Here is a 57,671-nt window from a genome sequence, read left to right as displayed (position 1 = left end):
CCGTGGGGGACCGGCACCCCCCTCGGTTAGGTGTGATCATGGTGCCGAGTCGGCCGACCTGATGGCCAGAGGGCGCACGTCCCGGTCTCGCCGTGGGACGCGCGCCACACCATGACCAGGAATGACGCGGAACTGTTGGGACATACCTGGGATGGTGGAGTCGGCCGTCACGGGGGTGGGTGTGATGAACAGGCGTGCCGAGGGGCGGGAGTTGGCCACCGCGCTGCGTGGTCTCAAGGACCGCAGTGGGCTCAGTTACCAGGTGCTGGGACAGCGGATCTTCATCAGCGGCTCCACCCTGCATCGGTACTGCACCGGCCAGGGGGTGCCGGGGGACTACGACATCGTCCTCCGGTTCGCCAAGGAGTGCGGGGCGGAGCCGGCCGAGCTGAACGACCTGCTGCGGTACTGGGAGGCGGCGACGGAAGAGGGGACGGATCCCGGACCCCTCACGGCCGTACCCGCCGGGGCCGAGAGCTGGTCCCAGGCGCCGTTGCCGGTCGCCCCCGAGATGTTCGGCGTGACGATGAACAGTTTCAGCGGGGTCATGCCGTCGTTCCGCGTGGGCACGGTGCGCTTGTGGGACAGCGAGACCCGCTGGTCCCAACTCGAGCCCAGGCGGGGCGAGTTCGACTGGACCACCCTCGACCGGCTGCTCGACGGAGCCGAACGGCAGGGCCTGTCCACGGTCTTCGTCCTCGGCGGTACGCCCGGCTGGGCCGCGCCGGACGGCCGTAGGGCCGCGTACCGGGAGGACTCCCGTGCCGCACCGCCGGACGACCTGGCCGACTGGGACGCCTTCGTCCGCGCCGTGGTGCGGCACGCGGGCGGCCGCATCGACGCGTACGAGCCGTGGATCACGGCCAATCACGGGCACCACTACAACGGCAGCGTGGAGACGCTCGCCGAGATGACGCGCCGTGCGAGCCGCATCATCCGGGAGCACGACAAGGACGCGACCGTGGTCTGTCCCTCGATCACCGACCTGTGGGAGGACGCGTCGCACGAGTACCTGCTCCGCTTCGCCGAGGCGGGCGCGTACCAGTACTGCGACGCGGCGGCCGTCAACCTCTACCAGCGCAGCGTCACCGATCCCCCGGAGACCATGCTGGAGATCGTCCGCAAGGTCGAACGGACCTTCCAGCTCGCGGGGTACCACCTGCCGCTGTGGAACACGGGGACCGTCCAGACGATCCAGCTGAACGACCCGCTGGACGCGGACACGGCGGCGGACCACGCGGTCCGCTTCTACCTGACGGGTCTGTACTCCAGGATCGTGGAGCGGATGTACTTCTACGCCTGGGGCAACAGCAAGATCCCCCTGGTCGTCCAGGCCGAGGGCCAGGCACCCACCAAGGCCGGCCTCCACGTCGACCGGCTCCAGAAGTGGCTCGCCCGTGCCGAGATCCGCTCCTGCGGTCACGGGGCGGAGATCGGTCTGCCCGAGAACGTCTGGCAGTGCGAGTTCCTCGTCCCGGACGAACACGGCATCCCGCATCCGGCCCGCATCCGGTGGACCCTCTCCGGCACGGCGGACGTCCGGGCGGGCGCGGGGGCGTACCGCGTCGACCACCTCGACGGCACCACCCGCGAGACCGGCGCCGAGGACGCCGTACGGATCACCGAACGGCCCCTTCTCGTCCGGTACCGCTGAGACAGCGTGACGAGCGTTACCCGAGGGCCGGTCTGGACGCCCTTGATACTCGCCGGTACGGTTGATCTGAGCAAGCGCTTAGCCATGGGGTCGCAACCATCAATTGAGGAACCCCGACGGCGAGCAACCACGTACGCGAGAGCGGCGCCGGTTTAGGCGCAGAGAAGGGTGGCGGCGGTGCGCCGTACCGTGTTCAACGAGGACCACGAAGCGTTCCGGGAGACCCTGCGCGCCTTCATCGAGGCCGAGGTCGTCCCCGTCTACGACGAGTGGTTCGCAGCCGGCCAGGCGCCGCGCGACTTCTACTACAAGCTCGCCGAGCTCGGCATCTTCGGCATCCGTGTCGACGAGGAGTTCGGCGGCGCCGGCATCGACTCGTACAAGTTCGAAGCCGTGATGTACGAGGAGACGGCCCGCGCGGGCGTCCAGTTCGGCGGCTCCGGTGTGCACGTGCTGCTCGGCCTGCCGTACATCAAGATGCTCGCCACCGACGAGCAGAAGAAGCGCTTCCTGCCGAAGTTCGTCTCCGCCGAGGAGATGTGGGCCCTCGCGATGACCGAGCCGGGCACCGGCTCCGACCTCGCGGGCATGAAGACCACCGCCAAGCTCTCCGAGGACGGCACGCACTACGTCCTCAACGGCTCCAAGACCTTCATCACCGGCGGCGTCCACGCCGACCGCGTGATCGTCTGCGCCCGCACCTCCGCGCCCACCGCCGAGGACCGCCGCTTCGGCATCTCCCTGTTCGCCGTGGACACCAAGTCCGAGGGCTACTCCATCGGCCGCAAGCTGGACAAGCTCGGCCTGAAGACCTCCGACACCGCCGAGCTCGCGTTCGTCGACGTCAAGGTGCCCGTCGAGGACCTCCTCGGCGAGGAGAACAAGGGCTTCTACTACCTCGGCCACAACCTGGCCTCCGAGCGCTGGGGCATCGCCTTCGGCGCCTACGCGCAGGCCAAGGCGGCCGTCCGGTTCGCCAAGGAGTACGTGCAGGAGCGCACGGTCTTCGGCAAGTCCGTCGCCTCCTTCCAGAACACCAAGTTCGAGCTGGCCGCCTGCCAGGCCGAGGTGGACGCGGCCGAGGCCGTCGTCGACCGCGCCCTGGAGGCCCTGGACGCCGGTGAGCTGACCCCCGCCGAGGCCGCCAGCGCCAAGCTGTTCTGCACCGAGGTCGCCCACCGCGTGATCGACCGCTGCCTCCAGCTGCACGGTGGCTACGGCTTCATGAACGAGTACCCGATCGCCCGCCTGTACGCGGACAACCGCGTCAACCGCATCTACGGCGGCACCAGCGAGATCATGAAGTCGATCATCGCGAAGGACATGGGCCTGTAAGGTTCCGGAAATTACTGACCAGTACAAATGACTGTATGAGTCAGGCACTACAGAGTCTCCTCGATCTGCTCGACCTCGAGCAGATCGAGGAGAACATCTTCCGCGGCCAGTCCCGCGCCGCCGTGATCCCCCGCGTCTTCGGCGGGCAGGTCGCTGCGCAGGCGCTGGTGGCCGCGGGGCGGACGGTCCCCTCGGACAGTCACGCCCACTCCCTCCACGCGTACTTCCTGGTCGCGGGCGACCCCGGTGCACCCATCGTCTACACCGTCGACCGCATCCGCGACGGCCGCTCCTTCACCACCCGCCGGGTGGTCGCGGTCCAGCACGGGCAGCCGATCTTCCACCTCTCCGCGTCCTTCCAGACGTACGAGGAGGGCCTCGACCACCAGGCCCCGATGCCGGACGCGCCCGACCCGGTCACGCTGCCCACCACGGCGGAGCAGCTGCGCGGCTACGACCACATCGACTCCGACATCGTCGAGAAGTTCATCGAGGCCCGCGAGGCGATCGACCTGCGCTACGCGGACGAGCCGCCGTACGGCAAGTTCGGCGAGCCCCGCGAACCCCACTCCCAGGTCTGGTTCCGCACCAACGGCAAACTCGATGACGACCCCCTCCTGCACGTCGTCCTCGCCACCTACGTCTCCGACATGACGCTCCTCGACTCGATCCTCCTCGCGCACGGGCGCGGCGGATGGGCCGTCGGCGACGTCGTCGGGGCCTCGCTCGACCACGCGATGTGGTTCCACCGGCCCTTCCGCGCCGACGAGTGGCTCCTCTACGACCAGGAGTCGCCGTCCGCGTCAGGAGGCCGCGGCCTCGGCCAGGCCCGCATCTACACGCAGGACGGGCAGCTGGCCATCTCGGTGATCCAGGAAGGCGTGGTCCGCGTCCCGCGGTGAGGCCGCGCCCGGGCGATGTCTGCGTCGCCCGGGAAGAGAGCGCTCCCTGACCGGGGCGGTCACCGCGCTCGCGCCCGGCTACCTCGTCTTCGCCCTGCTGCTCATCCCGGCCGGCGCCGCCTCCATGGTCTTCACCACGGTCTCCGCCACCGCCCTCCAGCTCCGCGCGGACCCCGCGGTCCGGGGCCGGGTGCTCGCCGTCCAGAACTCCGTCTTCTACGGCAGCGGCCCGGTCGGCGCCCTCCTGCTGGGCGTCCTCGCCCAGTGGACCGGCCCGCGCACCGCCCTGCTGGCCGGTGGCGCGCTGACCGTCCTGCTCGCGGGGCTGATCGGCTGGGCGCTGCGGGGGCGGCTGGCGCAGCGGGTCACACCAGTCCCGCCTCCGCCAGCAGATACGCCGTCATCGGGTCGTAGTAACGCGGGCTGAGGACGTGGTCGTCGAGCGGGACCGTCACCTGGACGGTTCCCTCCGCCTCGGCGAGGAAGAGCGCCGGGTCGTTGGAGTCGGCGTAGCCCACGGAGTCGATGCCGTGCCGGCCGGCGTAGCCCGCCCAGCCGTGGTCGGCGACGACCAGGTCGGGCAGCGGGCGGCCCTCGCGCTCAAGTGCCGTGAGGATGGCCTTCATCGGCTCGCCGGAGTGCGTGTGCCACAGGGTGGCGCCGTGCTCCAGGACGGCCACGTCCGCGAACTGCATGACGTATCCCTCGTCCGTCTGCAGTCCGTCCGGGATGACCACGATCTCGCAGCCGGCCGTGCGCAGGGCGGCGGCCGTCTCCCGGTGCACGTCGAGCAGGCCGCCCGGGTGGCCGGTGGCGAACAGGACCCGCTGCTGCCCGTCCGCCGCCTTGCGCAGCCGCGCCGCCATGCGCTCCAGACCGTCGACCGTCAGCTCGGGGTCGATGGTGTCCTGGCCGTACCGGTACTCGGGGTCGTCGTTCACGCCGACGCGCTCGGCCATCACCGCGAGCACGTCCTGCTCGTCGGTCCAGCGGTCGCCCAGCTCCAGGCCGAGCCAGAAGTTGCGGACGCCGTTCGAAAGCTGGCGGTAGTGGGAGAGGTTGTTCTCGCGCGGGGTGGCTACGTCGCCCGCGATACGGGTCTTCACAAGGTGGTCGACGAGTTCGGCGCGGCTGGGGGTCCCGGATATCGGCATGCCTCCCATTGTGAGGCAGACCTCTGTGGGATCACCTGGCATCCCGCTCCCTGGGACGCGGGTCACCCGATGTTCACGCGGTGGATCGCGGTGGTCAGAGCTGCCGTAGCGCGAACCACAACTCCATCCGTACGTCCGGGTCGTCCAGGTCCGCGTCCAGCAGTCCCGCGCACCGGGCGATCCGCTGCCGCACGGTGTTGCGGTGCACGTCCAGCGCCACCGCCGTACGGTCCCAACTCCCATGCAGGGACAGCCAGGTGCGCAGGGTCTCGGTGAGCGGAGGAGACAGGGGGGCGAGCAGGGTACGGGCGTGCGCCTCGGCCTCCTCGTGCGGGACGAGACCGGCCAGGCCCGGGCGGGCGCCGTGCCGGACCAGGGCCGTGCGGGTGGCCCGGGCGCGGGCCAGGGCGCGGGCGGCCTGGGTGTCGGCGACCGCCCACTCGTGCGGACCTACGGCGGCACTGACACCCAGGGTCCACCCGGGCTGCGGCTCCGTCTCCCGCCCGGCCGGGACGAGCACCCGTACGACGTCCTCCGCGAGGTCGACCAGCGGCGACCCGAGCGCGGCGCCCAGTGCGGAGGCGGTGATGAGGTCGGGGGCCTGGGCGTCCGGGCGGGCGTGCACGACGTGCCACCGGTCATCGCCCAGGAGGGAGGCCACGGTGTGGGGCTCGGCGCCCAGCAGCAGCCGTACCAGCGCCGAGGAGCGGGCCGCTCCCGAGCCGCTCTGGTGCTCGCCGGTGAGCAGGGAGAGCAGCACGGCGGCCACGGAGGCGATGGTGTGATCGCCGGGATCCCGCCGCGGCGCCGCGACCCCGAGCACGAAGCCGTGCCCGGCAGCCAGGGCGTAGGCGGCGAGGTGGGTCCCGGCGACGGTGTCGGTGGCGGAGGTGGCCCGGCGTTCCCGGATGTTTTTCGCCCCCGCCGCCCCTTCCCGTCCCGACCCTGGGGGCTCCGCCCCCGGACCCCCGTTTTCGGCCCGACGGGCCTCGTCCTCAAACGCCGGACGGGCTGAGAACTCAGCCAAATTCAGCCCCTCCGGCGTTTGAGGAGCGGGGGTCCGGGGGCGGAGCCCCCGGGACGGGACGGGAAGGGGCGGCGGGGGCGAAAACATCGGCGCCGTCGGCCGTACCACCTCCGCCAGCTCGCGCAGCGCCCCCCGCACCGGAGCACCCGTCGCCCGCCCGGCCTCCGCGATCTCCACCCCCTCCGGCCCGTACAGCACCGCCCAGCCCCCCACCCGCTGGGCGAGTTGCCGTAGCACCGAGGGGACCGGATTCGGGCGGGAGGCCGCGGCCGCGAGGCTCTGCTGGGCCTCCGTCACACGGCGGAGTTCGGCGTGCCGGGCCTGGGCCATCAGTTGCCAGACCGCGCGGGCCACGCCCGAGAAGGTGGTCTGCGGCGGGACCTCGATCAGCGGCAGCTCGTACGCCTCGCAGGCCGCGACCAGCGCCCGCGGCACCGTGTCGTGCACCGGCGCCACCCCGAAGCCGAGGGCCGCGCCGCCCGCCGCGACGATCCGGGAGACGTAGTCGTCGAAGTACGTGCCCGAGCCGGCCGCGTCCGGGATGTGCACGCCGGCCGTCAGCAGCAGCTCGCCGCCCAGCAGATACGGGTACGGGTCCGCCATCTCCGAGGTGTGCGCCCAGTGGATCATCACGTCCGGATCCGTGGGCCCCGCGATCTGCCGCAGGGCCAGGTCCTCGCGGGCCAGGAGCGCCGTGAGGGGCACGGGTGGGGTAGGGGGAACAGCGAGGTCCGGCATGGTGTGCGTTCCCTCCACTCGGCACGGTTCAAGTGGATGAAACGTACACTTCGCAGCCGCTTTCCGGCCACCTAGTGTCGATGCTCGTCACCCGCCGGCGACACCGAGCTCAACCGAGGAGGGCCCCGTGGCCGTCGACTACACAGTCATCGTCGTCTATCTGGCCGGCATGCTGGCCATGGGCTGGTGGGGCATGCGCCGCGCCAAGTCGAAGAGCGAGTTCCTGGTGGCCGGGCGCCGGCTCGGACCCGCGATGTACTCCGGGACGATGGCCGCCATCGTGCTCGGCGGCGCGTCCACGATCGGGGGCGTGGGGCTGGGCTACAAGTACGGCCTGTCGGGCGCCTGGATGGTGTTCACGATCGGCCTGGGCCTGCTGGCGCTGAGCGTCTTCTTCTCCGCCCGCATCGCGCGCCTCAAGGTCTACACCGTCTCCGAGATGCTCGACCTGCGCTACGGCGGCCGTGCCGGGGTCATCTCCGGCGTGGTCATGTGGGCGTACACCCTGATGCTCGCGGTCACGTCGACCATCGCGTACGCCACGATCTTCGACGTCCTCTTCGACATGAACCGGACCGTCGCGATCGTCCTCGGCGGCTCGATCGTCGTCGCCTACTCGACCCTCGGCGGCATGTGGTCGATCACCCTCACCGACATGGTGCAGTTCGTGGTCAAGACGATCGGCGTGCTGCTCCTGCTCCTGCCCATCGCCGTGGTGAAGGCGGGCGGCTTCAGCGAGATGAAGGCGAAGCTGCCGACGGAGTACTTCGACCCGCTGGGCATCGGCGGCGAGACGATCTTCACCTACGTCCTGATCTACACGTTCGGCATGCTCATCGGCCAGGACATCTGGCAGCGCGTGTTCACCGCCCGCAGCGACACCACGGCCAAGTGGGGCGGCACGGTCGCCGGCACCTACTGCCTCGCGTACGCCCTCGCCGGCGCCGTCATCGGCACGGCCGCCAAGGTCCTCTACCCGAACCTCGCCAACGCGGACGACGCCTTCGCGACCATCGTGAAGGACGAACTCCCGGTCGGCGTACGGGGGTTGGTGCTGGCCGCAGCGCTCGCAGCCGTGATGTCGACGTCGTCCGGCGCGCTGATCGCCTGCGCGACCGTCGCGAACAACGACATCTGGTCGCGGCTGCGAGGGGCCGTGCGAGGTCCGGAGGACGACCACGACGAGGTCAGGGACAACCGTGCCTTCATCCTCGTCATGGGCGTGGCGGTGATCTGTACGGCGATCGCGCTCAACAACGTCATCGAGGCCCTGACCGTCGCCTACAACCTTCTCGTCGGCGGCCTCCTCGTCCCGATCCTCGGCGGCCTGCTGTGGAAGCGCGGCACCGCGCAGGGCGCGCTGGCCTCCGTGACCGTCGGCGGCCTCGCGGTCATCGGCCTGATGGCGGGCTACGGCATCCTCGCCAACGAGCCCGTCTACTACGGCCTGCTGTTGTCCCTCGCCGCGTACGTGGTCGTCTCGCTGGCGACTCCGGCGACCGACGCCGCCGTACTGGCCGCCTGGCGCGAGCGGCTCGCCGGGCGCGGCGCACCCGAACTCGCGTCCGAACCGGTTCCGGCTCCCCAGTAGAGTCGTAGAAGAAGTAGTACATAACGCTCGATAAGCGCTCCATACGCGATGAAGCGTAGGAAAGAAGGCAGTACCTCATGAGCAGCAACGAGACGCCCCGCGGCCCCGTCGACTCCTCCCGCATCCCGCGGTACGCCGGACCCGCGACCTTCGCCCGGCTGCCGCGCCTCGACGAGGTCGGCCGCGCCGATGTCGCCGTGGTCGGGGTGCCGTTCGACTCGGGCGTCTCGTACCGGCCGGGCGCCCGCTTCGGCGGCAACGCGATCCGCGAGGCGTCCCGGCTGCTGCGGCCGTACAACCCGGCGCAGGACGCGTCGCCGTTCGCGCTCGCGCAGGTGGCGGACGGCGGCGACATCGCCGTGAACCCGTTCAACATCCACGAGGCCGTGGAGACGATCGAGGCGGCGGCGGACGACCTGCTGGGCACGGGGGCGAGGCTCATGACCCTGGGCGGCGACCACACCATCGCGCTCCCGCTGCTGCGGTCGGTGGCGAAGAAGCACGGCCCGGTGGCGCTGCTGCACTTCGACGCGCACCTCGACACGTGGGACACGTACTTCGGCGCGGAGTACACGCACGGGACGCCGTTCCGGCGGGCGGTGGAGGAGGGCATCCTCGACACCTCGGCCCTCTCGCACGTCGGCACGCGCGGCCCGCTGTACGGCAAGCAGGACCTGGACGACGACGCCAAGCTGGGCTTCGGCATCGTGACGTCCGCGGATGTCATGCGGCGCGGTGTCGACGAGGTGGCCGACCAGCTGCGCCAGCGCATCGGCGACAGGCCGTTGTACATCTCGATCGACATCGACTGCCTGGACCCGGCGCACGCGCCCGGCACGGGGACGCCGGAGGCGGGCGGCATGACCTCCCGCGAGCTGCTGGAGATCCTGCGCGGCCTGGCGTCCTGCAACCTGGTCTCGGCGGACGTCGTCGAGGTGGCCCCCGCGTACGATCACGCGGAGATCACGTCGGTGGCGGCATCCCACACGGCGTACGAACTGACCACGATCATGTCCCGTCAGATTGCCGAGGCGCGCGCGAAGTGACCCACGACCACGACCTGGTACTCCGTCCGACGGAGGCGCAGATCTCCGCTGCTCTGAACCCTCCCGCCGGCCGCAACGGCGGAGACCTGGTCGTGGAGACCCTGGCCGGGCTCGGCGCGACGACCGTCTTCGGGCTGCCCGGCCAGCACGCGCTGGGCATGTTCGACGCGCTACGACGGTCCGACCTGCGGTACATCGGTCTGCGGGTGGAGAACAACGCGGGGTTCGCCGCGGACGCGTACGGCCGGATCACGGGCGAGGCGGCGCCGCTGCTGCTGTCGACGGGGCCGGGAGCTCTGACGTCACTGGCCGCTCTGCAGGAGGCCGCGGCAGCCTCCGCACCCGTGCTGGCGATCAGCAGCCAGATCCCGACGGCGGGCCTGGGCGGCGGCCGCCACGGCTACCTGCACGAACTCCCGGACCAGGCGGCCTCGTTCAGGGGTGTCGTGAAGTCGGTTCACACGGTTCGTACGCAGTCCCAGATCCCGTCCGCGATCGCGGAGGCGTGGAAGTCGGCGCTGACGGTTCCGCACGGGCCGGTTTGGGTGGAGATCCCGCAAGACGTGCTGCTGGCGGAGACGCTGATCCCGGTGGTGACGGGCGGCGACGCCTTCCCGGACGAGCTGCCGCCGCGCCCCGAACTGACGGCGGTGGCGGCCGACTCGCTGTCCCGTGCCGCCCGTCCGGCGATCATCGCGGGCGGGGGAGTCGTACGGTCGGACGCGTCGGGCAAGCTGCGGCAGCTGGCCGAAGTGTTGAAGGCTCCCGTGGTCACCACCCCCGGTGGCAAGGGAGCGTTCCCCTGGAAGCACCCCCTCTCCCTCCAGTCCTGGATCGAAGACCGCCACACCACGGACTTCCTGGAGGACGCGGACGTACTGCTGGTCGTCGGCTCGGGTCTCGGCGAACTCTCCTCCAACTACCACACGTTCAAGCCGCGCGGCCGTGTGATCCAGATCGAGGCGGACCTCGGCAAGCTGGAGTCCAACCACCCGGCGCTGGGCATCCACGCGGATGCGCGACTGGCGTTGCAGGCGCTGTTGGAGACGGTGGTGGAGCGCTCGGACACTTCGGCACCGGAACGTGCGCGTGAGGTGCTGGAGAAGGTCTCGGACCGCATCGCATCCCAGGAACTCACCCTGGAACAGGAGGTGTTGGCGTCGGTGCGCAGGGCACTCCCCGCCTCCTCCCCTTCCTTCTGGGACATGACGATCCTGGCCTACTGGGCCTGGTCGGCCTTCGATGCCAAGGGCCCCAACCACATGCACTCGGCCCAGGGCGCCGGCGGCCTCGGCTACGGCTTCCCGGCGGCGCTGGGCGCGGCGGCGGCGGATCCGACGCGTCCGGTCCTGGCGGTCTCGGGCGACGGCGGGGCGCTCTATTCGATCGCCGAGCTGGCGACGGCCCGCCAGTACGACCTCAACGTCACCTGGCTCATCGTCGACGACGGCGGCTACGGCATCCTCCGCGAGTACATGACGGACGCCTTCGGCGAGGCCACGGCGACGGAACTGACCCGGCCGGACTATGTGGCGCTGGCGGAGTCGTTCGGGGTGCCGGGGGTCCGTACGTCCCCGGAGACCCTGTCGGAGGACCTGTCGAAGGCGCTGGCGTCACCGGGTCCTTCGGTGGTCGTACTCCCGGTGGTGCTGCGGATGTTCGCGGCGACGCATCTGGACGGCGAGGAGGGGGCTGGCTGACCAGCCCTTCGGGATCGTCCACTCGTACGTGATCTTCCCGCGAAGGCGGTCACGAGTCGGCGCACACCTTGACTTCGAGGACGGCCCGCACGGGCGCCGGCAGCCGGGAGGGGCTCCCCGCGCAGTCGCCGGGGTCGCGGCGTGTGGGGAGCCCCTTGGTGCGGCGTGACTACCAGATCGCCTCGACCCACTCCGGGTGGTCGATGAACGGGTTGCGGTTGTGCTGGTAGGTGTCGTAGATGACCTCGTTGCGGTTCTCCTCGAACGCGCTCGGCGGGTCCTCGTCGTTCCACTGCTTCAGGACCGAGAGGCGGCCCATGTACGGGTTGCTGCCGTTGCCGACCGAGTCGTTGGGCTCCAGGTCGGCCCAGCCGTCGTCGCCCTCGTAGCGGACCGTCATGTAGAGGATCATGCGGGCCACGTCGCCCTTGTCCGCGTCGCGCGGCTCGAAGGAGTTGGAGTCGACGAGGCTGCCGCCGCCGTTGGTGACGGTGCTGCCGCCGTTGTCGAAGTCCAGGTTGCCCCGGGTGCTGTTGACCGCCACGTCGCAGGGACGCAGGTGGTGCAGGTCCGTGCCGGGGCCGGTGGCCTCGCCGAAGTCGCCGTGGGACTTGGCCCAGGTGTGCTCGCGGTTCCAGTCGCCGGAGTCGCCGCCGTTGAGGGACTTGCTGCGCGAGACACCGCTGTAGAGCAGGATCACGTTGCTGCTGTTGCTCGGGTCCTGGTCGGTGACCTTCAGCGCGTTCCAGACCGCGGAGTACGAGATCTTGTCCTGGTCGCTGATGATCGTGTGCAGCGAGGACTTGAGGGCGGTGCCGGTCTTGCCGACCGCGTCCTCGTAGTACGTGTCGTCGTACGCGGTCGTCGTGGCGGCGGCCGGGGTCGCGGTCAGCGCCGGTGCGGTGAGGCTTACGAGTACGGCCGAGACAGCCAGCGCCAGGGGCTTCCAGCGGCGCGTGCGCATGGGGGTGACGGGCATCGGGGGTGTCCGTTCTACGCGTGTTGAATGGAGCGGGCAAACGGGAGCGTGACATGGACATGAGTGCCTGTAAATAAACTCAACATGTCGATCAGGTGACCGGGTCCGGCAATTTGCCCTTTGTCTACGCGAGTTGACATACCAAAACGGCCCCCGACCGGGTGGTCGGGGGCCGTTGGGGCTGTGCTGCCGACTCGCGGCTAGCTCACGTCCGAGGCGTCCAGACGGTAGATCGTCGACGTGCTCGACGACTGGCCGCTGCTCTGCGATTCATCCGAACTGGAGTTGCTGGAGCTGGAGCTGTAGTCGCTCTCCTTCACCGCCGTGCCGTTCTTCTGCACCCAGGTGGTGATCTCCTGGTTGAGACTGCTGTTGCCGCCCATACCGCCGCCGCCGAGCTGGATGTAGTGCAACTCGCCCTTCTTCACCAGCTCCTTGAGCTTGGCGAGGGTCATCGCCTGGTCGGAGCCGGTGAAGCCCCACATGGAGATGACGGGCTTGTGGGTGCTGAGGATCAGCTGGCCGGCGCTCTGCGAGTTGGACACCGCGAGCAGCCACTTGGCGCCGTCCTGGTGCTTCTCCAGGTACGAGACGAGCTTGCTGTCGACGCTGCCGCCCATGCCGCCTCCGCCGCCCATACCGCCACCGCCGCCGGGGCCGCCGCTCGTGCCGCCGTTGCCGCCGGGAGCCGTACCGCCGCCTTGAGCCGTGCCGTTCTGGCCACCGGGCATCTCGCCGCCGCCCTGCGGAAGCTCACCGTTTCCGCCACCCGGCGTCATCTGGCCGTTGCCGCCATCGCCGCCGGGGAACTCCCCGTTCGCCTGGCCGCCCTGCTGGGTGCCGCCCGGCATCTCACCGCCGGGACCGCCGCCGTTACCGCCCCGGCCGCCACCGCCCATACCGCCGCCGCCGAAGCCGCCGCCGGTCGACGGACCCGCGGTCGGGTTGGTGCCGCCCATGCCGCCGCTGGAGGTGGAGAGGGCCGGCGAGGCGGCGTAGGCCGTCGGGCCCGCGAGGGCCGCCACGATCGCCGCGGCGACGGACACACCGAGCAGCCGGACCTTGGTGCCGGAGCTCGCGGAGCGGAAGACGAACAGGCCCACGATCGCGAGGACCATGACGACACCGATGACGGGCCACAGCCAGGTGTTCCAGCCGGTGGCCCGGCGCAGCACCACGATCGCCCAGACGCCGGTGACCGCGAGTCCGGCGGGCAGCACCCAGGACCAGCGGGCGTCACCACTGCGGAAGGCGCGCCACAGCATGACCCCGCCGCCACCGCACAGGGCCGCGATGCCGGGGGCGAGCGCGGTCGTGTAGTACGGGTGCATGGTGCCCTCGGCCATGGCGAAGGTCAGGTAGTGCAGCACCAGCCAGCCGCCCCACAGCACCAGCGCGGCACGCGTGATGTCGGTGCGGGGAGCGCGGCCCCGCAGCACCAGGCCGGCCACGAGCGCGATGCCCGCGAAGGGGATCAGCCAGGAGATCTGGCCGCCGAGGATCTCGTTGAACATACGGCCGATGCCCGCGGTGCCGGCGAAGGAGCCGCCCCCACCACCGCTTCCGCCGTTGCCCTCGCCGCCGAGGACCCGGCCCAGGCCGTTGTAGCCCATGATCAGGTTCCAGGCGGAGCCGTCGGTCGAGCCGCCGATGTACGGCCGGTCCTCGGCGGGCACCAGGGACACGGCCGTCGCCCACCAGAAGCTGGCCACGGCCAGCGCGACCGCGGCCAGGGCCAGGTTGACGACCTTCTTCTTCCAGCCGAGCTTCGAGGCGTACACGTACACGGCGAAGACGGCCGGCAGGGCGATGTAGCCCTGGAGCATCTTGGTGTTGAAGGCGAGGCCGAAGAGGACCGCGGAGCCGATGAGCGGCAGCAGCTTGTCGTCGCGGGTGGCGCGCAGCGCGAGGGCCGCACCGCCCACCATCAGCAGGACGAGGAGGGTGTCGGGGTTGTTGTCCCGGTTGATCGCGACCGTGATCGGGGTCAGCGCGAGAACGAGCGCGGCGATCGTGGCCGCCACGTGCCCGAAGACCCGCTTCACGGAGGAGTGCAGGATCCAGATCGTGCCCAGGGCGGCAGCGACCTCGGGCAACATCATCTGCCAGGTCCCGAAGCCGAAGACCCGGCAGGACAGGCCCATGACCATCAGCGCGAAGGGCGGCTTGTCGACGGTGATGAAGTTGCCGGCGTCGAGCGAGCCGAAGAACCACGCCTTCCAGCTCTGCGTTCCGCTGTAGATGGCGGAGCTGTAGAAGCTGTTGAGGCTGTTGCCGGACAGGTTCCAGGAGTAGAGGACCGCCGCCAGGGCCAGGATCGCGATCAGCGCGGGGAGCGACCAGCGGGGGGCCTTGTCCGGGGGCGCCGCCGGTGGGGTGGGCGGCGGCCAGTCGGCGGACACGGTCTCGGCCGCGGACACCGTCTCGGTCTCGGTCTCGGTGTGGGGGAGGGGATCGGTGGCAGATGTCACCCGGGCATCGTGCAAAGCGGGGGTGAGCGCGCGCTGTGCCAAACCTGGCGCTTGGCTGTGAATTCGCAAAGGAGCAGGTAACGGCTCGTACAACCGTTTCCCAACGACCGTTTCCCGACGCCGAGAGTTGACGCCTACCCGTCTCCCGCCCGTCACCAACCCGCCCTACGGTGACCTCCATGCGCCTCAGAACCGTACTCGCGACCGCCACCGCCGGTCTGGCGGCCGCCACGTGCCTCACCGCCGCCGGGCCCGCGACCGCCCAGGAAAGCAACGCCTGCTCCCCGTCCGTCTCCATCGACCGCTTCTCCGACGCGCTCGACAAGACGACGTACGAGGGCACCTTCGTCGGCAACTTCTCCGCGCTCGCGGTGGACCGGGACGGCTCGCTGGCCGCCCTCTCGGACCGCTCCTCGCTGTTCTCCCTGGACGCGAGGACGCTCGCACCGCAGTCGGTCGTCCCGCTCGCCGACGAGAACGGCTCCGCGCTCGACTCCGAGGGCCTGGTGATCGACCGGGACGGCACCCGCCTGATCACGTCGGAGACCGAGCCGTCGATCCGCCGCTACTCGGCCGATGGCAGGATCCTCGACCGCCTTCCGGTGCCGTCCTCCCTGTTGGTCACCCCCGCCGGCCGAGCCGTCTCCAACGGCACCTTCGAGGGCCTCACCCTGCTCCCCGGCGGCCACACCCTGCTGGCGTCCATGGAGTACGCGCTCTCCGGCGACCGCTCGACGATCGTCCGCTTCCAGACGTGGGAGCGGCACGGAAAGAGCTGGCAGCTCGGCGCCCAGTACGCCTACCCCGTCGACGCCGGCCTCGGCGTCCCCGAGGTCCAGGCCACCCCCGACGGCCGCCTCCTCGTCCTGGAACGCGGCTTCACCTCCGGCGTCGGCAACACGGTCCGCCTCTACCTGGCCGACCCCCGCCGCGCCACGGACACGAGCGGCATCGAGAACCTGACGGGCCAGGACGGCGTACGCCTGATCAAGAAGACGCTGCTCACGGACATCGCGAGCTGCCCGACCCTGGGCGCCACGGCGAAGCAGCCCCAGCCGAACCCGCTCCTCGACAACATCGAGGGCATGACGATCACGGGCAGCGGCAAGGGCCGCCTGAAGGTGCTCCTGGTGAGCGACGACAACCAGAACGCCGTACAGACCACCCGCTTCTACTACCTGCGGGTGCGCGTCTGACCTCTGCCTCCGAACGCCTCCGAATCCCTCCGAACATTGCGGAGGGATGAAATCCGCTTCATTTCGCGTTGGTGCCTTCCGGAAGATCAGGACAGCTTCAGGACTGCTGACGGAGGGCACCCGCGTGACACCGCAACGGGGATGGGCACGGCGACTGGCGGGCTACGCCTGGCGGTATCCCAAGGACGTCGTCCTCGCCCTCGGCTCCTCGCTCGCCGGTATGGCCGTCATGGCCCTGGTCCCGCTGATCACGAAGGTGATCATCGACGACGTCATCGGCGACCACAGCCGGGACATGGCCCCCTGGGCGGGCGCCCTGATCGGCGCGGCGGTCTTCGTCTACGTCCTCACCTACATCCGCCGCTACTACGGCGGCCGTCTCGCCCTCGACGTCCAGCACGACCTGCGGACGGAGATGTTCGGGACGATCACGCGCCTCGACGGTCGCCGTCAGGACGAGCTGTCCACCGGCCAGGTGGTCGGCCGGGCCACCAGCGACCTCCAGCTGATCCAGGGCCTCCTCTTCATGCTCCCGATGACCATCGGGAACGTCCTCCTCTTCCTGATCTCCCTGGTGATCATGGCGTGGCTGTCCCTGCCGCTCACGCTGGTCGCCCTGGCCGTCGCCCCTGCGCTCGGCTACATCGCCAGGCGCAGCCGCTCCAAGCTGCACCCCGCCACCTGGTACGCCCAGGCCCAGGCCGCCGCCGTGGCGGGCGTGGTCGACGGGGCCGTCAGCGGCGTACGCGTGGTGAAGGGGTTCGGGCAGGAGGACCAGGAGACCGGGAAGCTCAGGGAGGTCGGCCGGCGGCTCTTCGCGGGGCGTCTGCGCACCGTCCGGTTCAACTCCAGGTACACCCCGGCCCTCCAGGCCGTCCCCGCTCTCGGCCAGGTCGCGATGCTCGCGCTGGGTGGCTGGCTCGCGGTGCGCGGCCACATCACGCTCGGCACGTTCGTCGCCTTCTCCACCTACCTCGCCCAGCTCGTCGGCCCGGTCCGGATGCTCGCCATGGTCCTCACGGTCGGCCAGCAGGCCCGCGCGGGCACCGAGCGCGTCCTGGAGCTGATCGACACCGAGCCGTCCATCGGCAACGGCACCAAGGAACTCCCGGCCGACGCCCCCGCCACGGTCGAGTTCGACGACGTCTCCTTCGGCTACGACCATGAGCGTCCCGTCCTCGCCGGGCTCAGCTTCGAGATCCGCCCCGGCGAGACCCTCGCCGTCGTCGGCTCCTCCGGCTCCGGCAAGTCCACGGTCTCCCTGCTCCTGCCCCGCTTCTACGACGTCACCCACGGCGCCGTCCTCGTCGGCGGCCACGACGTCCGCGAGCTGACCCTCGACTCGCTGCGGGCCGCGATCGGCCTGGTCCCCGAGGACTCCTTCCTGTTCTCGGACACGGTCCGCAACAACATCGCGTACGGCCGCCCGGAGGCGACCCAGGAGGAGATCGAGACGGCCGCCCGCGCCGCCCAGGCGGACCGTTTCATCAGGGAACTCCCCGAGGGCTACGACACCAAGGTCGGCGAGCACGGCCTCACCCTCTCCGGCGGCCAGCGCCAGCGCGTCGCGCTCGCCCGCGCGATCCTCACCGACCCCCGCCTCCTCGTCCTCGACGACGCGACCTCCGCGGTGGACGCCCGCGTCGAGCACGAGATCCACGAGGCCCTCGCGCAGGTCATGCAGGGCCGCACCACGCTTCTCATCGCCCACCGCCGCTCCACCCTGAACCTCGCCGACCGCATCGCCGTCCTCGACGGCGGCCGCCTGGCCGACCTCGGCACCCACGAGAAACTCCAGGCGCGCTCGGCGCTCTACCGCCGCCTGCTCACCGACCCCGACGAACTCGGCGGCGTCTCACCCGGCCACGCCCGCCCGGCCGTGCCGACGGAGGACACCTCCGTACGCGACGAACTGGACGCCGAGTTCGACGCCGAGCGCGGGGTGACCCCACGGCTGTGGACCGGCGACCGTGAGCCCAAGGACATCGCCCTCTCCGACAGCCCGGCCACCCCCGAGCTGCTCGCCCAGGTCGAGGCGCTGCCTCCGGCGACCGACGTCCCGGACATCGACGAGGCCCGGGCGGTCACCCCCGAGGAGTCGTACGGCCTGCGCAGACTGCTGCGGGGCTTCGGGGTGCCGCTGCTGATCAGTCTCGGCCTGGTCGCCGTGGACGCGGGCATGGGCCTGCTGCTGCCGGTGATGATCCGGCACGGCATCGACGACGGTGTCACGCAGATGGCGCTGGGCGCGGTCTGGGCGGCTTCTCTCCTCGCCCTGCTCGCCGTGTTCGTCCAGTGGGTCGCGCAGATCGGCGAGACCCGGATGACCGGACGCACCGGCGAGAGGGTCCTGTACTCCCTCCGCCTGAAGATCTTCTCCCAGCTCCAGCGGCTCGGACTCGACTACTACGAGCGGGAGTTGACCGGCCGGATCATGACGCGCATGACCACCGACGTCGACGCGCTCTCGACCTTCCTGCAGACCGGCCTGGTCACCGCGTTCGTCTCGGTCGTCACCTTCTTCGGCATCATGGTCGCCCTGCTGGTGCTGGACGTGGAGCTGGCGCTCGTCGTCTTCGCGACCCTGCCCCCGCTGATCGTCGCGACGTTCTTCTTCCGCCGGGCGAGCGTGAAGGCGTACGAACTCGCCCGCGAGCGCGTCTCGTTGGTCAACGCCGACCTCCAGGAGTCGGTGTCCGGGCTCAGGATCGTGCAGGCGTTCCGACGCGAGGGCGACGGCGGGGCGCGGTTCGCGGAGCGCAGCGACAACTACCGGCAGGCCCGCATCCGGGGCCAGTGGCTGATCTCGATCTACTTCCCGTTCGTGCAGCTGCTGGCGTCGGTGGCGGCGGCCGCGGTCCTGATCGCGGGCGCGGGCAGGATCGACGCGGCGACCCTCACCACGGGCGCCCTGGTCGCCTATCTCCTCTACATCGACCTGTTCTTCGCCCCCGTCCAGCAGCTCTCCCAGGTCTTCGACGGCTACCAGCAGGCCACGGTCTCGCTGGGCCGCATCCAGGAGCTGCTCCAGGAGCCGACGTCGACCAAGGCCGCCGAGGAGCCCCTCGAAGTCCTGTCCCTGCGGGGCGAGATCGCCTTCGAGGACGTGCACTTCAAGTACGGAGATGACGAAGAGGCCCTCGGCGGCATCGACCTCCGGATCCCCGCCGGACAGACGGTCGCGTTCGTCGGCGAGACGGGCGCGGGCAAGTCGACGCTGGTCAAGCTGGTGGCCCGCTTCTACGACCCGACGGGCGGCCGGGTCACGGTCGACGGCACGGACCTCCGCTCGCTCGACACCACGTCGTACCGCCACCGCCTCGGCGTCGTCCCTCAGGAGGCCTACCTCTTCCAGGGCACCGTCCGCGACGCCATCGCCTACGGCCGCCCGGACGCCACCGACGCCGAGGTCGAGGCGGCGGCCCGCGCGGTCGGCGCCCACGAGATGATCGCCACGCTCGACGGCGGCTACCTCCACGAGGTCGCCGAACGCGGCCGCAACCTCTCGGCCGGCCAACGCCAGCTGATCGCCCTGGCCCGCGCCGAACTCGTCGACCCCGACATCCTCCTCCTCGACGAGGCCACGGCAGCCCTCGACCTGGCCACGGAGGCCCAGGTCAACCAGGCCACCGACCGCCTCGCAGGCCGCCGTACGACACTCGTCGTCGCCCACCGCCTGACGACCGCGGCCCGCGCGGACCGGGTCGTGCTGATGGCCGACGGACGCGTGGCGGAGGACGGGACGCACGACGAGCTGCTGGCGCGTGGTGGGCGCTATGCGCAGTTGTGGGCGGCGTTCGTGGGGGAGACGGTGACCGCGACCCGGTGACGGACGCGCAACCATCCGACACATGTAGTGCGTCCGTACACGCGTACGCTCAATGGCTGCCTTGTTGCGTCCGGTTGCGTGACGGGAGGGACGACAGTGAACAGTGGAGCGATACGTCGGCGGCTGGCGGTCGGTCTGGCGTTGCTGACCGCCTCCGGGCTGCTCGCGGTCGCCGCGCCGGCGGAGGCGCAGGCCGCCTCGTCCTGTGCGGGGCGGAAGGTCAGGTCGTATCCGTTCCGCACCGGCATCCTGGACGTCTACAAGCGGCGCGGCTATGTCTGCGCCATCACCACCTCCAAGCAGCCCGGCGTCAAGCGGACCATGTCGGTCAGTGTGCGGGTGTACGGCCTCCAGCCGGTCGTCGACAAGGGCCGGTACCGGTACCGCGCCGGCCCGGTGACCGTGCACGCCGGCCATCAGTGCGTGTGGGTGAAGGGCAGCGTGGGCCGGGGGTCGTACGACACCGAGGGCTGGATCCTCTGCTGAGCCGCGGGACTGAACCGCGGGACTGATCCACAGGGTTGATCCACAGGGCCGAATCACAGCCTTCGTACAGGGTTTTCCCCATCTCCCCTGGTGCTGAGGTGAGTTGCTGGGCTAGCTTCCGGCGGACATCTGTACTCACCACAGGGGAGGGTGCATGCGCAAGGCGCTCAGATGGCTGCTCGCGCTCACCGTGCTCATAGGCACGCTGACCACGGCGGGGGCGGCCACCGCCGCCGAGCCGGAGGCCACCGGAACCACCGACATCAAGGAACAGCTGCTCTCCATACCGGGGATGAGCCTGATCGAGGAGAAGCCGTACACCGGGTACCGCTTCTTCGTCCTCAACTACACCCAGCCGGTCGACCACCGGCACCCGTCCAAGGGCACCTTCCAGCAGCGGATCACCGTGCTGCACAAGGACGTCTCCCGCCCGACGGTCTTCTACACCGGCGGCTACAACGTCTCCACGACGCCCAGCCGCCGCGAGCCGACCCAGATCGTGGACGGCAACCAGATCTCCATGGAGTACCGCTTCTTCACCCCGTCCCGGCCCGACCCGGCCGACTGGACCAAGCTGGACATCTGGCAGGCGGCCAGCGACCAGCACCGTATCTTCAAGGCGCTGAAGTCCATTTACACCAAGAAGTGGATTTCGACGGGCGGTTCGAAGGGCGGCATGACCGCCACCTACTACGAGCGCTTCTACCCGCGTGACATGGACGGCGTCGTCGCCTACGTCGCCCCCAACGACGTCGTGAACGACGAGGACTCGGCCTACGACCGCTTCTTCGCCGGCGTCGGCACCAAGGAGTGCCGCGACCGGCTGAACGCCGTGCAGCGCGAGGCACTGGTGCGCCGGGAGCCGCTGGAGAAGAAGTACGCGGAGTACGCCGCTGCCGAGGGCTTCACCTTCGACACGGTCGGCAGCCTCGACAAGGCGTACGAGGCCGTCGTCCTCGACTACGTGTGGGGCTTCTGGCAGTACGCCCTGCTCGCCGACTGCGACGAGGACGAGCTGATCCCGCCGGACGCCAAGACCGCGACCGACGACCAGATCTGGAACTCGATCGACACCATCTCCGGCTTCTCGTTCTACACGGACCAGGGCCTGGAGCCGTACACGCCGTACTTCTACCAGGCGGCCACGCAGCTCGGCGCGCCGAACATCCACTTCCCGCACATCGAGAAGAAGTACATCCGCTACGGCTACCAGCCGCCACGGAACTTCGTCCCGCGCGAGATCCCGACCACGTTCCAGCCGTACGCCATGCGTGACGTGGACAACTGGGTGCGCCACAACGCCCGCCACATGCTCTACGTCTACGGCCAGAACGACCCGTGGGGCTCCGAGCGCTTCCGTGTCGACAAGGGCGCGAAGGACTCGTACGTCTTCACGGCCCCCGGCCTGAACCACGGAGCCAACGTCGCCGGCCTGGTCGCCGACCAGAAGGCCTTCGCCACGGCCCGGATCCTTCAGTGGGCGGGCGTCGCGTCCGCCGCCGTCCAGGCCGACCCGTCGGCGGCGAAGCCCCTGGCGACGTTCGACGCGAAGCTGGACAAGCGGGACGTGGAGCGCGAGCCCGCCCTGCGCCCGTAAGCCCGTAACAGCTCGGACGGTTGCGTCAACGGCGGGTCGGGAGTGGTGCCCGGCCCGCCATCAGGTGGTTGATCAGGGCCAGCAACAGGTCCCGGCTCGCCGGGCGTTCCCGTAGGTCGCCCATGAGGACGGGGACGTTCGGGTCGAGGTCGAGCGCGTCCCTGACCTCGGGCACCGTGCGGTCCCGGACTCCGTCGAAGCAGTTGACGCCGACGACGAACGGGACTCCACGGCTCTCGAAGAAGTCGATCGCCGCGAAACTGCTCTCCAGGCGCCGGGTGTCCACGAGGACGACAGCGCCGAGGGCCCCGTGCACCAGGTCGTTCCACATGAACCAGAAGCGTTCCTGGCCGGGGGTGCCGAAGAGGTACAGGACGAGCCGGGAACTCACCGTGATCCGGCCGAAGTCCAGCGCCACGGTCGTGGTGGTCTTGTTCTCCACCCCGTCGAGGTCGTCCACGCCGAGGCCCGCGACGGTCAGCTGCTCCTCCGTGTGCAGGGGCGGGATCTCGCTCACGGACCCGACCATGGTGGTCTTGCCCACGCCGAATCCGCCCGCGATGAGTATCTTCACGGCGGCGGGCGCCGCGACCGTGTCAGCGGACACGGGGTTCCCGGCCTGGTGTTCGTCAGAGTCTGAGTAGGGCATCCTTCACCGCCTGCAGAAGAATCATGTCCGGTTCCTCGCCCACCGTGACCGCGAGCGGCGGCCGGGCCGTCACCCTTCCCCGCACGATCAGGTCGTCGACGAGGATCTTCGTCACCGCCACGGGCAGGTTCAGTCTCGCGGCGACTTCGGCGAGCGCCACCGGAGTGCGGCACTGCCGGAGGATCAGCCGGTGTTCGGGTTGCAGGCCGCGGTCGGCGTGCTGGTCGCGGGGCGCGGCGGCGGTGGTGATCACGGTGATGAGGGTGAGATCGTCCCGCGCCGAGGCCGTACGCCCCTGGGTGATCGTGTACGCCCTGACCAGGCTCTCCTCGGCATCCTCATCGTCCGCTGCCGCGTCGGCCCAATGACTCACTCACGTACTCCCCCACTCTCGGCTTCGCTCGAGCGGGGGGACCCCCACCCTTCCACATGCCCTTGAACGACACGGATCTCGGTGCCCAGATGCTGCCCCACCTGCTGGACCAGGGTGTCCATGGCCACGGCCATCACCTCGGCGTCCACCTCCTGGTCCGCCACGACCGCAAGATGGGTCCCCCGGCCGGCGGAGCTGATGAACAGCCACAGCAGGTCCAGTTCGATGATGACCTGGTGGACCGCCCCGCCGCCGAAGACCTCGCCGACTCCGCGGGCCAGGCTCTGCTGGCCGGTGGCGATCGCGGCCAGGCGTTCGGCGTCGACCCGCTCGATGCTGCTGGACTGGCTGACGACCAGCCCGTCGTCGGACAGCACGACGGCGTTCCGGGTGCCCGGAACCTGGTCGACCAGGCGGTCGAGCAGCCAGTCGAGGTCGGAGTTGGTGGCAGTGGTTCGCAGAGTCATCGTCCGTCTTCCTTCCGGGTCCGGTCGGGGCCCGGTGCGGGGTGGATGGGCTGGTGGTCGGTGCGGGGGTCGCCGTCGGGCCTGAGCCGGGCCGTCCGGGACTGGCGTTGGAAGGCGCCGACGGTGGCGCCGGAGCGCGCCCCGGTCCGCCGGGGCAGTGGCCGATCCCCGGCCGGGCCGGTGCGCGGCGCTTCGGTGTACGCGGGGGGAGGTTCCCGGAGTTCGGTGGCGAGACTGGCCTGCCGTACCCGCCGGGGCAGTGGGTTCGGACCCGGCGTGGGGGCGGCCGGGGCGGGGCGGGGCGTCGGTTCGATCCAGGGGCCGATGAGCGGACGCGTGAACGCCTCCTGGTCGCCGGGGTGGGACTGCGCCCGGGGAGCGGGGGGACGGCCCGGCTGACCGGTGCGGTCCACGCTGTGCAGGGCGAACTGGTCGGGGAAGACCGGGGTGGCGCCCGTCGGGAGCTCCTCGGGGAGCGGCCCGCCGCTCGAGATCAGCTCTCCCGGCACCAGGACGACCACCCTGGTGCCCCCGAAGGACGAGGGCCGCAACTCCACGCGCAGGCCCAGGTTGGCGGAGAGCCGGGCCACGACGTACAGGCCCAGCCGGGCGTCGTCGGCGCGGGACATCACGTCCATGCGGGGCGGGTCGGCCATCAGGGCGTTGGCCTCGGCGTACTGCTCGGGGGTCATGCCCATGCCGCGGTCCTCGATCTCGATCGCGACACCACGCCCCACCTGGGACGCGGTCACCTCCACCGGAGTCGGCGGCCTGGAGAAGGACACCGCGTTCTCCATCAGCTCCGCCAGCACGTGCACCATGGGGCCGACGGCGCGCTCGGACAGCCAGGTCTCGCCGTCGGTGTCGATCCGGATGCGCCGGTAGTCCTGCACCTCGCCCTGCGCGGAGCGCATGACGTCCAGCAGGAGCACGGGCCTGCGCCAGCGGCGCTGCGGCTGTCCGTTGCCGAGGATCACCAGGTTCTCCTCGTAGCGGCGCAGCCGGGCCGCCAGGTGATCCAGGTCGAACAGCCCCTCGAGGACCTCGGGGTCCTCGTGCCGCCGCTGCATCTCGCCGAGACGTTTCAGCTGCATGCCGATCAGCAACTGGGTCCGCCTGGCGATGCGTTGCAGCAGACGCTCGAAGCCGCGGTACAGCTCGACCTCTCGTACGGCGGTCTCCAGGGACGTGCTGCGGGCCTGGTTGAGGGCCTGGCCGAGCTGGCCGAGTTCGTCGTCGCCGTAGCGGATCTCGGGCAGTTCGGCGTCGGGGTCGACGTTCTCGCCCCGGCGCAGCCGCTCCACCAGGTCGGGCAGCCGGGTCTGCAGTTCCAGCGCCTCGGAGCGCAGGGCGAAGATCCGGCGGCGCAGGATTCCGGTCAGGCGCAGGGAGATGAACAGCATCAGCAGTACGGCCGTCGTACTCACGGCCGCGTTGACCATCATGTTCGTCATCAGGCGGTCGAGTTCGCCCTCGGTGGCGGCGACGAGGTCGGCGGAGTAAGCGCTTCTGGCCTGCACCAGTCGGGGCGTGATCCCGGCGAGGCTCTGCTGCCATTCCGCGCCCACTCCGGCGGACACGGGGGTCCGGCCGGCGGCGTCGGCGTTCCCGGTGTCGAGGAGGTTCTGCTCGATCCCGGTCTTCTGCTTCCAGTCGGTGCCGGACAGCACGCCCTGGTAGATCTTGGCCCGGGCGGCGGGCAGTTGCGGCAGGACCTTGTCGTCGTAGATGTGTTCCTGAGCGCCGATCACCCCGGCGAGCTGGAGGCGCTGCGCACCGGTGAGGTGGCCGCTCGCCACTCCGGAGGTGATGATCGCGTCCTCGCGCGAGATCATCTCCAGGCCCCACTGCGCGTCGAGCGCCGGCCGGGCGAGGATGCTCTGCTGGCCGAAGCCGACGTTGCTGAAGTCCTCGAACACCGCCATGTCCGAGGCGATGATCCCGGTGTAGTCGTCGAACGTCTGCTGCTGAGTCGCGGACCGCTTGTCCATGGCCCCGCGGTAGTCGGACAGTTTCCGCAGGCCCTGGTCGAGCCGACGGAACTGCTCGGCGAGAGCCGCCGGGGTGGAACCGGAGAGCGCCTGGAGGCTCTGTACGGACTTGTCGGTGAGGCGGCGCTGACGCGTCAGCTCGGACCGGTCCGCCTTGGGATCCGCGAGAACCGCCGCGCTCAGCCGCCGCTCCGCCTGCAGATCGGCGAAGACTCCGAGAAGGGGCGCGCCGAATCCTTTCGCCGACTCGTTCCGGTCGTGGACGGTGCGCCAGTCCTCGTAGAGCTGGGCCGAGTTCGTCGCGCCCAGGGCGACCAGCGCGAGGCAGGGCACCAGGGCCAGCGCGAGCAGGATCGTCCGGAGCGACAACCGGCGCTTCGGGGCCGCCAGTTGCTCTGTTTGTTGCTCCGCCTGCTGTCGTGCGGTTCGTGCGTGGAGTGCCACAGAGGTCCCCGGCATGTGAGTGATGGCGGACTGCCCGGAAGCAGGGTCCGCGCCATAACAGGGAGGAGCCTACCGACTTGATAAATGATCTAGATGTCGTTCGTCCGGATTAGTGCTCTTGATTCCGGCGGCGACGCATTCGGAATAGATTATTCCGGTGAATTGGGGACCCTCATTTCGGCCTTACAACGGCCGGGCGCAGCCCACCGGTTCCTTGCCGCCGAGCTGGACGTACAGCGCAGTCGACAGCGGGCACCGGTCGCGTTTGTCGACGGCCTTCGTCACTTTGTACTCGGGTTCCTTCTCGCCCTTGCCGTCGCACGCCGTCTCGCGGACCTGACCGCTGCCGGAGCCGTACACGCAGTCGCCGACGATGGTGCGGGGCCCGCCCCCGCCGCCGGGGTCGCCGGGATGCGGCGGCTCGAGGTTGCGCATACAGGCGTAGCCCTGCGGGATCGCGCCGTCGCCGTCCTCGTCGGACACCTGGCTCTGTTCGCTGATGTGGAGCACGAAGTCGGTGGTGGCGGGGCACAGCGGCCCGTCGCTCACCTTGCCGTCGTGCCGGGCCACGACGCGTGCCGCCGCCCGCTCACCGGTGCACGGCACCTCGGTGAAGCTGGTCGTGCCGAAGGAGCTGCACTCGTCGACCGAGAGAAACACCGCGCCGTACCCGGCCCGGGTCGCGGACGGCGAGGCCGAGACCTCCCCGCCGAGCCGGGAGTCCTCCTCGCCGCCGTCCGAACCGGACGCCGATCCCGTACATCCCGTCAACAGGGCGACGAGCAGCACCAGCAGTGCGCACACCGCCCCCACGGAACACTTCTCGCGCATCGTGATCCCCCCGGTACTGCCCCCGTCCAGCGTGACCCGCCGCGACGGGTCATGCCAGACATACGGGGTGCTTTGCGTCTTTCGGGGGTGGTGCGCCGGTTGCGTGGCGTACGGGAACTACGCCGCCGGCGCCATTTTACTCGTACGACAGTCCGAACCCGACCGGATACAGCACCCGCGTCGGATCGTCCGCCCGCTGCACCGGTACCGGCAGTTTCCCGCGCGGCTCCACCCGCCCGGCGATCACCCGCGCGGCGGCCCGCAGCTCGACGTCGGTCCACGAGTAGGCGGCCAAGCAGGCGGGAACAGTGGGCAGTTGGGCCACGTCGTACGGGTTCCGGATCGCGACCGCCACGACCGGCTTCCCGGTCGCGGTCAGCTGCTCGACCAGCGTCTTCTGCGAGTTGGTCGCCGTGACGTTGTACGTCCCGACGATCACCGCGTCCGCGTCCTGAGCCGCCGCGACGGCCCTGGCGATGGTGGCGGCCGAGGGGGCCGTACCGGTCGACAGGGCGGTGGCCGTGAACCCGAGTGCGGTGAGGGCGGCGGCGAGGACGCCGGTGGGCGGTCCCGTCGTACCGGACGGGGAGGCCGGGTCGGCGCCGACGACGAGCAGCTTGGGATGCTCGCGGGCGGACAGGGGCAGCAGAGGGCCGTCGTTGACCAGCAGGGTGGTCGTCCGCTCGGCGATCCGGTCGGCCTCGGCCAGGTGGGCCGGGATGCCGACGGTCCGGGTGACGCCGCCCTGGCTGACGTACGGGGCGTCGAACAGACGCAGTTTCGCCTTCAGCCGCAGGATGCGCAGGAGGGACTCGTCGAGCCGCGCCTCGGTGAGCTCTCCGTCCTCCACGGCTTTGACGACGGCCTTCCAGGCGACGTCCAGGTTGGGCGGGTTGAGGAGCTGGTCCACGCCGGCCTTGAGCGCGAGCACCGGCACGCGGTCGTCGCCGTACTTCGTCCGTACGCCCTCCATGCCGAGGGAGTCGGTCACCACGACCCCGTCGTAGCCGAGTTCCTCGCGCAGGATGCCGGTGAGGATCGGGCTGGAGAGGGTGGCCGGGTCGCCGGAGTCGTCGAGGGCCGGGAACTGGATGTGCGCGGTCATGATCGAGTCGATGCCGGCGCGGATGGCGGCCCGGAAGGGGACGGCGTCCAGCTCCTCCCACACCTCGCGGGTGTGCGTGATGACCGGGAAGCCGTAATGGCTGTCGACGGCGGTGTCGCCGTGGCCCGGGAAGTGCTTGGCGGTCGCGGCGACTTTTGCGCCCTGGTACCCGGCGACTTCGGAGGCGACGAGCCCGGCCACGGCGTCGGCCTCGGAGCCGAAGGAACGGACGCCGATGACCGGGTTGGCCGGGTTGACGTTCACGTCGGCGACGGGGGAGTAGTTCTGCCGGATGCCGATGGCCCTGAGTTCCTGCCCGGCGATACGGCCGAGGGTGCGGGCGTCCTTGCGTGAACCGCCCGCGCCGACGGCCATGGCACCCGGGAGGAGGGTGGCGGGCGCGCCGACCCGGCACACGATCCCGTGCTCCTGGTCGGTGGAGATGAGGACGGGCAGCCCGCGGGGCTGTTCCAGGGAGGCCTTCTGGATCCCGTTGGACAGGTCGGCGATCTGGTGCGGATCCCGGGTGTTGTGCGCCCAGGTGAAGTAGATGATGCCGCCCACGTGGTACCTGGCGATCAGCTCGGCGGCCGTACGGACGCCGATCTCCTTGAGGTTGGCGTCGATGTCCGCCTGGTCGGGGGCGGTGGCGGAGTGGCCGTAGACCCGCATCACGAAGAGCTGGCCGACCTTTTCCGGCAGGGTCATGCGGGAGATGAGGGAGCGGAGCTTCTTGTCGTCGGGGGTGCCGGCGTAGGCGGTGGTGCCGAGGGCCAGGGCCGCGGAGACGCCTGCTGTGGCGGCGAGGACGGTACGTCTGGAGGGCACGTGCGCTCCTTCCGGAGGTGATCCGCTGAAGGAAACTTCCGAGGAATCACCAATATCCGGGAAGTTTCTGCCAGTCAAGAGAGTGCACAGTACTGCATTTTCCGGGGGATACCGCCCGGACCCTCAGCAGAGAAGCAGGTCAGCCGATATGACTGGCGCGGACACCGCGAGGCGGACCTGAGTAACGCGAGGAGGCGTCCGGCCCCGGGAATGAGGGGCCGTCATCGGCGCTGTTGGAGGGGGGCGCGCCGATGACGGCGTGCTGCCGGCCGCGGTACGGAGGAGAGGGTTTGGTCAGCGATCGCAGCCAGCAGCGAGGCCGACGCCGTACCGCGGTGACTCTCCGGCAGCTTGCGGGTTGGACGGGCGGGAGTGGGGGCGGGTTCCCCGGCGGGCCGTATTTCCCGAAGTTGGTGAGGCCGGGTTCAACGGGGCGGGTGAGTCGCCATCTTGGGCCAAAGGTGTAGCGATCCACGCAGGGTTTCTGCGTAGGCTCGGGACATGGATCAGCTTCTGCCGCTCCTGATCGTCGTCACCGCTCTTGCCGTGATCATGGGTCTCTTCGCACTGCTGGCCCGGCACGTCCGTCGCCGGGGCACGGCGGGCGGAGCGCTGCGCGGGGCGCTGGCAGCGCACGACGAGGCGTGGCACGGGACCGCGGCGGACTCGTACTACGAGATCCAGGTCCAGACGAACCGCAAGGCACCGTTGCCGGACGACCGGTGGAGGCGGCGCCGGTAGGGTCGCCGGCTTGTTCCATCCCGTGGACGTCCCGGCACGGGAGACGGCCGTAGGGCGATCATCAGGGGCATGCCCGCAGTCGACATCCCCGGTTCCAAGTCCATCACCGCCCGCGCCCTCTTCCTGGCGGCCGCGGCCGACGGTGTCACCACCCTCGTACGCCCGCTCCGCTCGGACGACACGGAGGGCTTCGCCGAGGGCCTGGTACGGCTCGGCTATCGGGTCGGACGGGCGCCGGAGGCGTGGCAGGTGGACGGGCGGCCGCAGGGCCCGGCGGTGCCGGAGGCGGAGGTGTACTGCCGGGACGGCGCGACGACGGCCCGCTTCCTGCCGACGCTGGCCGCGACGGGACGGGGCACGTACCGTTTCGACGCCTCGCCCCAGATGCGACGGCGTCCCCTGTTGCCCCTGACCCGCGCCCTGCGTGACCTGGGCGTGGACCTGCGCCACGAGGGCGCGGACGGGCATCATCCGCTGACGGTGGTGGCGAAGGGCGTCGAGGGCGGCGAGGTCGTGCTGGACGCGGGCCAGTCGTCCCAGTACCTGACGGCGCTGCTGCTGCTCGGCCCGCTGACCCGCAAGGGCCTGCGCATCCGCGTGACCGACCTGGTCTCGGTGCCGTACGTCGAGATCACGATCGCGATGATGCGGGAGTTCGGGGTGGAGGTCGGCCGGGAGGGGGACGTCTTCGTCGTCCCGCCGGGCGGTTACCGGGCCACCACGTACGCGATCGAGCCCGACGCGTCCACGGCCAGCTACTTCTTCGCGGCGGCGGCCGTGACGCCGGGCGCCGAGGTGACGGTTCCTGGGCTGGGGACGGGGGCTCTGCAGGGAGACCTGGGCTTCGTGGACGTACTGAGGCGGATGGGCGCGGAGGTGTCCGTCGGCGCCGAGGGCACGACGGTCCGGGGGACCGGCGAACTCCGCGGCCTCACGGTCAACATGCGGGACATCTCCGACACGATGCCGACGCTCGCGGCGATCGCCCCCTTCGCCGACGGTCCCGTCCGGATCGAGGACGTGGCGAACACGCGGGTGAAGGAGTGCGACCGGCTGGAGGCCTGCGCGGAGAACCTGCGGCGGCTGGGAGTGGAGGTCGGGACGGGCCCGGACTGGATCGAGATCCGGCCCGGCGCTGTGCCTGCCGGCGCCGAGATCAAGTCGTACGGCGACCACCGCATCGTGATGTCCTTCGCGGTCACCGGGCTCCGGGTGCCGGGGATCGCCTTCGACGACCCCGGGTGCGTACGGAAGACGTTCCCGGGTTTCCACGAGGCGTTCGCGGAGCTCGGGGAGGGGCTCGGGGGCCGGCGGTAGCCGGTGGTCACATCGGGAAATTCGTTTCCCGGCTCCCGCGGTGGCTCCGCATACTGCTCCCGTCTCACCGGGGTGCAAGAAGAGGAAGTGGGGGACCGTGACGTGAGTTTCCGGCTGGAGGGGCCCGTCCTGGAGGGCGCGCTCGTACGTCTGGAGCCGCTGGACCACCGGCACAAGGCCGACCTGGCGCGGGCGGCGGAGGAGGAGCGGGGGACGTACGCGTTCACGTGGGTGCCGAGGGCCGAGGAGGTCGGCGACTACATCGACGCACAGCTGGACCGTGCGGCGACGGGTCGCTTGGCGCCGTACGCGCAGGTGTCGGTCGCCTCCGGGCGGGCGGTGGGTGCGACGGCGTACTGGGAGCCGCGCTGCTGGCTGACGGACGATCGACTCGACGCCGTGGAGGTCGGGTTCACCTGGCTGGCCCGGTCCGCCCAGGGCACGGGCGTGAACGCCGAGGCCAAGCTGCTGCTCTTCCGCCACGCCTTCGAGGAGTGGGGTGTGTCGCGGGTGGACCTGAAGACGGATGCCCGCAACTCCCGTTCCCGGGCGGCGATCCAGAGCGTGGGGGCACGCTTCGAGGGCGTACTGAGGAACTGGTCGCGGTCCTGGGCGCCGGGGGAGGACGGGCGCCTGCGGGACTCGGCGATCTTCTCGGTCACGGCGGAGGAGTGGGCGGAGTGCCGGGGGAGACTGGAGGAGCGGGTGGCGGGGTTCTTGGCGGGGGCGGTGTGAGGGGGAGCCGCTTCCGATGATGGACAGGGCGTCGTTCCGGCGAGCGTGCTTCGAGGCGGCCAGGGGGATGGGGGCACGTGTCGAAGTACCGACCCTCCCCGGGACGTCGAGCTTCCACGCGGTCACGATCACCGGGCGCGGGCACTCACATGTCGTCCTGTGTCACGCCCACCTTCCCGTCGTCGCCTTCACCGACACGCTGCCGGTGTCGGGACGACCCCTGTCGGGCTTCGTGGACCCACCGACATGGGTGGCCGGCTTCGAGGCGGTCGGCCTGCGGCCCCTGCCGGTCGACGAGCTGAGCACGCCGATGAGCAGGGTGGACGTGAGCGAACTGACGAAAGTGGAACTCGACGAGATCCGTTACTGGCGCCCCGACGCGCTGAGCGACCTGCTGTTCAACTGGTGGGACTGAAGGCTCGGGCCGCAGGGCGCCGTGCCTGGGTGCCCAACCCGCCGATTTGTAGGCGCCGGTGGGGATCAGGCAGAGACGCACGTCACATCTGGCCGTGTCACATCCTGCCGGGGCTGTTCCGTCTATGTGGTGTAGCCATCGACAACGGCAAGGAGTCGCACCATGGAAGCCCGCCTGAACTTCTTCACCAACCCGGTCAGCGGCAAGGTCGTGAAGCACCTCGTCGCCGCGAACAAGGCGCTCGCGGACTCGGGGCTGCCGCACTCGACCCAGGAACTGCTGAAGCTTCGCGTCAGCCAGATCAACGGCTGCGGCTACTGCACCGACATGCACACCAAGGACGCCCTGCACGCCGGGGAGAGCCAGCAGCGTCTCCACCTGGTCGCGGCCTGGCGGGAGGCCACCGTGTTCACCGAGGCCGAGCGCGCGGCCCTGGAGCTGGCGGAGCAGGGCACCCGCATCGCCGACGGGGCCGGCGGGGTCAGTGACGAGGTCTGGGAGAACGCCGCCAAGCACTACGACGAGGACCAGCTCGCCGCCCTGGTGTTCTCCATCGCCCTCATCAACGCCTTCAACCGCGGCAACGTCATCGTCCAGCAGCCGGCCGGCGACTACCAGCCCGGCCAGTTCGGCTGACGACGACCACCCCGCCGGGGCCCGTCGGGTCAGGGTGACCCGGCGGCCCCGAGGGAACGGGCCGCCGCACCACCCAACTCTCCCGTAGTCACCCGCAGTTGATCCAGCACCACTCCCAACACGGCATCCCCCTCCGCCCCCGCCCGCACCGCCGCGAAGACGTGCCGGGACGGGGGCGCCCCACCCTCCGTCGTCAACAACGCCAGACGCCGATGGGCGTACACGGGCCGGACCATCCGTGGGACCAGTGCCACCCCCTGCCCCGCCTCGACCAGCGCCGCCAGCGCACCCCAGTCGTTCACCGCGTGCCGGATGTCCGGGGTGAACCCCGCCGCCGCGCACACCGACCGCGCCACCGCACCGACGCAACTGCGCGCGTCCCCGACGATCCACGACTCGGCCGCCAGCTCCCGCAACCCGACCCGGCCGCGCCCGGCGAGGCGGTGGCCGGCCGGGACGGCGATGTCCATGACGTCCGTGAAGAGCTCGACCCGGGTGTAGCGGGCATCCGTGTGCGGAGGCGCCTCCGCGTAGTGCACCGCCACCGCCACATCCACCTGGCCCCCGTCCAACGCGGTGAACAGATCCGGCGGCTCGGACTCGACCACATCCACACGGACCTGCGGAAGACGCTCGTCCAGTGCCCTCAACACATCCGGCAGCAGCCCGAGGATTCCGCTCGACAGACAGCCGAGCGTCACCGAACCCCGGCCGCCCGAGCCGTACGCCGCCAAGTCGGCCCGCGCCCGCTCCAGTTGGGCCGCGATCAGGTCGGCATGGGCGAGCAGAACCCGTGCCTGGCCGGTCAGCCGTACGCCCCGGCCGTCCTTCTCCGTCAGTGGTACGCCCGCCTCGCGGGCCAGCGCCGCGAGCTGCTGGGAGACCGCCGAGGGGGTCAGGTGCAGGGCCGTCGCCGTCTTCGCGAGGCTGCCCCGGCGCTGCAGCTCGCGCAGGACGGTCAGCCGGCGCAGGTCGACCGTGAAGGATTCGCTTACCTGTTCCACCGTAAAAGATTAACTGGACCGATCCGGCGGCGAACCGAAACCATCAACCGCATGACCGCCTACCTCATCCTCCACGGCTGGCAGAACCACCGCCCCGAGGACCACTGGCAGCACTGGCTCGCCGACCGCCTCGCCGAGCTCGGCCACCACGTCACCTACCCCCAGCTGCCCGACCCCGACGACCCCGACCTCGACACCTGGCTCGCCGAGCTCACCCGGCACCTCGGCGCACTGCCCGGCAGCGGAGACCGAGTCGTCCTCGCCCACAGCGCCTCCGCCCTTCTGTGGCTGCATGCCGTCGCCCGCCGGCTCCCGGGCCTCGGGGACGTCGACCGGGTGCTGCTCGTCGCCCCGCCGTCCGCCTCCGTCCTCGCGCCGCTCCCGGAGGTCGCCGAATTCGCCGCGCCGGCACTGGACTTCACCTTCCCGGGGCCGACCCGCCTCGTCGCCGGTGACGACGATCCGTACTGCCCGGAGGGCGCCCGCGTCGAGTTCGGCGACCCGCTCGGCATCCCCACCGACGTCCTCCCCGGCGCCGCCCACCTCGACCTGGACGCCGGTTACGGCTCCTGGCCCGCCGTACTGGACTGGTGCCTGGACCCGGACGCGAAGATCACTCCTCGGCCTTAGCGGGTACCGCCCGCAGCTCCGGCGTGCTCGCCCCCACGCCCCCCACCGCCAGCGCACACAGCAGCCCACCCGTGACCAGCGCCGTCGCCCCCGACGACCAGCCGGCCACCAGACCGCCGCGCAGGTTGCCGAGGTGCGGGCCCGCCTGGCCGACGATCGTCTCGGCCGCCGTGACCCGGCCCAGCAGGGCGTCGGGGGTGAGGGTCTGCACGATCGTGGTGCGGGACAGGACGGCCAGGGCGTCCGCCGCACCGGCCACCGTCAGCATCCCGAGGCCCGCCCAGGCGCTGGTCGTCAGGCCGAAGGCGGCGAGGGCCACGCCCCAGGTGGCGGACGCGCACAGCATCACCGGGCCGGGGCGGGCCAGGCGGGTGACCGGGCCGGAGAAGGCGGACGCGGTGACTCCGCCCACGCCGAGCGCGGAGAGGAAGAGGCCGAGGGTGCGGGGGTCGTCGCCGAAGCGCTCCGCGTTGACCAGAGGGAACAGGCTCACCGGCATCGCCAGCACCGTGGCGGCCAGGTCCGTCAGCAGCGCGCCCCGCACCACCCGGTGGCCGGTGAGGAAGCGCAGGCCGTCCAGGGCGCCGTGCAGGCCGGGGCGGGACTTCTCGCCCTCGGGCGGCAGCGCGGGCAGGCCGAAGGCGCCGTAGAAGGAGACACCGAAGCTGAGGGCGTCCAGCAGATAGCAGACGCCGATGCCCCACAGACCGAGCACCACACCGGCGACGGCCGGGCCGGCCAGCATCATCGCGCGGCCGGTGACCTGGTTCAGGGCCAGGCCCGCGGCCACCTGGTCCCTGGGCAGCAGCCGCGGCACGAACACACCGGCCGCGGGCGCGCCGATCGCGCCGAACGACGACTGCACCGCTACCAGGAGCAGTACGGCGGCCACCCGCACGTGGCCCGTGAACCCCTGCACGGCCAGCAGGAGAGAGCAGGCCGCCTGGCCCACGTTGCTGAGGAGGTAGACGCGGCGCCGGTCCACCCGGTCGACCCAGGCCCCGGCGAACAGGCCGACGCCGATCAGCGGCAGCGCCTGCGCGAGGCCGACCGCGCCGCTCCAGACCGAGCTGTGGGTCATGTCCCAGACCTGGTACATGACGGTGACGATGGTCATGAAGCTGCCGAGCAAGGACACCGTGCGCCCGATCAGCAGCCGCCGGAAGACCGGGGAGGTCCGCAGGGGCCGTACATCGATCAACGTACGGGTGAGGCTCATGAGAGGGGGACCGGGCGCGGCGGGGGCTGATGCACCCGGGGACGCTAACCGGACGTGCCCGGCCCGGCCACCCAATTAGCTCAGGCGGACTCGTTCAGCAGCCGGGCGAGGTGCTCGCGCCCCGCGCGCAGCAGGTCCGGGAGCGGGGCCGCCGCCTCGTACCACCGCTTCTCGTACTCCCAGCACAGCCAGCCGTCCCAGCCGTGCCGGGAGAGGACCTCCACGCACTCGGCGAGCGGCAGGACGCCGGCGCCGAGCGCCAACGGGGTCGTGTCCTCAGCCGAGGCGATGTCCTTGACCTGGACGTATCCGAGGTGCGGGGAGAGGGCGGCGTAGGTCTCGGAGGGCTGCTCGCCGCCCAGCCAGGTGTGCATGACGTCCCAGAGCGAGCCGACCTGGCGGTGGCCGACCGGGCCGAGGATGCGGATCGCGTCGGCGCCGGTGCGGTGCGAGTCGTGGGTCTCGAGGAGGATGCGTACGTCGAGGTCGCCGGCGTACTCCGCGGCCGTACCGAGGCGGCGGGCGGCCGTGGCGTCGGCCTCCTCCCGGCTCTGGTCGCTCGACGCGCCGGGGAAGACCCGGACGAAGCCGGCGCCCAGGTCACGGGCCAGGTCGAGCAGGCGGTGGATCTCCTCGACCACCGGCTCGTCGGCCCCCGGCGCGGCCACGCGCGCGTACCCGGCGAGGCCGAGGACCTCCACCCCCGCCGCCTTGAACTCGGCCACCGCGTCGGCCCGTTCGGCGAGCCCGATGCCGGGGTGCACGGGCTCCTCCGGATGCGCGCGCAGTTCTACGCCGTGATAGCCGTGCGTGGTCGCGAGCCGCAGCACATCGGTGAGGGGGAGGCCGGGCACGCCGAGGGTGGAGAACGCCAGTTTCATGGTCCTACTCTCACTCGCCGGTGTGCGAAGGTCCAGCGCGCGGGCGGCCCGTCACTCCCCGGTTCCGGTGAGGTCCAGGCGCCAGTCCTGGCCGGTCAGGTCCTTCCCGAAGGAACGGTGGGGTTTCTCGGCGACGAGGACGAAGCCGTGGCGCTGGTAGATGCGGCGGGCGGCGGCCAGGACGTCGTTGGTCCACAGGACGAGGTCGCGGTAGCCGACGCCGCGCGCGAAGTCGATGACCGCCGTGACCAGCCGGTCGCCGATGCCGAGGCCGCGGGTGCCGGGCTCGACGAGCAGCAGCCGCAGCCGGGCGGTGGCGGGCGCGTCGTCCCGTACGCACATCACGCAGCCCACCGGCCGCCCGTCGAGCTCGGCGATCCACACCCGCTCCAGGTGCGGATCGTGGTCCTCCGCGAAGTCGGCGACGATCCTCGCCACCAGCCCTTCGTAGTCGGCGTTCCAGCCGTACTCGGCGGCGTACAGCGCGGCGTTGCGCGCCACGATCCAGCCGAGGTCGCCGGGGCCGGGTTCGCGCAGGACGACGTCCTCGCGGCGTGGAGGGCGGCCGTCGGAGAGGAGCGTGCGGACGGTCCGCATCGCCTCGGAGAGACGGGGCCGCTCGGCGGGCGGGACGGTGGCGAGCAGGGCGCCGACGGATTCGTCGGCGCGTTCCGCGAGCAGGGCGGCGGTCTCCCGGCCGCGTGCGGTGAGGGTGACCCGCCGCCGTCGGGGGTCACGGCGGGAGGGGGTGCGCTCGATGAGGCCGTCCTGCTCGAACTTGTTGAGGATCCGGCTCAAGTAGCCCGCGTCCAGGGTGAGTTCGGCACGCAGATCGGCCGCGTCGGTACGCGGGGAGTGCGCGAGTTCGTACAGGACTCGGGACTCGGTGAGGGTGTACGGGGCGTAGAGATGGCGGCTGTAGTCGAGGGCGCCGATGACGTTCGTGTAGAAGCGGTTGAAGGCGCGGATGTCCTGGACGGTCATGGTTCGTCGACCCCCGGTGGTTGACGCTCGATACCCGATAGATAGTTGACTCAGTCAGAGATACCGTCGGGTCGAGCGTAGGACGTCCGCGCCTCCTTGGGCTACCCCTCTGCGGACTCGGCGGCCGGCCGGTAGACGCAGACCTGCACGCCCGTCTTCCCGGCCGCCGTGGAGACCAGCTCGAACGGCCGCTTGGCGCCGTCGGTCGGGAAGATCGACTTCCCGCCGCCGAGCAGCACCGGCATCACGACGAGCTGGAGCTCGTCGACCAGGCCTTCACTGATGAGCGTCCGGACGAGGGTCGGGCTGCCCATCATCGCGATGTCGCCGCCCTCGGAGTCCCGCAGCTCGCGGATCCGGGCGACGGCCTCCCCGCCGGGGATGCGGGTGGTGTTGTGCCACGTCAGCTCGTCGTCGCCGAGGGTGGACGTCACGACGTACTTCTTCAGGGAGTTGAGCCGGTCGGCGAAGGGATCCCCGGCCCGCTCGGGCCACGCCCCCGCCATCGTCAGATACGTCCGCCGCCCGTACAGCAGCGCCTCGGCCTGCTCCAGCCCCTCGGTGAAGGTGGCGCCGAGGAGCTCCGGGTCGAAGTACGGGTGCGACCACCCGCCGTGCGCGAAGCCGCCGTCGGTGTCCTCCTGGGGGCCGCCGGGGGCCTGGACGACGCCGTCGAGACTGATGAACTCGGTGACCACGATGCGCATGGGAGTCTCTCCAGTTCCTGGTGGGTTTCGGCACTACGGACCGGGGTGCGGAGCGGAACTCATCGGCGGGAAGGGGGAGATGCCGCCGAGGGCGAACAGCGGGCCACTGGAGCGGGGGCCTTTCCTAGCATCACGTCATGGGGACATCGGCGACAGCTGCTTACGACAAATACGCGGACTGGTACGAGCACTACATGTCGGCCGACGGCGTCGGCGACTACGTCCGGCGGGTGCACGCGACACTCGGCGACCTGCTGGGCCCCGGCGCCGGAACCTGCCTGGACGTCTGCTGCGGCACCGGCGCCCACGCGTCCACGCTGGCGGAACTGGGCTGGAATCCGATCGGCGTCGACCTCTCACGCGGTCAACTGCGGCATGCCGTACGGCGGTTGCCGGTCGTCGCCGCCGACGCGACGGCGCTGCCGCTGGCCGACGGGCGCGTGGCCGCCGCGGTGTGCGTGCTGGCGAGCACGGATGTTCCGGACTACGCGGCCGTGTTGAAGGAGATCGCCCGGGTGCTGGCCCCCGGCGGGCGCTTCGTGCACCTCGGGGTGCACCCGTGCTTCGTGGGCGCGTTCGCCGACCGGCGCGACGGGCCGAGGGTCGTGGTGGACGAGCGGTACGCCGACCGGACCCGCACCTTCGACTCCTTCAACCCGGCCGGCGTACGGGCCAGGGTCGGCGCCTGGCACGTCCCGATGGCCGACCTGCTCAACGCGGCGACGGACGCGGGCCTGCGACTGGAACGGACGGTGGAGGCGGGGGCGGGTGGGGTTCCGGAGCTGTTCGGGTTCCGGGCGGTGAGGGACGTAGGGGCGGACAAAACCCGGTGACCATTGATCGAGCGACCGTAAGACTGACTTGATGACCACCACCGCACCGGATCTCGACGCACACAAGGCGGATCTCCTCCTCTACCTCCAGGACGCCCGCAACGTCGCCCTGTCGAAGCTGGACGGCCTGTCGGAGTACGACATCCGCCGCCCCCTGACTCCGACCGGCACCAACCTCCTCGGCCTGGTCAAGCACCTCGCCGGTGCCGAGGCGATCTACTTCGGCGAAACCTTCGGCCGCCCCTTCGACTCGGCGCAGCCTCTGTGGATCACGGGCGCCGCCGAACCGAACGCCGACCTGTGGGTGACTCCCGACGAGACGCGGGAGCAGATCGTGGGCAACTACCGCCGGGCCTGTGCCCATTCGGACGCGACGATCGAGGCGCTGCCGTTGGACGCGGTGGGCCGGGTCCCCTGGGGTCCCCGCAGCGAACTCACCCTCCATCGCATCCTCGTTCACATGATCAGCGAGACACATCGGCATGCGGGGCAGGCGGACATCGTGCGTGAACTGATCGACGGGGCGGTGGGGCAGCGAGGGCGCGACGACAACATGGCGCCCGGGGACGGGGAGTGGTGGGAGAAGCACCGGAACCGGGTGGAGCAGGCGGCGAGGGATGCACAGGGACCGGGTGGAGCGGGCGGCGAGGGAGGCGGGTGAGGTGAGATGAGGCGGGTGAGGCGGGTGTGGCGAGTGAGACGGGTGAGGCGGTCTGACGCCGGTCCAGGCACTTTCAGCCCGTCCGGCGTTTGAGGACGAGGCCGTTCAGGCCGAAGGGGGTCTGGGGCGGAGCCCCAGCGGGGTCGAGGGGCGGAGCCCCAGGGACGCGCACCCCCACCCACCCGCGGTCTCAAGCTCGCGGCACCCCAGAAGACCCCCGCACCATCAGCTCCCCCCGAACCGTGGCGATCCCACCCGGCGGCGGCTCCTCCCGGCCCATCGCGATGCGACCGGCCCGAGCCCCCGCCTCGGCGAGCGGCAACCGCACCGTCGTCAGCGCGGGCACCGCGTCGATGCTGAACGGCAGATCGTCGAACCCGGCCACCGAGACGTCCTCCGGAATCCGCAACCCCGAGTCCCGCAACGCCGCACACGCCCCCAGCGCGACGGAGTCATTGGCAGCGACAACGGCCGTCAACGACGGATCCCGCCTCAGGAGTTCGAGCGTGGCCTCGTACCCCGCCCGCCGGTCGTAACGGCCGTGGACCGTCCAGCGCGGGTCCTCCGCGATCCCGTGCGCCTCCAGCGCGGCCCGGTGCCCCTCGAGCCGGTGCCGGGTCGTCGTCCGCTCCTCCGGCCCGGCGATGTACCCGAGCCGCCGGTGCCCGAGCCCGATGAGGTGCTCGGTGAGCTCCTTGCCGCCCCCGCGGTTGTCGAAGGTCAGCGCGATCGCCGCCGTCTCCGGCGCCGGAGGGCGCCCGCACAGCACGACCCGCGTCCCCGCGTCCGCCAGCTTCCGCAGCTTCGAGGACATCGCGGCCTGGTGCGCGGCGTCCTCCATCGCGCCACCGGTGAGCACGACGGCCGCCGCCCGCTGCCGCTGGAGCAGGGTCAGATACGTCAGCTCGCGCTCCGGGGAGCCCCCGGTGTTGCAGACCACTCCCAGCCGTTCGCCGCCCGCGCGCCCGCCCGGCCCGCCGATCTCGGACTGGATCGCGCCGGCCATGATCCCGAAGAAGGGGTCGGCGATGTCGTTCACCAGAATCCCGACGAGGTCCGACGTCGCGGCGGCCAGCGAGCTCGCCGGCCCGTTCAGTACGTAGTCCAGCTCGTCCACGGCCCGCAGCACCCGCTCGCGGGTGGAGGCCGCCACGGGGTAGTTCCCGTTCAGCACGCGCGACACCGTCGCGGGCGAGACCTGCGCGCGGGCCGCCACGTCCGCCAGGGTCACCGTCATCTCGTCGTCCTCCGGTCGCGCATCTCAGTCGTACCTCGTTGTACTCGCACGTTGTACACGCACAGGCGCAGGGCAATGGTTTCGTGAGGACCTTAAGGCCCCAACCCTCCGTTGTTCGCCCCCTCGAACAACTCAACCCCGTCACGGTCTTGTCCAGACCGCTGGTCAGAGGCTAGCTTCTTCAGAGATAGAAAGCGCTTGCTGTAACGCTCATCAGTGGGGGGCGTGCGCGGCGCGCACAACCGCGTACGACACCTACGAAAGGACCGACGTGACACGCAAGACGGTGCGTATCGCCATGAACGGTGTGACCGGGCGCATGGGCTACCGCCAGCACCTCGTCCGCTCCATCCTGGCCATTCGCGAGCAGGGCGGCCTAGACCTCGGCGACGGCACCGTGCTGTGGCCGGAGCCGATCCTGGTCGGCCGCCGCGAGCACGCGCTCAAGGCGCTCGCCGAGCAGCACGGCCTGCGTCTGGACAACATCTCGACGGACGTCGACGAGGTCCTCGCCGACCCGACCGTCGAGATCTACTTCGACGCCCAGGTCACCTCCGCCCGCGAGGAGGCGCTCAAGAAGGCGATCGCGGCAGGGAAGCACATCTACACGGAGAAGCCCACCGCCACCGGCCTCGACGGTGCCCTGGAGCTCGCCCGCCTGGCCAATGCGAAGGGCATCAAGCACGGCGTCGTCCAGGACAAGCTCTTCCTCCCGGGCCTGCTCAAGCTGAAGCGCCTCATCGACGGCGGCTTCTTCGGCCGGATCCTCTCGATCCGCGGCGAGTTCGGCTACTGGGTCTTCGAGGGCGACTGGCAGACCGCCCAGCGCCCGTCCTGGAACTACCGTGCCGAGGACGGCGGCGGCATCGTCGTCGACATGTTCCCGCACTGGGAGTACGTGCTCCACGAGCTGTTCGGCCGCGTGAAGTCCGTCCAGGCCCTCACCGCCACCCACATCCCGCAGCGCTGGGACGAGAACGACAAGCCCTACGACGCCACCGCCGACGACGCCGCCTACGGCATCTTCGAGCTCGAGGGCGGCGCCATCGCCCAGATCAACTCCTCCTGGGCCGTCCGCGTCAACCGCGACGAGCTCGTCGAGTTCCAGGTCGACGGCACGGAGGGCTCCGCGGTCGCCGGACTGCGCAACTGCCGTGTCCAGCACCGGTCCGCGACCCCCAAGCCCGTCTGGAACCCCGACATCCCGGCCACCGAGGTCTTCCGCGACCAGTGGCAGGAAGTGCCCGACAACGCCGAGTTCGACAACGGCTTCAAGGCCCAGTGGGAGCTCTTCTTCAAGCACGTCTACGCCGACGCCCCCTACCACTGGGACCTCCTCGCCGGCGCCCGCGGCGTCCAGCTCGCCGAGCTCGGCCTGAGGTCCTCGGCCGAGGGCCTGCGTCTCGACGTACCGGAGATCGCGCTGTGACCATCCGACTCCCCGACTTCAAGGGCGGGTTGAGGGCATACGAGCCCCGCTCCGAACCCCTCGCCGTCACTCCCGGCACCCCGTTCACCTCCCGTACGGTCTACTCGGCGGCCCACGTCGTCGCCGACCCGTACGCCGACTCCACCCCCGACTCGCCCGCCGCCGTCGACTGGGACGCCACCCTCGCCTTCCGCCGCCACCTGTGGTCCCACGGGCTGGGCGTCGCCGAGGCCATGGACACCGCCCAGCGCGGCATGGGCCTGGACTGGGCGGGCGCGGCCGAGCTGATCCGCCGCAGCGCCGCCGAGGCCAAGTCCGTCGGCGGCCTCATCGCCTGCGGTGTGGGCACCGACCAGCTCACCGGCCCGGCGTCCCTGGCGGAGGTCCGGGCGGCGTACGAGGAGCAGCTCGCGCTCGTCGAGGAGTCCGGCGCGCAGGCCATCCTCATGGCCTCCCGGGCGCTCGCGGCCGCCGCGAAGAGCCCCGAGGACTACATCGAGGTCTACGGCCACATCCTGCGCCAGTCCGCCGAGCCGGTCGTCCTGCACTGGCTGGGCCCGATGTTCGACCCGGCGCTGGAGGGCTACTGGGGGTCGAGCGACCTCGACGCGGCGACCGACACCTTCCTCGAAGTCATCGCCGCGCACCCCGACAAGGTCGACGGCATCAAGGTGTCGCTGCTGGAGGCCCAGCGGGAGATCGACATCCGCCGCCGGCTCCCGCAGGGCGTCCGCTGCTACACCGGCGACGACTTCAACTACCCCGAGCTGATCGCGGGCGACGAGCAGGGCTTCAGCCACGCCCTGCTCGGCATCTTCGACCCGCTGGGCCCGCTGGCGGCCGAGGCGGTACGGGTCCTGGACACCGGCAACACGGAAGGCTTCCGCGAACTCCTCGACCCCACCGTCGAGTTGTCCCGCCACCTCTTCCAGACGCCGACCCGCTTCTACAAGACGGGCGTGGTGTTCCTGGCCTGGCTGGCCGGCCACCAGTCACACTTCACCATGGTGGGTGGCCTCCAGTCGGCCCGCTCCCTGCCGCACTTCGCCCGCGCCTACGAACTCGCCGACGGCCTGGGTCTGTTCCCGGACCCGAAGCTGGCGGCGGAGCGGATGAAGAACCTGCTGTCCCTGTACGGAGTGGCCCAGTGAGTGATCTTTCCCGGTTCTCCATCAACCAGATGACGGTCAAGCAGCTGTCGATGCCGGAACTGGTCGACGCCTGCCTGGAGTTGGGCGTGCCGGGCGTCGGCCTCTGGCGCGAGCCCGTCCAGTCGTACGGCGTGGCGGAGACGGCCAAGCTGATCCGCGGCGCGGGTCTGACCGTCACCACCCTCTGCCGTGGCGGCTTCTTCACGGCGATCGACCCGGCCGAACGCGCGGCCGCACTGGACGACAACCGCCGCGCGATCGACGAGGCGGCGACGCTGGGCACCGACACGCTGGTCCTGGTCTCGGGCGGCCTGCCAGCCGGGTCGAAGGACCTGCACGGCGCGCGGGAGCGGATCGCGGACGCGCTGGGGGAGCTGGGCCCGTACGCCGAGCAGCACGGTGTGAAGCTGGCCATCGAGCCGCTGCACCCGATGTACGCCTCCGACCGCTGCGTGGTCTCGACGCTCACCCAGGCGCTCGACCTCGCGGAGCGCTTCCCCGCGCACCAGGTCGGCGTCACGGTGGACACGTACCACATCTGGTGGGACGACAACGCGCCCGCGCAGATCGCCCGGGCGGGCGCCGGCGGCCGTATCCACACCTTCCAGCTCGCCGACTGGACCACCCCGTTGCCCGAGGGGGTCCTCAACGGCCGCGGTCAGATCGGGGACGGCTCGATCGACATGCGGGAGTGGCAGGGATACGTGGAGGCGGCCGGATACACCGGTGCCATTGAAGTCGAGCTGTTCAACGATGAGTTGTGGGCGCGGGACGGGCGGGAGGTACTCGCTGAAACCGCGCAGAGGTTCGTGCAGAATCTGACCCTGTGACCGAGAGCCTCGAACCGCTGGAACGTGTCGACGGCCGCTGGGTGTCGGGGGACGCCCGGCGGCCGGGCCGTGCGTGGGCTGCGAGGACGAGTTGACGCGGGCGAGGGTCGCCGCGCTGTACCGCTACCCGGTGAAGTCGATGCTCGGCGAGCGGCTCACGGAGGCCGAGGTGAGCGAGCGGGGGCTGGCGGGTGACCGGCGTTTCGCGCTGCTCGACGAGGAGACCGGCAAGGTCGCGAGCGCGAAGAACCCTCGGCTGTGGCGGGCGTTGCTGACCTGCAGGGCGACCCTCACGGAGGCGGGGCCACGCATCACCGGACCGGACGGCACCGAAGTGCACGCCGTCTCCGAGATCGTCGGCCGCCCGGTCACCCTGACCGACACGCCCCCGCCCGACGCCACCCTCGACCGGTCCCGGCCGGAGGAAGTGCTGCGGGCGGGTGTGGACGCGCAGGTGGAGGCCGACGTCGTGCGGTTCGGGTCGGCGGCTCCGGTCGGTACGTTCTTCGACTTCGCGCCGGTCCACCTGATCACCACGTCGACCCTCGCAAGGATCGCCGAGGTGCAGCGTTACCGGCCCAACCTGGTCCTCGACACGGGTGACACCGAGGGCTTCGTCGAGCACGACTGGGTGGGCGGGGAGCTGCGGATCGGCGACCGGCTCGTCCTGCGGGTGATGGCCTCGACACCCCGCTGCGCCGTCCCCACCCTCGCCCACGGCGACCTGCCCCGCGACCCCGAAGCCCTGCGCGTCCTCGCCCGCCACCACCGTGTCCCCGCTCTGCCGGGCCGTGCGCCGGAGCCGTGTGCCGGGGTGTATGCGCAGGTGCTGCGGGGCGGGTGGGTGCGGGAGGGCGATGTATACACCGTTTCGTCCGCACGCTGAAAAAAATTCTGAGGATTCCGTACAACCCTTCCCGTACCTCCCGGGTCGTACTTGGCATCAGGACTTCTGGAGGGGGATCTGGGGGGATCGCGGGGGTTCTGATACGGAGGGGAAAACCCGAGGGGGCCTGGTCGACGGACTGGGCCCCCTCGAATTTGTGTCCCTGATCAAGGAGCTCGTCTCACGGTCCGTTGGCTGACAGTGGTGTGTCCGCTGTGACGGGGAGGAGCGGCCGAATCCGTACGTTGTCCATGTGCCGGGCGTGGCCCAGGCTGCTCCCTGCCGAGCGGGACGACTGTCGATTCGGGGGGCCGGTTTCGTGCTGCGCATCCACTTCACGGCCGAGGACCTCGCCCGCATCCGGGTGGCGAGCACGCCCGACCCGCTCTGGGAGATCACCTTCAGCCTGCACCGGCTCCAGACCTCGCAGGGCCGCTGGGCCTACGCCGACTGGCACCGCAGCACCCGGGCCACCCTCACGGGCACGCGGCTGGGCGCGGCCGTACGCCGGGTTCTCATCCCGGTGCTTCCCAGGGCGCGGTACTGGCCGGACTTCCTGTCCCCGGACGAGTCCGCGGACGGGCTGGAGCGGGGACTCGCAGCGATCCTCGACACCCCGCCGACCCGGGTCGCCCAGGAGGTGGGTCTGCTGGCCCGGTCCAGCGGGGCCCCCGACTGGGCGCTCAGGCTGACGGAGCGCGGGTCCCGGGAGGAGCTGGTGCGGGTGCTGCGCGCCTACCACGAGGCCGTCGTCGCACCTCACCACGACCGCATGTGCGAGTCGCTCGCCGGTGAGCGCGTCCTGCTCTCCCGAGCCACCCTCGACGGAGGCGTCGGCGGGCTGCTCACCGGCCTCTCGCCCGCCATGCGCTGGTGTCCGCCGGTCCTCCACGTCGACTACGTGGAGGACCGCGACCTGAATCTCGGCGGACGCGGATTGCGCCTCGTCCCCTCCTATTTCTGCTGGCAGTCACCGGTCTCCCTGGCCGACGACACCCTCCGGCCGGTGCTGGTCTACCCCGTGCACGGCTCCCGGCTCCCCGCGCCCGCCTGCCCGGAAGCCTCCCTCTCCGCGCTGCTGGGCCGGACCCGGGCCGCCGCGCTGCGGACGCTCGCGCTCGGCGCGACCACGTCGGAACTGGCCCGCTTCCTGGGCGTTTCGCCCGCCACGGCCACGCACCACACCACGGTGCTGCGGGACGCCGGTCTGATCACGAGCCGGCGCGCGCAGAACACCATGCTGCACGCCCTCACCCCGCTCGGGGCGGCGATGCTCCGCCGGCCGTCGCCAGGTCCGCGCGCCGAGAGGGACGCGGAAAAGGGCGCAGAAAAGGGCTCCGCAACCGCCGTACGCAGCGACTTCTAGCCAGCCGCCACGCTCCCGCGGCCGAACGGAACCGTGCAGTCTGCCCCATCGGCCCCACGCCTCACACGAGTCCCGCCGGAACAAGGAACTCCGCCGCCCGGCCGGGGACTTTCGAGACCGTTCGAAGGTCGTGGTTCGGACGGGGCACGCGCTGCGACTGTTGCCGGCGGCACCACACGGGCCGTCGGACCGCCGGCCCCGACCACCACCGAAGAGGGGAACAGGCATGTTGAAGAGGGGAAGCACGAACAGAGCCCTGGTCGCCGGAGCGCTCACGTTCGTCTCCGCCGCGGCCGGCGTGGCGCTCGCGCCCGTGGCGTCCGCGGCCCCGCAGGCCTGCACGGCCTCGTCGCTGACGACGGGGCCGTACGAGGGCGTGGGCACCATCCGCTACAAGTCCGCCAGCAGCACCTGCGGCGACCTCAACCTGACGTACTCCTTCAACAGCACGTCCCGGACCTACGACTCCTACGCGGGCCGCCTGCGCCGCTCCGACGGCACCTGGTTCACCTGTGCCAAGCGGTATGTCCTGGCGTACGACGGCAGCCACAGCATCAACGACTCCACGTACTGGCTGTGCACCGACGTCAACGACAACACCCCGTTCACCGTGGCCAGCCTCAACGAGGGCGGAGATTCCGTCACGATCACCCACTGACCTCGAACCCGTGTCTCCCGGGGTGCCGTCGGCCGGCTTCGGCCGTCGGTACCCCGGCCGGCGGAAGGACAGCAGTGACTCGGATCCTCACGCGCACCGCCCTCGCCGCGACCGCCGCCCTCCTCACGGCCGCGTGCTCGACCGCTGCCGGCTCGACCGTCGGCGGCCGGTCCGGCGAGGGGCTGCCCGCGCCGGTGACGGCCGCGCGCCTCACCTACGGCCTGCCGGACGACCCGGTGCGCATGGTTCTCCCCGCGACCGGGGCCGAGACCCGGTGGACCCAGGGCCTGGACGTCTTCGGGCAGCAGGTGGCGCGAACCGTCGCCGCCGACTGCGCGCGCGATCTCGGGATCGGTCTGACCGAGGAGGTCCCGCCGGCGTTCATCTCGTTCGCCGACCTGCCCGACCTCGACTTCCTCGGCCGGCACGGGTTCGGCCACGGCGCCGAGGTCCCCACTCCGGCGGCGAGCCCTGCCCCGAGCCGGTCCGGCACCTCCGCGGAGATACGCCGTTGCCGTGCGGAGGGCGCGGCCGCCGCCGAGGAGGTCAGGGACGCGTATCTGCCGCTCCAGCAGAAGTGGTTCGGCGAGCTCGCCGCCGTGCGGAGCGATCCCGCTGCGACCCGGGCCCTGAGCGGTCTGCCCGACTGCCTTGCGGAACAGGGCTACCGGGCCCGCGACGAGAACGCCTTCTTCGCCCTCGTCGACAACCGCCTGATGAACGCCCCGTCCGCAGACTTCCCGCGCGTCGACAGCGAACTCGGCCACGCCTACGCCGTCTGCATGCGCCCGGTCGAGGCCGTCCGCGAACCGGCCCGGCTGCGGCTGCGGGAGCGCTTCCTCACCGAACACGCGGAGGAGGTAGGCGAGTTGCGCACCACCCTCGTCCCGGCACTCCGGGGCGCCGAGAAGCGCTACGGCGTACGCCTCGCCTTCCCGGCGCCGTGAGCGTCAGGCCGTGAGCATCAGGTCGTGAGCATCAGAAGAACACCCCGCACCGCAGCAGCACGTTCGCGTACGGCCGAGCCTCGCCCGTCCGTACGACCAGCCGCGCCCCCGCCGACAGCTCCTTGAGCTTCTCGTGCGAGACCAGCTCCAGGCCGGGAAAGTGCCCGTCGAGCAGCGCCGAAGCCGCCGCGTTGGTGTCCCGCACCTCCTCCGCCGCCGTGGCGCCCTCCACCACCAGCTCGGCCAGCAGGCCGTCCAGCACCTCGGCGAAGGACGGCACCCCGGCCCGGAAGGCCAGGTCGACCACGCGCGGACCGTCCGGTATGGGCATGCCGGCGTCGCACACCAGCACCCCGTCCCCGTGGCCCAGCTCGGCGAGCGCGCCGGAGAGATGACGGTTCAGTATTCCGGCTCGCTTCACTGGGCCTCGCCTCGCAGGGAAGTTCCGGAAGCGTTGCCTGACTCGCTTTTCCCGCCGGGGGTCCGGGGGTTGTCCCCCGGGCTGGCACAGCACAGGGCCTCGACCTCCGCGGCCGTGGGGAAGGACACCTGCGCACCCTGCCTGGTGACGGCGGCCGCCCCGACCCGGGACGCGTAGGCCGCGGCCTCCGCGAGACCCGATCCGGTCCCGAGCTTCCACGCCAGCGCAGCGGTGAACGCGTCGCCCGCGCCCGTCGTGTCCACGGCGTCCACCTTGACGGAGGGGACCCGGGTGACGCCCTGGGACGAGGCCACCAGCGAACCCTCCGCACCCAGTGTCACGACCACCGACCGCGGCCCCTTCGCGAGCAGGATCCGCGCCCAGTCCTCGGGCTCGTCACTGATGGCGGCGGCGTCCTCGCCGAGGATCACCTTCGCCTCGTGCTCGTTGACGATCAGCGGGTCGCAGGCCGCCAGTACCTCCGGCGGCAGCGGCCGCGGCGGCGACGGGTTCAGCACGAACCGGCTGTCCGGCGCCAGATTCCGTACGACCTCCACGACCGTCTCCAGCGGAATCTCCAACTGGGCCGAGACGACCCGGGAGGCGTGGAAGAGGCTGGCCGCGGCCCGTACGTCCCCGGGCGTCAGCCGGCCGTTCGCACCCGGCGAGACCACGATGCTGTTGTCCCCGGACGGGTCCACCGTGATCAGCGCGACCCCGGTCGGCGCACCGCCGACCAGGACACCCACCGTGTCGACCCCGGCCGCCCGCTGCGAGTCGAGGAGCAGCCGGCCGTGCGCGTCGTCGCCGACGCGGGCCAGCAGGGCCGTACGGGCACCGAGCCGGGCGGCCGCGACCGCCTGGTTGGCTCCCTTGCCGCCCGGGTGCACGGCCAGGTCGGAACCGAGCACCGTCTCGCCGGCCCCTGGCCGCCGCTCTACGCCGATCACCAGGTCGGCGTTGGCCGACCCTACGACCAGTAGGTCGTAGTCGTACATGAAGTGACTCCCCTAGTCAGTGACTCGGGGCGGGCGGCTCTCGTGGAAGAACCACGAGGCAACCGCCCGCCCGTTCGTCGATGTGACAGCCGATGTGACAGCCGATGTGTCAGCCGCTGAAGCCGGCCACGTTCTCCTTCGTGACCACCTTCACCGGAACCTTCACCGTCTGCTCGACCTTCTCGCCCTGAAGTGCCTTCAGCGCGTTGTCCACGGCGATCTTGCCGAGCTGGGTCGGCTGCTGTGCCACGGACGCGTACAGAGTGCCGTCCTTCACCGCCTTCAGTCCGTCCGGCGTGCCGTCGAAGCCGACCACGGAGACCGACTTGCCGGCCTTGGAGCCGAGCGCCTTGATCGCGCCGAGCGCCATCTCGTCGTTGGCGGCGATGACGCCCTGGACGTCCGGATGGGCCTGGAGCAGGTTCGACATCACGTCGAGGCCCTTGGTGCGGTCGAAGTCGGCCGGCTGCTGGGCCACGACCTGGATACCCGGGTAGGCCTTGAGTCCCTTGGCGAAACCTTCGGCGCGCTCACGGGCGGCGGAGGTGCCGGCCTGGCCCTGCAGGATGACGATCTTGCCCTCGCCGCCCAGCTTCTCGGCGACCGTCTGGGCGGCGAGTTCACCGCCGGCGACGTTGTCGGAGGCGACCAGCGCGTCCACCGTGGCCTCGTTGACGCCGCGGTCGACGGCGATGACCGGGATCTTCGCCTTGTCGGCGGCATTCACCGAGTTGCTCGCCGCGTCCGAGTCCACCGGGTTGACGATGATCGAGTCGAGGCCCGAACTGGTGAAGTTCTGCAGCTGGTTGGCCTGCTGGGAGGCGTCGTTCTGCGCGTCCGTGACGGTCAGGTCGACGCCCAGCTTCTTCGCCTCGGCCTTGGCACCGGCCTGGATCTGCACGAAGAAGGGGTTGTTGAGGGTGGACAGCGCCAGTCCGACCTTCGGGTTCGCCGCCGAGGACGAGCCGCTGTGCAGGAAGGAGGTCGCGCCGACGATCGCCACGGTGACCACGGCCGCGAGACCGTACGTCGCCGCCTGCTTGCCCTTGCCGCCGTTCGCGCCCGCACCGCCCGCCACAGGAGTCGCCCCGGCCTTGCGGCGCACCGTGTCCAGCAGCACCGCCAGCGCGATGACGACACCGATGACGACCTGCTGCCAGAAGGCGGACACGGACAGGAGGTTGAGGCCGTTGCGAAGCACCGCGAGGATCAGCGCGCCGATCAGGGTGCCGGACGCCTTGCCGGTGCCACCGGCCAGGGACGCCCCACCGATCACGACCGCGGCGATCGCGTCCAGCTCGTAGCCGTCGGCGGCCTGCGGCTGCGCGGAGGACAGGCGGGAGGCGAGCACGATGCCCGCGGCGGCGGCGAAGACACCGGACAGCGCGTAGATGGCGAGCTTCTGCTTCTTCACGCGCAGACCGGACAGGCGTGCGGCCTCCTCGTTGCCGCCGATCGCGTACATGGAACGGCCGATGTACGTCCGGCCGAGCACGAAGGCGGCGATGAGCCCCATCACGATCATCACGAGCACCGGCACCGGCAGCCAGCCGCCGAGCGTGTCCCCGAGGTGCGAGACCGAGTCGGGGAAGGCGATCGGGGAGCCCTCGGAGATCACCAGCGACAGACCGCGGGCCACCGACAGCATGGCCAGCGTCGCGATGAACGGCGGCAGTTTGCCGTACGCGATGAGGAAGCCGTTGACGAGACCGGCCGCTATGCCGGTGACGACCGCCAGCACGACGGCCAGGAAGACCGGCACCCCGTGCTGCGTCGCGCTCCAGGCCAGCACGGTGGCCGACAGCGCCGCCACCGAGCCGACCGACAGGTCGATGCCCGCCGAGACGATCACGAAGGTCACGCCGAAGGCGAGGATGGCGGTGACGGCCGCCTGGACACCCACGTTGAGCAGGTTGTCCGTGGTCAGGAAGTCGCCCGACAGCGCCGACATGGCGATGACGAGGACGATCAGCGCGGTGAGCGCGCCGTTGTCGAGGAGCAGGCGGCGGACCGCCGCGGCGCCACCGGCGCCCGCCCCGCTCTTGAGCGTGTCAGCGGCCACGGCCGGCCTCCGGTTCGGTAGTAGGGGTGCTTACGGCGAGTGCCATCACGGCGTCCTGGGTGGCCTCGTCGGCCGCGAGTTCGCCCGCGATCCGGCCCTGGGCCATCACCAGCACCCGGTCGCTCATGCCGAGCACCTCGGGCAGATCGCTGGAGATCATCAGGACGGCGGCTCCGGCGGCCGTCAGTTGGTTGATGAGTTGGTAGATCTCGACCTTGGCGCCGACGTCGATGCCGCGTGTCGGCTCGTCGAGGATCAGCACCTTGGTCTCGGCGAGCAGCCACTTGCCGATGACGACCTTCTGCTGGTTGCCGCCGGACAACGTCCGTACGTGCTGGCCGAGTCCGGCCATCCGCACGCCCAGCTGCTGCGCGATCCACCCGGCGGCCTCGTGCTGCCGCTTGAGGTCGACGAGGCCGGCGCGGGTCGCGGCGCGCATGGTCACCAGGCCGAGGTTCTCCTCGACGGAGGCGCCTAGGACCAGCCCCTGGCCCTTGCGGTCCTCCGGGATGAGCCCGATGCCCGCGGTCATCGCCGCGTTGACGTCGTACTTGGCGATCGAGGCGCCGGAGACCTTCACGGTGCCCTTGTCGTACGGATCCGCGCCGAACACGGCCCGCACGACCTCGGTACGACCGGCACCGACGAGCCCGGCGATACCGACGACCTCACCGGCGTGCACCTGGAAGCTCACGTCATGGAAGACGCCGTCCCTGGTCAGCCCCTCGACGGACAGCAACGCGGCGCCCGTGTCGGCCCGTTCGCGCGGGTACTGCTGCTCGATCGACCGCCCCACCATGAGGCGTACGAGTTCGTCCTCGGGCGTGGACGCGGGGACCTGCCCGACGGACCTGCCGTCCCGGATGACCGTGACCCGGTCGCCCAGAGCGGCGATCTCCTCCAGGTGATGCGTGATGAAGACGATCCCGACCCCGTCCTCGCGCAGCTTGCGCACGATGGAGAAGAGCTTCTCGACCTCCTCCGAGGTGAGCACGGCGGTCGGCTCGTCCATGATCAGCACGCGCGCGTTCAGGCTCAGGGCCTTCGCGATCTCGACCATCTGCAGGCGCGCGATGCCGAGTTCACGCACACGCGCGCGTGGAGACACATTGACGCCGACCCTTTCCAGCAGGACCTCGGCATCCGCCTCCATCGTCTTCCGGTCGATCATCCCGAAGCGGCGCGGCTGCCGCCCCAGGAAGATGTTCTCGGCGACCGTCAGATCGGGAACGAGGTTGAACTCCTGGTAGATGGTGGCGATCCCGAGGCGCTCGGAGTCCTGCGCACCATGGATGCGCACCTCCTCGCCGCCGGCCAGGATCCGCCCGGCGTCGGGCGTGTAGGCGCCGGAGAGCATCTTGATGAGGGTGCTCTTGCCCGCGCCGTTCTCACCGAGGAGTACATGGACCTCGCCGCGGCGCAGATCGAAGTCGACGCCGTCGAGCGCGACCACGCCGGGGAAGGTTTTCCGTATGCCCTCGATGCGCAGCAACTCGTCCGCGTTGCTCACGTCTGGCTCCTTCTTACGGGGGACTGCACAGCGGGGGACTGTGCGGGGGGCGGCTCAGGGGAAGCCGACGGCTCCTGGGGAGCCGGCTCGCCGCACGAGCGGCGTACGACGAGACGGGCGGGGAGGGTGACGGACTCGGGGGGCCGTCCCTCGATGCGGTCGACGAGCGCGCGCACGGCGGCGCGCCCCAGCTCGCCCGTGGGCTGGGCGATCGCGGTGATCGGCGGATCGGTGTGCACGAACCACGGGATGTCGTCGAACGCGGCGAGCGCGATGTCGTCCGGCACGCGAAGTCCACGCGCGCGTATGGCGTCCAGCGCGCCGAGCGCCATCAGGTTGTCGGCCGCGAACACGACCTCGGGCGGCTCGGGCAGGTCGAGGAAGCCCTCGGTGACCCGCCGCCCGCTGGCGGCCTGGAAGTCGCCCTGTCCTATGTAGGCGTCGGGGAGATCGAGGCCATGAGTCCGCAGGGCCTCCCTGAAGGCCTCCACACGCTCCTGACCGGTCGCGGTCGCCGCCGGCCCCGCGATGATCGCGAGCCGCCGGTGCCCGAGCCCGTGCAGATGGGTGACCAGGTCGCGCACGGCGGCCCGTCCGTCCGCCCGGACCACGGGCACGTCCACGCCCGGGATCCACCGGTCGACGAAGACCATCGGCGTCCCCGCGCGCACGGCGTCCAGCATCAGCGGCGAGCCGCCGTCGGTGGGGGAGACGAGAAGACCGTCGATACGGCGGTCCAGCAGGTTCCGTACATGGTGGTCCTGCAGGTCGGGCCGCTCGTCGGCGTTGCCGATGATGACGCTGTACCCGAGCGCGCGGGCCTCTTCCTCGACGGAGCGGGCCAGCTCGGTGAAGTACGGGTTCATCACGTCACTGATGACCAGGCCGAGGGTGTGGGTCTGGTCGGTGCGCAGCGAACGGGCGACGGCGTTCGGGCGGTAGCCCAGCGCCTCGACGGCGGCCAGTACGCGCGTGCGTGCGTCCGCGCTGACCGACGGGTGGTCGTTCAGGACGCGAGAGACCGTGGCGACGGAGACGCCCGCTTCGGCGGCGACGTCCTTGATGCTCGCCATCGCTCGTTCCACCTCCTTGTGGAATCGATTACATCGACGTGTACGGAGGATTGGAATCGATTACACGGGGGTTAATCAAGCCCTTGACCGCATCCCGAGATCGGATTGTGATGAACGGTGCTCGGATGAGCGAGGTCGCATGGACGCTCGGGGCGGTTCACGCTGGAGGCACGGGGTCGTTTCCTCAAGGGTCCTGACGGACCGGAGCGGAGGAGCCATGACGTCGGCGACTCGGAACGACGTACCCGTCGCACTCGAAGGCGGCGGAGTGGAGCTGCGTATCAAGCCGATCGGGGGCGGGATGTCGGTCGGTTACGTGCGTCTGCCGCAGGGCACGGACATGGGACCCGCGCTCAAGGGCCTTCCCGGCGACGCCTGCCAGTGCCCGCACTGGGGCTACTTGCTGAAGGGCCGCCTGAGGATGCTCACGCCCGAGGGTGAGGAGGTCTACGAGGAGGGGCAGGCCTACTACTGGGGACCCGGCCACGTCCCCCTGGCCCTGGAGGACTGCGAGTTCGTCGAGTTCTCCCCGACCGAGGACTTCCAGCGGGTCATCGACCACGTGATCTCACAGGCCGGCTGAGCTGTCGGTGCCGGGCGGTACCGTCGGATCATGTCCAATCAGGCGGGGAACTCCACGGGCGAACGGCGACTGGCCGTGCTCGACGGTGTCCTGGAGCGGATCACGTACGCCAACGAGGAGAACGGCTACACGGTCGCCCGCGTCGACACCGGCCGGGGCGGCGGCGACCTCCTCACCGTCGTCGGCGCGCTGCTCGGCGCCCAGGTCGGTGAGTCCCTGCGGATGGAGGGCCGTTGGGGGTCGCATCCCCAGTACGGCAAGCAGTTCACCGTCGAGAACTACACGACCGTCCTGCCGGCCACCGTCCAGGGCATCCGCCGCTACCTCGGATCGGGGCTCGTCAAGGGCATCGGCCCCGTCTTCGCCGACCGCATCACCCAGCACTTCGGCCTGGACACCCTGCAGATCATCGAGGAGGAGCCGAAGCGGCTGATCGAGGTCCCCGGCCTCGGTCCCAAGCGCACCAAGAAGATCGCCGACGCCTGGGAGGAGCAGAAGGCGATCAAGGAGGTCATGCTCTTCCTCCAGACCGTCGAGGTGTCGACGTCGATCGCGGTCCGCATCTACAAGAAGTACGGCGACGCCTCGATCTCGGTCGTGAAGAACCAGCCGTACCGCCTGGCCGCCGACGTCTGGGGCATCGGCTTCCTCACCGCCGACAAGATCGCCCAGTCCGTCGGCATCCCGCACGACAGCCCGGAGCGCGTCAAGGCGGGCCTGCAGTACGCCCTTTCGCAGGCCACCGACCAGGGCAACTGCTACCTCCCCGAGGAACAGCTGATCGCCGACGCGGTGAAGCTGCTGCAGGTCGACACGGGCCTGGTCATCGAGTGCCTGGCCGAGCTGGCCCTGCCGGACGAGGACTCCGGCGACCCCGGTGTCGTACGGGAGAAGGTGCCCGGGCCGGACGGCTCGGAGCCCGTCACCGCCGTCTACCTCGTCCCCTTCCACCGGGCCGAACTCGCCCTCTCCGCCCAGCTGTTGCGCCTCCTGCGCACCGACCAGGACCGGATGCCCGGCTTCCGGGACGTGGCCTGGGACAAGGCGCTGGGCTGGCTGAAGTCCCGTACCGGAACCGACCTCGCTCCCGAACAGGAACAAGCCGTCCGGCTCGCGCTGACCAAGAAGGTCGCCGTCCTCACCGGCGGCCCCGGCTGCGGCAAGTCCTTCACCGTTCGCTCGATCGTGGAGCTGGCCCGCGCCAAGAAGGCCAAGGTCGTCCTCGCCGCCCCCACCGGCCGCGCTGCCAAGCGCCTCGCCGAACTCACCGGAGCCGACGCCTCCACCGTCCACCGTCTCCTGGAACTGAAGCCCGGCGGCGACGCGGCCTACGACAAGGACCGCCCGCTGGACGCCGACCTGGTGGTGGTCGACGAGGCGTCCATGCTCGACCTGCTGCTCGCCAACAAGCTGGTGAAGGCGGTCCCGCCGGGTGGCCATCTGCTCTTCGTCGGGGACGTCGACCAGCTCCCCAGCGTCGGCGCCGGCGAGGTCCTGCGGGACCTCCTCGCCGACGACAGTCCCATCCCCGCCGTGCGCCTCACGCGCGTGTTCCGCCAGGCCCAGCAGTCGGGAGTCGTGACGAACGCGCACCGGATCAACTCGGGCCAACACCCGGTCACCGACGGCATGAAGGACTTCTTTCTCTTCGTCGAGGACGACACCGAGGAGGTCGGCAGGCTCACGGTGGACGTGGCGGCCCGTCGGATTCCGGCCAAGTTCGGGCTCGACCCGCGCCGGGACGTCCAGGTGCTCGCGCCCATGCACCGAGGGCCCGCCGGCGCCGGCAACCTCAACGGCCTGCTCCAGCAGGCCATCACCCCAGGGCGCCCCGACCTCGCCGAGAAGCGGTTCGGCGGCCGGGTCTTCCGGGTCGGCGACAAGGTCACCCAGATTCGCAACAATTACGAGAAGGGCACCAACGGTGTCTTCAACGGCACGGTGGGCGTGGTCACCTCGCTCGACCCGGTCGACCAGCGCCTCACGGTGCTGACGGACGAGGACGAGGAGGTTCCGTACGAATTCGACGAACTGGACGAACTGGCCCACGCGTACGCGGTGACCATCCACCGTTCACAGGGAAGTGAATATCCGGCCGTGGTGATCCCGGTCACCACCAGCGCCTGGATGATGCTGCAGCGGAACCTGTTGTACACGGCGGTCACCCGGGCCAAGAAGCTGGTCGTCCTCGTCGGTTCACGCAAGGCGATCGGCCAGGCGGTGCGCACGGTGTCGGCGGGACGGCGCTGTACGGCCCTGGACTTCAGGCTCTCGGGATCGTGAGCTCGCGGATCGTGAAGCGGTCGGGGGCCAGTGGTGGGCCAGTCGTGGGTCAATCGTGAGGCATCACGAAAAATGATCGATCAAATGAGTCGTGAAGGTCACAGAGCCCTTCCAGATGGGGAAGACAGGGGGCAGGATGAGCAAGTTGGCGGCACTCAGTGCCGCCGATAAGCCCAATGGTCGACCCCCAGTGCACTCTTCTGCGCCGAATGGGGGATGGTAGAGACAGTCAGGGCAACCTCGAAGATGAGGCACAACGTCGGTGAGGGAAGACGTGAGCGACAACTCTGTAGTACTGCGGTACGGCGACGGCGAGTACACCTACCCGGTGATCGACAGCACCGTCGGCGACAAGGGCTTCGACATCGGCAAGCTCCGCGCCCAGACCGGTCTGGTGACGCTGGACAGCGGATACGGCAACACCGCCGCGTATAAATCCGCGGTCACCTACCTCGACGGCGAATCGGGCATCCTCCGCTACCGCGGCTACCCGATCGAGCAGCTGGCCGAGCGCTCCACCTTCCTGGAGGTCGCCTACCTGCTGATCAACGGCGAGCTGCCGACCGTCGACGAGCTCTCCACGTTCAAGAACGAGATCACCCAGCACACCCTGCTGCACGAGGACGTCAAGAACTTCTACCGCGGTTTCCCGCGCGACGCCCACCCGATGGCCATGCTGTCGTCGGTCGTGAGCGCCCTGTCGACGTTCTACCAGGACAGCCACAACCCCTTCGACGAGAAGCAGCGCGACCTCTCGACGATCCGGCTGCTCGCCAAGCTTCCGACGATCGCGGCCTATGCCTACAAGAAGTCGATCGGCCACCCGTTCGTCTACCCGCGCAACGACCTCGGTTACGTCGAGAACTTCCTGCGCATGACCTTCTCGGTCCCCGCGCAGGAGTACGACCTCGATCCGGTCGTCGTCTCCGCGCTGGACAAGCTGCTGATCCTGCACGCGGACCACGAGCAGAACTGTTCGACGTCCACGGTCCGTCTGGTCGGCTCCTCGCAGGCGAACATGTTCGCGTCGATCTCGGCCGGCATCAACGCCCTGTGGGGCCCGCTGCACGGCGGCGCCAAC

50 protein-coding genes (1 of these 50 cut by a window edge) are annotated in these 57,671 nt (G+C 70.7%); 29 read left to right on the top strand and 21 right to left on the bottom strand.

Annotated features, from left to right (window positions below):
- Nucleotides 1–184 precede the first annotated feature (184 nt).
- The 4 genes from IG08_RS0114650 (at nt 185) to IG08_RS59005 (ending at nt 4,318) form a co-directional block, all read left to right on the top strand.
- On the top strand, nt 185–1,654 hold the full coding sequence (locus tag IG08_RS0114650) for a helix-turn-helix domain-containing protein (RefSeq protein WP_063757776.1): 1,470 nt from the start codon (nt 185–187) through the stop codon (nt 1,652–1,654).
- A 177-nt stretch (nt 1,655–1,831) separates the two neighbouring features.
- Nucleotides 1,832–2,989 carry an acyl-CoA dehydrogenase family protein gene (locus IG08_RS0114645; protein WP_030601091.1) on the top strand — a complete coding sequence of 386 codons (1,158 nt, stop codon included), beginning with the start codon at nt 1,832–1,834 and terminating at the stop codon, nt 2,987–2,989.
- 35 nt (nt 2,990–3,024) lie between these two features.
- Entirely contained in the window at nt 3,025–3,891 is an 867-nt protein-coding gene (locus IG08_RS0114640; protein WP_030601089.1) for an acyl-CoA thioesterase, read from the top strand.
- Between the two features lie 19 nt (nt 3,892–3,910).
- The gene (locus IG08_RS59005) at nt 3,911–4,318 is read left to right on the top strand and encodes an MFS transporter (protein WP_106980937.1); all 408 of its coding nucleotides are present in this window, start codon (nt 3,911–3,913) and stop codon (nt 4,316–4,318) included.
- On the opposite strand, the gene IG08_RS0114635 is transcribed toward IG08_RS59005, so the two are convergent.
- On the bottom strand, nt 4,257–5,045 hold the full coding sequence (locus IG08_RS0114635; protein WP_030601087.1) for a phosphatase: 789 nt from the start codon (nt 5,043–5,045) through the stop codon (nt 4,257–4,259). The two genes, IG08_RS59005 and IG08_RS0114635, sit on opposite strands and share 62 nt — an antisense overlap.
- 94 nt (nt 5,046–5,139) lie before the next feature.
- A complete protein-coding gene (locus tag IG08_RS0114630; protein WP_063757775.1) occupies nt 5,140–6,810 on the bottom strand; it encodes a PucR family transcriptional regulator in 1,671 nt (556 codons plus the stop codon).
- Between the two features lie 127 nt (nt 6,811–6,937).
- On the opposite strand from IG08_RS0114630, the gene IG08_RS0114625 reads away from it, so the two are divergent.
- The 3 genes from IG08_RS0114625 to IG08_RS0114615 all read left to right on the top strand — a co-directional run bounded on the left by IG08_RS0114625 (nt 6,938) and on the right by IG08_RS0114615 (nt 11,147).
- Entirely contained in the window at nt 6,938–8,401 is a 1,464-nt protein-coding gene (locus IG08_RS0114625) for a sodium:solute symporter family protein (RefSeq protein WP_030601083.1), read from the top strand.
- 77 nt (nt 8,402–8,478) lie between these two features.
- Nucleotides 8,479–9,447 carry an agmatinase gene (gene speB / locus IG08_RS0114620; protein ID WP_030601081.1) on the top strand — a complete coding sequence of 323 codons (969 nt, stop codon included), beginning with the start codon at nt 8,479–8,481 and terminating at the stop codon, nt 9,445–9,447.
- Nucleotides 9,444–11,147 (top strand): thiamine pyrophosphate-binding protein, encoded by a 1,704-nt coding sequence (locus IG08_RS0114615; protein ID WP_030601080.1) that lies wholly within the window; start codon nt 9,444–9,446, stop codon nt 11,145–11,147. Before speB ends, IG08_RS0114615 begins: the two co-directional genes overlap by 4 nt.
- Nucleotides 11,148–11,316: 169 nt before the next feature.
- On the opposite strand, the gene IG08_RS0114610 is transcribed toward IG08_RS0114615, so the two are convergent.
- Together IG08_RS0114610 and IG08_RS0114605 are read right to left on the bottom strand one after the other, a co-directional pair.
- Nucleotides 11,317–12,126: an endonuclease I family protein gene (locus tag IG08_RS0114610; protein ID WP_030601078.1), complete on the bottom strand. Its 810-nt coding sequence runs from the start codon at nt 12,124–12,126 to the stop codon at nt 11,317–11,319.
- A gap of 200 nt (nt 12,127–12,326) precedes the next feature.
- Nucleotides 12,327–14,597, bottom strand: coding sequence for a mannosyltransferase YkcB-related protein (locus tag IG08_RS0114605; RefSeq protein WP_030601076.1), 2,271 nt, complete (start codon nt 14,595–14,597; stop codon nt 12,327–12,329).
- Nucleotides 14,598–14,776: 179 nt separating this feature from the next.
- Between IG08_RS0114605 and IG08_RS0114600 the strand changes: the two genes are divergently transcribed.
- The 4 genes from IG08_RS0114600 to IG08_RS0114585 all read left to right on the top strand — a co-directional run bounded on the left by IG08_RS0114600 (nt 14,777) and on the right by IG08_RS0114585 (nt 21,705).
- Nucleotides 14,777–15,793, top strand: coding sequence for an esterase-like activity of phytase family protein (locus tag IG08_RS0114600; RefSeq protein ID WP_030601074.1), 1,017 nt, complete (start codon nt 14,777–14,779; stop codon nt 15,791–15,793).
- Between the two features lie 124 nt (nt 15,794–15,917).
- Complete coding sequence (locus tag IG08_RS0114595) at nt 15,918–19,622, top strand: ABC transporter ATP-binding protein (RefSeq protein ID WP_030601072.1); 3,705 nt, start codon at nt 15,918–15,920, stop codon at nt 19,620–19,622.
- Between the two features lie 96 nt (nt 19,623–19,718).
- The gene (locus tag IG08_RS0114590; RefSeq protein ID WP_030601069.1) at nt 19,719–20,108 is read left to right on the top strand and encodes a hypothetical protein; all 390 of its coding nucleotides are present in this window, start codon (nt 19,719–19,721) and stop codon (nt 20,106–20,108) included.
- A 154-nt stretch (nt 20,109–20,262) separates the two neighbouring features.
- Nucleotides 20,263–21,705 (top strand): S28 family serine protease, encoded by a 1,443-nt coding sequence (locus IG08_RS0114585; RefSeq protein ID WP_030601067.1) that lies wholly within the window; start codon nt 20,263–20,265, stop codon nt 21,703–21,705.
- A 25-nt stretch (nt 21,706–21,730) separates the two neighbouring features.
- On the opposite strand, the gene IG08_RS0114580 is transcribed toward IG08_RS0114585, so the two are convergent.
- The 6 genes from IG08_RS0114580 to IG08_RS0114555 form a co-directional block, all read right to left on the bottom strand.
- Entirely contained in the window at nt 21,731–22,354 is a 624-nt protein-coding gene (locus IG08_RS0114580) for a GTP-binding protein (protein ID WP_052424684.1), read from the bottom strand.
- Complete coding sequence (locus IG08_RS0114575) at nt 22,335–22,727, bottom strand: DUF742 domain-containing protein (protein ID WP_030601062.1); 393 nt, start codon at nt 22,725–22,727, stop codon at nt 22,335–22,337. Before IG08_RS0114575 ends, IG08_RS0114580 begins: the two co-directional genes overlap by 20 nt.
- The gene (locus tag IG08_RS0114570) at nt 22,724–23,194 is read right to left on the bottom strand and encodes a roadblock/LC7 domain-containing protein (RefSeq protein ID WP_030601059.1); all 471 of its coding nucleotides are present in this window, start codon (nt 23,192–23,194) and stop codon (nt 22,724–22,726) included. Before IG08_RS0114570 ends, IG08_RS0114575 begins: the two co-directional genes overlap by 4 nt.
- Nucleotides 23,191–25,554: a sensor histidine kinase gene (locus tag IG08_RS0114565; protein WP_052424682.1), complete on the bottom strand. Its 2,364-nt coding sequence runs from the start codon at nt 25,552–25,554 to the stop codon at nt 23,191–23,193. The genes IG08_RS0114570 and IG08_RS0114565 overlap by 4 nt, the downstream gene beginning before the upstream one ends.
- A gap of 258 nt (nt 25,555–25,812) precedes the next feature.
- Nucleotides 25,813–26,460, bottom strand: coding sequence for a hypothetical protein (locus tag IG08_RS0114560; protein WP_030601052.1), 648 nt, complete (start codon nt 26,458–26,460; stop codon nt 25,813–25,815).
- Between the two features lie 136 nt (nt 26,461–26,596).
- Nucleotides 26,597–28,393, bottom strand: coding sequence for a glycoside hydrolase family 3 protein (locus IG08_RS0114555; RefSeq protein ID WP_030601050.1), 1,797 nt, complete (start codon nt 28,391–28,393; stop codon nt 26,597–26,599).
- 501 nt (nt 28,394–28,894) lie between these two features.
- On the opposite strand from IG08_RS0114555, the gene IG08_RS0114550 reads away from it, so the two are divergent.
- The 5 genes from IG08_RS0114550 to IG08_RS0114530 all read left to right on the top strand — a co-directional run bounded on the left by IG08_RS0114550 (nt 28,895) and on the right by IG08_RS0114530 (nt 32,237).
- The gene (locus tag IG08_RS0114550; protein ID WP_030601047.1) at nt 28,895–29,134 is read left to right on the top strand and encodes a hypothetical protein; all 240 of its coding nucleotides are present in this window, start codon (nt 28,895–28,897) and stop codon (nt 29,132–29,134) included.
- 69 nt (nt 29,135–29,203) lie between these two features.
- Nucleotides 29,204–30,451, top strand: a complete 1,248-nt coding sequence (gene aroA / locus IG08_RS0114545; protein WP_030601044.1) for a 3-phosphoshikimate 1-carboxyvinyltransferase — start codon at nt 29,204–29,206, stop codon at nt 30,449–30,451.
- A 102-nt stretch (nt 30,452–30,553) separates the two neighbouring features.
- Complete coding sequence (locus IG08_RS0114540) at nt 30,554–31,186, top strand: GNAT family N-acetyltransferase (RefSeq protein WP_030601041.1); 633 nt, start codon at nt 30,554–30,556, stop codon at nt 31,184–31,186.
- 67 nt (nt 31,187–31,253) lie between these two features.
- Nucleotides 31,254–31,601 carry a hypothetical protein gene (locus IG08_RS54185; RefSeq protein WP_043454287.1) on the top strand — a complete coding sequence of 116 codons (348 nt, stop codon included), beginning with the start codon at nt 31,254–31,256 and terminating at the stop codon, nt 31,599–31,601.
- Between the two features lie 162 nt (nt 31,602–31,763).
- Nucleotides 31,764–32,237: a carboxymuconolactone decarboxylase family protein gene (locus IG08_RS0114530; RefSeq protein WP_030601036.1), complete on the top strand. Its 474-nt coding sequence runs from the start codon at nt 31,764–31,766 to the stop codon at nt 32,235–32,237.
- Nucleotides 32,238–32,266: 29 nt separating this feature from the next.
- Here IG08_RS0114530 and IG08_RS0114525 read toward each other — a convergent pair whose 3' ends face one another.
- Nucleotides 32,267–33,241 carry a LysR family transcriptional regulator gene (locus tag IG08_RS0114525; RefSeq protein ID WP_078655598.1) on the bottom strand — a complete coding sequence of 325 codons (975 nt, stop codon included), beginning with the start codon at nt 33,239–33,241 and terminating at the stop codon, nt 32,267–32,269.
- 51 nt (nt 33,242–33,292) lie between these two features.
- On the opposite strand from IG08_RS0114525, the gene IG08_RS0114520 reads away from it, so the two are divergent.
- On the top strand, nt 33,293–33,871 hold the full coding sequence (locus IG08_RS0114520) for an RBBP9/YdeN family alpha/beta hydrolase (RefSeq protein WP_030601030.1): 579 nt from the start codon (nt 33,293–33,295) through the stop codon (nt 33,869–33,871).
- Here the strand turns inward: IG08_RS0114520 and IG08_RS0114515 are convergent.
- The 4 genes from IG08_RS0114515 to IG08_RS0114500 form a co-directional block, all read right to left on the bottom strand.
- Nucleotides 33,855–35,090 carry an MFS transporter gene (locus IG08_RS0114515; protein ID WP_030601027.1) on the bottom strand — a complete coding sequence of 412 codons (1,236 nt, stop codon included), beginning with the start codon at nt 35,088–35,090 and terminating at the stop codon, nt 33,855–33,857. The two genes, IG08_RS0114520 and IG08_RS0114515, sit on opposite strands and share 17 nt — an antisense overlap.
- 80 nt (nt 35,091–35,170) lie before the next feature.
- Nucleotides 35,171–35,971, bottom strand: a complete 801-nt coding sequence (locus IG08_RS0114510; RefSeq protein ID WP_030601025.1) for a sugar phosphate isomerase/epimerase family protein — start codon at nt 35,969–35,971, stop codon at nt 35,171–35,173.
- A 51-nt stretch (nt 35,972–36,022) separates the two neighbouring features.
- A complete protein-coding gene (locus IG08_RS0114505) occupies nt 36,023–36,955 on the bottom strand; it encodes a bifunctional helix-turn-helix transcriptional regulator/GNAT family N-acetyltransferase (RefSeq protein ID WP_030601022.1) in 933 nt (310 codons plus the stop codon).
- Nucleotides 36,956–37,056: 101 nt separating this feature from the next.
- Nucleotides 37,057–37,662 carry a dihydrofolate reductase family protein gene (locus IG08_RS0114500; protein WP_030601020.1) on the bottom strand — a complete coding sequence of 202 codons (606 nt, stop codon included), beginning with the start codon at nt 37,660–37,662 and terminating at the stop codon, nt 37,057–37,059.
- 137 nt (nt 37,663–37,799) lie between these two features.
- On the opposite strand from IG08_RS0114500, the gene IG08_RS0114495 reads away from it, so the two are divergent.
- Complete coding sequence (locus IG08_RS0114495; RefSeq protein WP_030601018.1) at nt 37,800–38,495, top strand: class I SAM-dependent methyltransferase; 696 nt, start codon at nt 37,800–37,802, stop codon at nt 38,493–38,495.
- A gap of 31 nt (nt 38,496–38,526) precedes the next feature.
- Entirely contained in the window at nt 38,527–39,156 is a 630-nt protein-coding gene (locus IG08_RS0114490) for a DinB family protein (RefSeq protein WP_030601015.1), read from the top strand.
- A gap of 190 nt (nt 39,157–39,346) precedes the next feature.
- Here IG08_RS0114490 and IG08_RS0114485 read toward each other — a convergent pair whose 3' ends face one another.
- Nucleotides 39,347–40,393, bottom strand: coding sequence for a LacI family DNA-binding transcriptional regulator (locus IG08_RS0114485; RefSeq protein ID WP_030601012.1), 1,047 nt, complete (start codon nt 40,391–40,393; stop codon nt 39,347–39,349).
- 271 nt (nt 40,394–40,664) lie between these two features.
- Here IG08_RS0114485 and IG08_RS0114480 point away from each other — a divergent pair, with 271 nt between their 5' ends.
- The 7 genes from IG08_RS0114480 to IG08_RS0114450 all read left to right on the top strand — a co-directional run bounded on the left by IG08_RS0114480 (nt 40,665) and on the right by IG08_RS0114450 (nt 47,660).
- Complete coding sequence (locus IG08_RS0114480) at nt 40,665–41,822, top strand: Gfo/Idh/MocA family protein (RefSeq protein WP_030601009.1); 1,158 nt, start codon at nt 40,665–40,667, stop codon at nt 41,820–41,822.
- Nucleotides 41,819–42,973, top strand: coding sequence for a dihydrodipicolinate synthase family protein (locus IG08_RS0114475; protein ID WP_030601006.1), 1,155 nt, complete (start codon nt 41,819–41,821; stop codon nt 42,971–42,973). The genes IG08_RS0114480 and IG08_RS0114475 overlap by 4 nt, the downstream gene beginning before the upstream one ends.
- Nucleotides 42,970–43,803, top strand: a complete 834-nt coding sequence (locus IG08_RS0114470; protein ID WP_030601004.1) for a sugar phosphate isomerase/epimerase family protein — start codon at nt 42,970–42,972, stop codon at nt 43,801–43,803. Before IG08_RS0114475 ends, IG08_RS0114470 begins: the two co-directional genes overlap by 4 nt.
- A gap of 91 nt (nt 43,804–43,894) precedes the next feature.
- Nucleotides 43,895–44,689, top strand: a complete 795-nt coding sequence (locus tag IG08_RS0114465) for an MOSC domain-containing protein (protein ID WP_030601001.1) — start codon at nt 43,895–43,897, stop codon at nt 44,687–44,689.
- 319 nt (nt 44,690–45,008) lie between these two features.
- Entirely contained in the window at nt 45,009–46,055 is a 1,047-nt protein-coding gene (locus IG08_RS0114460) for an ArsR/SmtB family transcription factor (protein ID WP_078655597.1), read from the top strand.
- Nucleotides 46,056–46,281: 226 nt separating this feature from the next.
- The gene (locus IG08_RS0114455; RefSeq protein ID WP_030600996.1) at nt 46,282–46,713 is read left to right on the top strand and encodes a hypothetical protein; all 432 of its coding nucleotides are present in this window, start codon (nt 46,282–46,284) and stop codon (nt 46,711–46,713) included.
- Between the two features lie 74 nt (nt 46,714–46,787).
- Nucleotides 46,788–47,660 (top strand): hypothetical protein, encoded by an 873-nt coding sequence (locus tag IG08_RS0114450; RefSeq protein ID WP_030600992.1) that lies wholly within the window; start codon nt 46,788–46,790, stop codon nt 47,658–47,660.
- A gap of 31 nt (nt 47,661–47,691) precedes the next feature.
- Here the strand turns inward: IG08_RS0114450 and rbsD are convergent, their stop codons facing one another.
- From rbsD to IG08_RS0114425, 5 genes are all read right to left on the bottom strand, one after another.
- Nucleotides 47,692–48,081, bottom strand: a complete 390-nt coding sequence (gene rbsD / locus IG08_RS0114445) for a D-ribose pyranase (RefSeq protein WP_030600990.1) — start codon at nt 48,079–48,081, stop codon at nt 47,692–47,694.
- The gene (locus tag IG08_RS0114440; RefSeq protein WP_030600987.1) at nt 48,078–49,079 is read right to left on the bottom strand and encodes a ribokinase; all 1,002 of its coding nucleotides are present in this window, start codon (nt 49,077–49,079) and stop codon (nt 48,078–48,080) included. Before IG08_RS0114440 ends, rbsD begins: the two co-directional genes overlap by 4 nt.
- 109 nt (nt 49,080–49,188) lie before the next feature.
- Nucleotides 49,189–51,141 (bottom strand): ABC transporter permease/substrate-binding protein, encoded by a 1,953-nt coding sequence (locus tag IG08_RS0114435; RefSeq protein ID WP_030600985.1) that lies wholly within the window; start codon nt 51,139–51,141, stop codon nt 49,189–49,191.
- Nucleotides 51,131–52,651 carry a sugar ABC transporter ATP-binding protein gene (locus IG08_RS0114430; protein ID WP_030600982.1) on the bottom strand — a complete coding sequence of 507 codons (1,521 nt, stop codon included), beginning with the start codon at nt 52,649–52,651 and terminating at the stop codon, nt 51,131–51,133. The genes IG08_RS0114435 and IG08_RS0114430 overlap by 11 nt, the downstream gene beginning before the upstream one ends.
- Nucleotides 52,648–53,724: a LacI family DNA-binding transcriptional regulator gene (locus IG08_RS0114425; protein WP_030600980.1), complete on the bottom strand. Its 1,077-nt coding sequence runs from the start codon at nt 53,722–53,724 to the stop codon at nt 52,648–52,650. The genes IG08_RS0114430 and IG08_RS0114425 overlap by 4 nt, the downstream gene beginning before the upstream one ends.
- A gap of 217 nt (nt 53,725–53,941) precedes the next feature.
- Between IG08_RS0114425 and IG08_RS0114420 the strand changes: the two genes are divergently transcribed.
- From IG08_RS0114420 to IG08_RS0114410, 3 genes are all read left to right on the top strand, one after another.
- Nucleotides 53,942–54,307 (top strand): cupin domain-containing protein, encoded by a 366-nt coding sequence (locus IG08_RS0114420; RefSeq protein WP_030600977.1) that lies wholly within the window; start codon nt 53,942–53,944, stop codon nt 54,305–54,307.
- A gap of 30 nt (nt 54,308–54,337) precedes the next feature.
- Entirely contained in the window at nt 54,338–56,590 is a 2,253-nt protein-coding gene (recD2, locus tag IG08_RS0114415) for an SF1B family DNA helicase RecD2 (RefSeq protein ID WP_030600975.1), read from the top strand.
- Between the two features lie 274 nt (nt 56,591–56,864).
- Nucleotides 56,865–57,671: the 5' portion of a citrate synthase gene (locus tag IG08_RS0114410; protein WP_030600973.1), read on the top strand. 483 nt of this gene lie beyond the right edge of the window; the window shows 807 of its 1,290 coding nt (coding positions 1–807); the start codon lies at nt 56,865–56,867; its stop codon lies off the right edge, out of view.

This window comes from Streptomyces fulvoviolaceus, assembly GCF_000718165.1.
GTDB classification, from domain to species: domain Bacteria; phylum Actinomycetota; class Actinomycetes; order Streptomycetales; family Streptomycetaceae; genus Streptomyces; species Streptomyces fulvoviolaceus.
The sequence above is the reverse complement of the archived record's forward strand: the minus strand, read 5'-3'. Positions and strand labels throughout refer to the sequence as shown.

What these genes read in the sequence shown, in the direction of transcription:
- IG08_RS0114630 (WP_063757775.1), bottom strand. Translation starts at nt 6,810, where the DNA reads ATGCCGGACCTCGCTGTTCCCCCTACCCCACCCGTGCCCCTCACGGCG.
- IG08_RS0114455 (WP_030600996.1), top strand. Translation starts at nt 46,282, where the DNA reads ATGTTGAAGAGGGGAAGCACGAACAGAGCCCTGGTCGCCGGAGCGCTC.
- IG08_RS0114650 (WP_063757776.1), top strand. Translation starts at nt 185, where the DNA reads ATGAACAGGCGTGCCGAGGGGCGGGAGTTGGCCACCGCGCTGCGTGGT.
- IG08_RS0114505 (WP_030601022.1), bottom strand. Translation starts at nt 36,955, where the DNA reads ATGACCGTCCAGGACATCCGCGCCTTCAACCGCTTCTACACGAACGTC.
- speB (WP_030601081.1), top strand. Translation starts at nt 8,479, where the DNA reads ATGAGCAGCAACGAGACGCCCCGCGGCCCCGTCGACTCCTCCCGCATC.
- IG08_RS0114440 (WP_030600987.1), bottom strand. Translation starts at nt 49,079, where the DNA reads ATGTACGACTACGACCTACTGGTCGTAGGGTCGGCCAACGCCGACCTG.
- IG08_RS0114515 (WP_030601027.1), bottom strand. Translation starts at nt 35,090, where the DNA reads ATGAGCCTCACCCGTACGTTGATCGATGTACGGCCCCTGCGGACCTCC.
- IG08_RS0114495 (WP_030601018.1), top strand. Translation starts at nt 37,800, where the DNA reads ATGGGGACATCGGCGACAGCTGCTTACGACAAATACGCGGACTGGTAC.
- IG08_RS0114530 (WP_030601036.1), top strand. Translation starts at nt 31,764, where the DNA reads ATGGAAGCCCGCCTGAACTTCTTCACCAACCCGGTCAGCGGCAAGGTC.
- IG08_RS0114490 (WP_030601015.1), top strand. Translation starts at nt 38,527, where the DNA reads ATGACCACCACCGCACCGGATCTCGACGCACACAAGGCGGATCTCCTC.
- IG08_RS0114550 (WP_030601047.1), top strand. Translation starts at nt 28,895, where the DNA reads ATGGATCAGCTTCTGCCGCTCCTGATCGTCGTCACCGCTCTTGCCGTG.
- IG08_RS0114635 (WP_030601087.1), bottom strand. Translation starts at nt 5,045, where the DNA reads ATGCCGATATCCGGGACCCCCAGCCGCGCCGAACTCGTCGACCACCTT.
- IG08_RS54185 (WP_043454287.1), top strand. Translation starts at nt 31,254, where the DNA reads ATGGGGGCACGTGTCGAAGTACCGACCCTCCCCGGGACGTCGAGCTTC.
- IG08_RS0114640 (WP_030601089.1), top strand. Translation starts at nt 3,025, where the DNA reads ATGAGTCAGGCACTACAGAGTCTCCTCGATCTGCTCGACCTCGAGCAG.
- recD2 (WP_030600975.1), top strand. Translation starts at nt 54,338, where the DNA reads ATGTCCAATCAGGCGGGGAACTCCACGGGCGAACGGCGACTGGCCGTG.
- IG08_RS0114500 (WP_030601020.1), bottom strand. Translation starts at nt 37,662, where the DNA reads ATGCGCATCGTGGTCACCGAGTTCATCAGTCTCGACGGCGTCGTCCAG.
- IG08_RS0114485 (WP_030601012.1), bottom strand. Translation starts at nt 40,393, where the DNA reads ATGACGGTGACCCTGGCGGACGTGGCGGCCCGCGCGCAGGTCTCGCCC.
- IG08_RS0114520 (WP_030601030.1), top strand. Translation starts at nt 33,293, where the DNA reads ATGACCGCCTACCTCATCCTCCACGGCTGGCAGAACCACCGCCCCGAG.
- IG08_RS0114420 (WP_030600977.1), top strand. Translation starts at nt 53,942, where the DNA reads ATGACGTCGGCGACTCGGAACGACGTACCCGTCGCACTCGAAGGCGGC.
- IG08_RS0114580 (WP_052424684.1), bottom strand. Translation starts at nt 22,354, where the DNA reads ATGCCCTACTCAGACTCTGACGAACACCAGGCCGGGAACCCCGTGTCC.
- IG08_RS0114610 (WP_030601078.1), bottom strand. Translation starts at nt 12,126, where the DNA reads ATGCCCGTCACCCCCATGCGCACGCGCCGCTGGAAGCCCCTGGCGCTG.
- aroA (WP_030601044.1), top strand. Translation starts at nt 29,204, where the DNA reads ATGCCCGCAGTCGACATCCCCGGTTCCAAGTCCATCACCGCCCGCGCC.
- IG08_RS0114510 (WP_030601025.1), bottom strand. Translation starts at nt 35,971, where the DNA reads ATGAAACTGGCGTTCTCCACCCTCGGCGTGCCCGGCCTCCCCCTCACC.
- IG08_RS0114585 (WP_030601067.1), top strand. Translation starts at nt 20,263, where the DNA reads ATGCGCAAGGCGCTCAGATGGCTGCTCGCGCTCACCGTGCTCATAGGC.
- IG08_RS0114600 (WP_030601074.1), top strand. Translation starts at nt 14,777, where the DNA reads ATGCGCCTCAGAACCGTACTCGCGACCGCCACCGCCGGTCTGGCGGCC.
- IG08_RS0114570 (WP_030601059.1), bottom strand. Translation starts at nt 23,194, where the DNA reads ATGACTCTGCGAACCACTGCCACCAACTCCGACCTCGACTGGCTGCTC.
- IG08_RS0114425 (WP_030600980.1), bottom strand. Translation starts at nt 53,724, where the DNA reads ATGGCGAGCATCAAGGACGTCGCCGCCGAAGCGGGCGTCTCCGTCGCC.
- IG08_RS0114560 (WP_030601052.1), bottom strand. Translation starts at nt 26,460, where the DNA reads ATGCGCGAGAAGTGTTCCGTGGGGGCGGTGTGCGCACTGCTGGTGCTG.